The following is a 57,671-nucleotide window of genomic DNA, read 5'->3' as shown; positions in this document are numbered from 1 at the left end:
TCTTACGTTATATCAGGCTTTTCGACTTCTTATCTATATTGACCAGAACGAGGCGTTTTCTAACATTTCTGTAACAGCATTAAAGAAAATAAAGTATTGTGCACTTGTGATTAGTGGCTTGTATGTGATAATGATGCCATTTGTTTTTTTGGCAGCAGACAAAGACGATGCTCCAGGCCTTATAATAGTGGGAATGGTACCTATCTTTGCTTCATTAGTCATTGCAGTATTCGCTGCGGTTCTTAAAAGACTTTTACAACAAGCAATTGATATAAAATCAGAGAACGATTACACAGTTTGAGGTGGATAAAGTGGCAATTATAATTAATATTGATGTCATGTTGGCTAAAAGAAAAATGAGTGTAACGGAACTATCGGAGAAGGTAGGAATAACGATGGCCAATCTTTCTATCTTAAAAAATGGCAAGGCGAAAGCCGTTAGGTTTTCAACTTTAGAAGCTATTTGCAAAGCCTTAGAGTGTCAACCTGGTGATATTTTAGAGTACAAAGATGAAGAAGATGCTTAAAACAGTCACAAATGAAGTAAGGGAAAGAACTTTAACGAGATTGGTTAAGGAGATTAGTTAGTTAAAGAGAAATACACGTTAAACTGAGGAGAAATTTAATGAGTTTTACTGGTCTAATTATGCTCTTTGTTTTATTTCTTATATTAGTTTTTATAGTAGTTGGAGTACTTTCTCGTCGTAGAAATACTCAAAACAAACCATCATTATGGGGAATTGGAGTACTTTTACTACAATTACTACTCATCGTATTATTTTTCACTGAAATTACAGCAAAATTTAATGAACTATTTTTTGATATCCTTTGGTGGACTATAGTTACATCCGGCCTCATCATTGGAATACGTAAATTTAAAAATAATGTAATCCTTTCTATATTAAATATTTTCATCAGTCTTATATTAACAATTTTTATGCTTCTATTATTGTTTATAACATCTATGTAATCATTAAAAATAAATATTTTATCGACCTTAAATAAAAATTCAAAGTAAAAGAGTAGCATTCCACGATAAAAAGACATGGAATGCTGCTCAGATATTAATTATTTTTCATCTTATAGCCTTTGAATTTATAACCGTATACGCTTGTAAGATCAACGAAGCTTTTATAAGAATATGTAATGGCAACCGGTGTGCCTACTTGGACTTTAGCATAAAGCTTTTCGATGTCTGCATTATGCATTCTCACGCAACCTTGACTCACATATTTTCCAATGCTACTTTCATTGTTGTTACCGTGAATGCCGTATGTATCACCATACGTACCGTTTGCATTTAACCCTAACCAACGTTTTCCTAACGGATTGCGAGGATCGCCCCCAGGAATATGTCCTGTATAGTAAGGACGGTTTTTAATTTTGTTCACGACTTTAAAAAAGCCAACCGGTGTTTTATCCCACGTTTTACCCAGTTGCTACTGGATCAACGATTTTAATATAGCCATTGTGAAAATAGGCAAGCTTGTTGTAGTACTTATTAATAATAATCAAATTTTGATTACCTGGTTTTCCTGCTGCTTCTTTCCTCCTTCTATCTTCCGAGTATGAAGAAAGAAAATTTTTCTGCCTTCAAACTTTTGCTTTTTTTTACGTTCCATTTCTTGTGCTGCATTCCTTTTTCCGTAGAATGTGCTCCAATATTCCGTGCAAAAAATTTCGTGAATTCATTTTATAATTTCTCTTTTCTCCCTTTGTCATAATCCTTTATCTCTCTTAGTACATCCCTCCTTTTTAAGCTTACTTTTACAAATCCTCAAGAAGAAATGTTCTTTTCTTTCGCAATTTCATCTATTTTTTTAACGGCAATCAGATTGATATTTTGTAAAAACATATCCATGACATTCGTTCCTCCCCTGTAAATTGTGGTTCCCAACTACAAAAGAGAGAAGAGCATAAGGGGTTTTTGCTATCACAGGGTGTGATAGGCTAGGCAGAGCCTAGCAAAACCGTGATATCAAAGAAAGTCGCTTAATGTCCCCTTTGCGTCCCCTTTTTTTGGTGTACGTCCCTTTCACGTCCCCCTATAAAACCTCAGTGTCCCCTTTATGTCCCCCTGTTTTGGAGCTATGTCCCCTTTGCGTCTCCCTATGTTTTTTCATTTCATGGCTAAATGTTGTTGCTTTTCATTCATTTTTTCATCTTTTCACGTAAAATTTTCTGCTTATATTCATGAAGCAGGATGCTTTTAGCATCAAAGTAAATCTTTGTTTCTGTTTCTCTATTCTTTTGATAAAAACTAAAGACATGTACTTTTCAAATTGAAAACTTTTCATTAATTCACTAAATAACTTTTTAAGATTTTATTATCACCCTACTATATAACTAAACAATTAGATTTTCTTTTTTCTTCTGCAAGAATCTAACTCTAATTTTTTAAAAAAACGAGTTAATTATCACTAATTTAGAATCAATTGAATTAAAATCAACTCAACAAAAAAGAAGTTTAATTTAATTAAAATAGAGCATATCAACTTTTCTAATTAAAAGCTGTCGAATCTATACTTTTTTTATACTCAATTAGTAATTAATTGATTTAAATTAATTTCAATTATGTATACACATACTAAATGCACCAATAAAAGATGATTCTATCAAATTAATGTTCATTCAAATAAGATAACTAATCCAGACTCAATTGAGTCTGGATTAGTTATGACTACTGGATAAAATCAGGAAATGATCATAAGTGGGAGAAAATAAAATGATAACTTAAAAAATTGGTTATGTATTTATACCACGCTAAAAACTTGGTTAAATAATTAAGCCGCGAATATAGTAATTAGAAGTAACAATTTATAACTGCGTGGATGTATTAACATCTTTTAATACATAGGAAAGCTCTCTAATGCCTAGAAAATCAGCTAAGATTCTTCAAAAAAACTCTGGCTAAAATAAGAGATAGATATTCAAAAAAGAGGCTATGGTCATATTGACGAAAAAGCAAAACACATTCTAGCGTTTCAAAAATTTATCAAATCTCTCTAGACAATGGGTGCCTGAAATTAAGTATGTCTCTATGATACGAAGTGGTTCGTTCTGTTTAGCATCTTCATTAAATTCAAATTAAAGAAATTGTGTGCTATTTTTGCTCGTTTAATCACATCAGAATTAATCATTGAAGTGCTTCAAAAAGCTTACACTGTCCAAAAACCTTAAAAGGGTTTACCTATTCGTAACGATTTCTATTCACAATAAATAAACAATCAGTTTACTCAGCATGTCCACAAATAAGCTATAAGGCATCTTTTCAGCCAAAAAGACTGCTTTTATGATAATGCCTCCATAGATATGTTTCACATCATATTACAGAAGAAGTATATTATCTAAACAGAATCCACAGTAGCCTTAGCTATTAAACTCCTCAATAGATTGAGGATAAAATGAGAAAAACAACTTTTTTGTTCTAAATTATTAATTCAAACTTGATAGTTCAACTTAAGATTGACTTAAAATCACCTCATTGCACACAACTCTAGTTTAGTTGAACTTAAAATAAAATAAGTTGCACTAAATTAAATAGAAATGAATAAAAGTTTAATTAAAATGCATTTAGTTGAACTTAATTGTATTTTAATTAAACTTACTATAATATTTCAAAAAACTATAATGGATTTGTAGTTTTTTGAAGGACTCAGTTCAAATTTAATTGAACTACATAACGTAAAATATAATAAATTTAATTCAGTTAAGTGTAAAATCTGCTAGAATAATAAAGACAAGCTTTAAATTAAGTCTAATTTAATTAGTCAGGACCAATTAAGTTAGACTTAATTGAGTTATTAAAAATATTTCATATAATAAGATACTAACTAAGTTAGATTAATTCGTTTATGAGGGAGGTACAATTATGAGCGAAGAAACAATGGTTATTTCAGAAGTTGCTAGAAAATTTAATATAGAAAATCATCAGTTGCGAGACTGGTGCGAAGTCGGGTTAGTACGACATAAAAGAATTGGAAGAATAAGATACATATTTACTGATGAAGATAAAAAAATTGAGAAGATTATTGAACTAAAAGAAAAGTTCGGAAAACATGCACCAAATGAAATGATTCGTGAAGAATTAATTAAAGCAAATTTAATGAGCGAAGAACAAACAAAAATTATTAACAAAGATTCAGAGGAAGAAGATATAAACGAAAACTCCTTTAAAGAAGCATTTTTATTGCTTGCTAAAAAAATAGAAGAAATGGATAAAAAAATGGAAAAGAAAGAACAACTAACGCTTCCATCTGAAAATTTGGCAGAAAAAAAAGATGTTATAGAAATAAAAGAACAGATGAATAAACTTGAACAAGACAATCAGCGTTTAAAAGAAGTGAATGATCAATTACTTAAAAAACTAGATTCTATCCATTCAGCTATGACCGAAATTCAAAAAGAACAAGGAAAAAGCATATGGAAAAGAATGTTCACAAAATAATAAAACAGCTTCTAATTACTGAGCAGTAATTAGAAGCTGTTTTATTATTTTTGTAGCAGTTGTCAGAGAAAGTTCTCTTAATACCTTCAACAATAAATTCATTTGAATACAGATAGGGTTTTCACTTCATAAAAGGTGCAAATCTAAATCTTTTGAGATATATTACTAATTCTTATTGAATTATGAGATTAATTAACGCTATAATAAAACTAACAAAAATGACCGGAATAGAAAAAAGACTTCAACTGTTTAAGACGTGTTGGTAGCACTCTTAAACCGTTCCCCCTAGATACAGTAGGGAAAACACTTGTCGAAGTCTCTTGTTAATAGAGTTAGTTTTTCTATAAAATAAAACTTATGGTTTTATTTTATATGAAATAGCTATCTATTTCAAGGGCTTAGTTCATCAAAATCACGACATTGTTTTCCTTTTTTCAGGGAAACAGTGTCTTTTTTTGTTCCTTAAAGGAGATAATGAACAAATGACAAAAATATTGACCTGCTATTTAAGAGATGTAGACACCTTCAACGGACGGTTTAAGTGGTTATGGAAGAACAAATCCATACTTCGGAAAAAGAAAGAAGAGTTCTTAGAAATTATTCGTACCCATTACAAACAGAACCAATCAGCCATACATAAAGAATTTCCTAAAAAAAGAATGGAAATGCTCGATCATGTCATCTATAACCTAGTGGCTACAGGCATCCAAGCCATTCGTTCTGAAACGCTCATGAAGAAATTTGAAGTTTCTAAAAGTACGGTTTCTCGTTTTGTACGTTCGTTAAAAGCGACACCGTTTGTGCTTGTAGCACGATACATTAAAGAGGATGCAACAGGTACTCACCCTGATAGCTATGTATTTATTCTTAAAAGCCATAAGAACTTTAATCAGATTTGCGACGAAATCTTTTTTGCCCATGATACAACAGGTATACAAACGGTCCAACAAGAGGAAATGACAACTCCTGTGACGCTTCCTGTGATGTATCCAGGAAGTGTGGAAAACGTTGATACACCAAGCTTAAAGACTGATAAATCACCTGGTGCCTTTATTAACCTTGATTTACCTGTAAATCATATAAATAATCATTTAATGTCTGCTTCACAGTCATTTACTTATATCAAAGGTGTTCCTAAGAAAGTCAATCAAGTCTACGCAGGTAAGTATGGTCATCAATTAAAAGATTTTTATGCTCGCATTCAAAATGCTGCAAAAACGGTCAAACGAGATACAGAGATTGATATTACCAAAGGGCAAATGCATGAAATTGCGTATACATCTATTATTGGATTAGACAAATATGTACATGAAGCTAATCATAAAGGCAAATCTTTGTCCTTAGATAATATGTGCCAATTACTCTATAAAATTGCGAAAAACCAATTCTATCAGTTGGTGGATCCTAAAAACCAGGATTATTCATCAGTATATCCAACTCATGAGAAAGTTATACATAAAGAAGCGTCATCAACAAAATTGTTTATACCAAAACATATTATCCGTAAAGAAATCGTTCCTGATTGGTTACAGGCTGAGCAGGATCAAGGGAAGGGTACAAAGAAAGTAGAAATAGTTTTAGAACAACAGCTTGAAATGATTCAATTAAAGCAAGACCTAGGGCAAGAGCTTACACCAGAAGAAGAATGCTTGCTGCAAGAACACTGCTCTACGTACAGTTCATTAGAAATGGCGGAACTGAAACAAGATTTAGGACAAGCATTAACACCTAAGGAGCAGGAATTATTAGAGCAACATGCTAAATTAAAAGAACCAGCTTCTTAATGTTTAAAAATAGTTAAAGCATAGCAAGGACTTTTACCATTTTTAACGTATTCAGTGTTTTAAGGGAGGACTTGGCAGGATTTGAACCCGCAAGACGCCAAAGTTGTATAGTGTAATACGACTGGCTGCTCTGCTATTGAGCTACAAGTCCATACTCAAAGTATGCGCATCGGCTCTGTTTATATGTACGATAGGAGAAAATGTAAAAAGTAAAGAAATCCCTTATAAGCTGAATTATTATTAGGATATGTTTATTTAGAACACTGTTCTAAATATTAAATAAATCTATATCTACGCAGGAGGAGAACATTATGCCACATAAAATTACCTTAACTGGATCAGCCACAGGACCACTACGAGAATACGATCGCTATGTTGCCTTTGATATGCGTGAAAAAGGGTCACCATCTGCGCCTAAAGGCTTGAAGAAGAGTACGTTTATTACGTACACGGTATTTGTTGCAAAGAAAGCTTTTAACAAAACAGGGCTCACGAAAAAAAGCATTATGCAAGAAAAAATCTTAATTCAAGGAGAACCCACATTAGATATTCCGATTGATGAATGCCCTGGTGAAGTAGGCGTAATCTGCTTCCAGATTACTGTTATCCCGAATAAGAAAGACAAAGAAGGTAATGATTCAAACGATAAAAAAGAGGCCAAACAAGAGGCTTCTGCAGCGCAACAAGAAGTTGCTGCTACCAAACAGGAAGAAAAACCAGTAACTACTTCTCAACCTGCAGCAAAAGAAGAAAAGAAAGAAACAAAAGCTGTTCAGCCAGAAGCAAAGCAAGAGCCTACAGAAGAGAAAAAGGCTGAACCTAAAAAGAATACACTACCGAACCAACCTAAAGGGACACAGGATTTGTTGAACTTTGATGATATTATCGTACCTGAAGAATTCTTAAAGACACGTCCAAATCCTGAAAAAACCCAAAAGGTCATTGATTTTGTGAAACGTACAGGACGCTTAGATGAGCCATTGACGATTGAAAAAGGATCAAATATCTTAAAAGACGGTTACCGTCGTTATGTTGTAGCCAAAACCGTTAAAATGGATAAAGTTCCGGTTATGTATGAATACCAAAAGTCATAATGTATTTCCTTGAAGATGGCCTATTGCAAGGGGACTGATAAAAATGAGATTGGTGAAGGAAAGCGTCATTTATCCATTACCAGAGGAGCAAGATATTGCAAAAATAGAAGTTTCTTTTCGCATCCAATTGCCCAAAGCGTATAAAGAATTCTTGAAACAATATAACGGATGTACAGTAATAGATTCTACACCACTAACAATCATCAATAAGAGATGTCAAATTGAACGTTTTTTAGGCATTATTAAAAACTTTAGTGAGCATCCTTATGGTGTGTATGATATTGGTTGCTGCGAAACTTGCTTAGGAGAACAAGGACGGAATTTTTATGATGAAGATCTCATTGGATCTGAATTAATTCCAATTGCGAAGCTAGCATGGGGAGATTATTTGTGTTTAAATTTTCACTATGATAAGAACAATCCGTCTGTTGATTTCCTAGATTATGAAGAATCATATGAATGTGATCCAGCTACATCAAAAGTGGCTGAGAACTTTCAAGAGTTTTTGAGTATGTTATTATCTAAGGATACGAAATAGCAGAAAATGCTATTTCGCAATGAGATTATCTACTCATTTTGATTTTCAATCATAAAAGAGGAAGTGTCGACATGAAAAAGTGGCTTTGGATCATGTTATCCTTTGGAGTAATTTTTCTCGTATTTATGATGAACTACTTCTTGGATAAATACGAGCAACAGCCAAACATGATACGTAACGTCTCACTTACGACCAGCACATCTCCTAATAAACAAAACATTGTTGAAGTAAAAAAGATATATAAACAAACCACTGATTACTTTGATTATGAGCAAAAACAAAAGGCTGATTCTCTTAGAATGTACTACGGACAACCCGGAAGCACTCTTAACCAATATAAAGAGCTTCAAGGAATTCAACCTTCTATGATTCATGATGTGAATGTGCATTGGAGAAGTGAGCAACATGTCATAATCAACATTATGAAAACGAATCACCAACACAAAAACAAGGTATACAAACGATTTAACTATAACCTTAGCGAAATGTAGGCTGCGGATCTACGGTTTTACGTGTCTTCATCGTGAGTCTTATGTGTGGTCTTACAATAGGAATAATTTCTATTTATTAGTGGATAAATTTAAATCATTTTATATTTTTTACCTTTCTCTTTAATCATATTATCATCGTCTAGGGAGCTATATAGATAGATAAAATGTTAATTTATAAGAAGGGGAGAAATATAAAGTGAATCAAGTCATCAAACCAGCAGGATTTTGGATACGCCTATTAGGAAATCTATTAGATGGTATTATTGTAAGTATTCCTTTGGGGCTTATCGGTTTTCTTATTACAGGAGACTTTGATGGTGACGATCCCATTACATCAATCATAGGTTTCATCTATGCGGTTGCTGTACCTATATTATGGTATGGATATACTATAGGTAAACGAATTGTTGGAGTTAGAATTGTCAAAGTCAATGGAAAGAAACTTGGAGTCGGAGCAATGCTATTAAGAGTTCTTGTAGCCGGCATTGTTTATGGTCTTACATTAGGTATTGCGTTAATTGTAAGTGTGTTCATGGTGGTTTTCCGTAAGGATAAAAGAAGTCTTCATGATATGATGGCAGGCACGTATGTTACATATTCAAAACCAGGTGAAATAGACGATAAACAAGCATTGGTAGATTAATCAACAATGCCGAATACCTTCTATTTCTAATCTACTATTTGGGACTATTCAAACCTCCTACACATTAAGGTGTAGGAGGTTTTTCTGTGTAGCAACTACCGGTTATGGGTAGGATAGCTACACATCAGAGAGTTTTTTGAAATATGAAGAGGTTAACTGTAAATTATTGAACAGACTTATTACTTTCTTTTTTCACTATCCATGCAAGTAATTCTTTTTCTTTGTAATTTAAATGTCGATTTAAACATTTCTCAAAATCAGAAACTAATTCTTCAAAACAAGGGCTATGTTCCATCTACATTCCTCCTATGTCACAAGTCTAAAAAGATACATTTAATATATCTCTATTTCTTTATTTTTCATTTCCCAAACGTTTTTAATCATATTTAGAACAAAGACCGCCCATTATGTATCAGTTTATAAGGCGGTCTTAACTGTATTCATGCTATATGTTTATGACCAAAATATCGACACTATTCTAAAAAGACGTCAGGTGAAAAAGGCAATGGCTAAAATTGCTGCAACACAAGTTAAGTAGATATTTCCACTCCAGTCCCTCTTTTCTTTTTCGTTCACCGCATAGCTATTATAAGAACCTTCAATCGGATCTATTTTTAGTTTTCGTTGTATCTCGAATTCTTCATCTAAAATCAAGTCTAATTCCTCCATTGTTTGATAATTGTAAGGTAGGAATCTCCCTTGTTCGTCTCTTAATCGGTTGCTGACGTCTTGTAACCCGTGCTGTCTTTTCATTGGTGGAAGACTGTCGGTCGGATTGAGCAGTAGTTCCCGACACTGATTGGCCATCTGTTGATGCTCCAAGTAACGTAAAAGCGTTTGTAGACGTTCCTTTTCGCTCAAGGTTATCATGGTTGCCTCCTCCTTTCTCTTCGGTGTTTGGTTCTTGTTCCATCCATAACTGGTAGGAAGAAGGTTGCCATGGAGAGGAAGGAAGAGGGACGTCACTCATTTTATACTGATTCATCAATGCTAAGAAGACAGGGTTGTGCGCTGCTGTAAAGAGCGCACACCTTATAATTTGATTTCGGTCTAACTCGGTAGCCTGAAAAAGGCTATCTACATATGTACGATAAATAGAGTGATACCGTACAGTTGGTCGATAGGTGTCTACTTGATGTTTAGTCTTCTTATTTTTCTTCATACGCGTTTTTTTCTTTCAAAATGACCTCTAATATCTGTTTACCCTCTACCGTTAAATAGACGTCTTTTCGACTTAATAATGAGATTGCTAATTCTTTTGTCACTTGATTCGCTCCATTCCTGCTAGTTTAAGTTGACGTCTCTTTCTGACGTCTTAATTTATGATATGAACTACTGCTTGTCCTATATGTAACTTTTTTTCTAATGATTAAAAAAGTTACATAATGTCCATACTTCTTCTTAAAGGAGATGGCTGTATGATTCTAGGCTTAGGAAAGAAGCGAACAAAGTTTGGAAAATGGTTAGATAAACAAGACGACATTAATCAATTAGAACTCGAAAAGGCAACAAAATTAAGTCGTCCAACTATATCTAGACTTTGCAATGACGAAAACTACATACCCAAATACTCCACAATTTACAGAATAAATAAAGGACTGCAAAAGTTAAAGAAGGATGTAAAAGTAGAAGATTTTCTACAAATATAAATAAAGAATGCTGCTAAGTATTAGGAGAAGAAGCTTAAAGACAGAAAAAAGAAGAATGGATATCCATTCTTCCTTAAGCCATCATTATAAAGTTTTGTTAGAAACGTTCTCCGCCAAGTTGTTGCTCAGCCATTTGTACAAGACGCTTTGTGATTTCGCCACCTACTGATCCGTTTGCACGTGCAGTTGTATCAGCACCAAGGTTTACACCAAATTCGCTAGCGATTTCATATTTCATTTGATCGATTGCTTGTTCAGCACCGTATACTAATAATTCATTGTTGTTGCTGCTTTTGTTGTTTGCCATGTTGTGTCACCTCCTTGTTTCTCTTAAGTTTCCTATTGTCAGAGATGTATATACATAGAAAATAATGGACGTATAATTTAGCATTCATTCCACATACTAAATGGTAGAAATCAATGACACTGTAAAAAGTGAAAAAAGGACATTGCTTGTACAAGCAATGTCCTTTTATATGGATATAGTCTTATAGGGTAAGATGAATCATGTAGTTTGAAATCCTAGTAAGTAACTTAAATTATTCTTTAACCAATTTAACAAGCATACGGGCAAGGTGATGTTGTTCTTCCTCACTTCCAACTTTCCATAGCTCATGTAATAAATATTGCTCTTCATTTTGTGGTTCCTCATGTTTTGCCAAATAATCAGCTATTTTTTTAGCTGCCAAAGTTAATTGGTCATCATTCAACCCCAATTTCTCACCTTTTGTGACTTTATCACCTAAGTATGTTTTGAATTCGTTAAAACTAGAAAGAATGCTGTCTTTCTTCTCTTGACTCATCTCGTTTAGCTTATTCTCTACTTTATTTTCTACAGTCCCAGTATTATTGTTCATTTTCTATTCTCCTCTCAATTAAATAGTGATGTTCTTATAAGATAAGTCCCCCAATTATAGGTGTATAAACATTTAATTCCATTTTAATGTGCTGTAGAATTTTTCTTCATGACAATTTCCTTTTACTATTTCACCTGAACTATCTTCACACTATCTTGACTAATTGATGATGAATTGAATAACGGTCTATATAAGCAGATATTAAAAAAAGAGTGGATAGAAAATATTTCTTCTAATGAACCTGTGGAAAAAGTATCTCCTTAATTTATCTAGATAGACAGAATCAGTGTTAAATCCATTGATATTGAAAAAAATTACAATATGACTTATTGTGAAACAAATTTCATATTAAGTTTCCTTTATAAGCTAGCTCACATGACGACCTAAGTTAGCTTTTTTATTTAACAATAAATAGATTGGCATTATATAACAAAATTTTCCCCTGTAAAACCCAATTGGAATCTTAGAATACCTTTTTTAGGGTCTGAATAGCTTATTTTTCATACCTAATACATGTTACAATACGTTTTGTAGATGCGAATGAAAATTCCATTTCTTATTTCATAGGTAAGAGAAGTCCTCATAATTTGAGGGCTTTTCTTGTTTTTAATCTGATGATAGTCAATTTCCAAAGAAGACTGTTAGATCACAACCTGATTTTTTAAGATCATTTATAAAAAATGACCTCTTAACTATTATTTAAGGAGCATAGTTTTTTGTATCAAGGCTACCATTTTTACCTAAGGCAATTTTTATAGCATAAAGAAACATTTGTTGGGTAAACTGATAACAAATATGATTATGATGAGAGTGTATACGGATGAGTTATTTTTATGGTGCTACCTTTTTATTTTTTGGTTTATTTCTAATAAACCTATTATTTTCGTATCAAAGTAAGCATATTGATCCAGCCTTTTGGACGACTTTAAAGTATCAACTTTTTGCCTTTCCACTATTTTTAATAGCCAATATGCTCATCGGATACGGCATCAAATTTGGACTTAAAGCGATTCAGAATTTAACATTTGTTTTAGTTACATCTAAAGGAATAGAGATAGTAATTTCAATATTAATGGGTTATCTATTTTTCAAAGAGGTTCCTACTTGGAAAACAGCATTGGGTTTTTTCATTATGATTGCAGGGATTATTATTTCGAAAATAAAGTAGAACCTTTAACGGTTTCAAAAATTCTGTTGGTAAACTTAAAATAATAAAAAAGCTTATGTTTGGAGAATGTTGTAGTAAAGCTTTAGTTAACCTAATTACTCTTTTGGACCATAGAAAAAACCCCTCTTTTTCAGCAGCTCACGCGCAAGGGGGGAAAGAGAGAGTGCTCTCATGAGGTAGGCAGGTTTTTTATAAATGACGAACATACTAATGATTATTTGTTAAAGAACTGCTTAACAACCAAGCTTTATATACTTATGCTCCGACAGTAACACCTACTGTTTATAGCGAGAATATGTTACGCTTTATTTTCAGTTATAGATTTTTTTAAGGGTACCTCCTTCTCCAATGCCATTAGAACGAGGTACCCTTTTCTCATTTAACTACTAAAGAAACTTCCACTCTTTCTTTTCCTCTTATAATGATGATGTCCATAACTTCCGTGATGACCATCTCTTTTCCTATAATCATCACTGCTGCTATAACTTTTAAAAGGTTTTGATCTTCCTCTCCTGTAATCACTGCTACTGTAACGCTTGTGCTTATTATTCATTAGTGAATCAAACAGTTTCTTGAACATGATTTAATCACTCCTCATAGTCATTTTAAATCTATAAAAAACAAAAAGCGCTTTTATCCTTTTAGTAGATAAAAGCGCTTGATGTACAAACACAGACTTCACCTAACTAAAAAAGTAGGCAAAGGTCTTGCTAACAATTAAGATTGCCAACAAAGCCGGAAACATTTTGTTTCGTAGTGACGACTTTTGTTGTACAGCTACTCCCCTTTTGAGTATTAAGTTTGTTCAATGTTAACTTAAACCAATTCTATAAGTCAATTAATAACTAATGAGATATGACTTTTCTAAACATTATTCGTATCGTTTATCTTCATCGTACCAGATGACTGACTATTGAACGTTTTTCAAGGTTAGTTTAGATGTAAAAACAATATATGGTCACTTTTAATCTAGCACATAACTCTTATAGTAGTTCTATATTCTTTGTAGAAAAACATTCTATTTGTCTACAAGATGTGTAACTAGTAAAACCTTAATAATAAATTAAATAATTTATTATTTACTTAACGAACAATAAAACGGAGACAAAGTTATTTTTTATATATCGTGAATGACAACATTTGTTTTTAAAGATATATGTATATGAATCTACAAAACTGGCCAGACTAATAACGTATTCCCCCCAATTCCAATAAATTTGAAAATCCTTTGCCTACATGGGCAAAGGATTCTTTTTGTCTTCTATATCTTAAAAATAGACACTTCCTCAAAGTTTAAAGTTGACAACATCCGTGATTCATTTTTAAGATGTATATAATATATATCTTAAAAATGAAATTATTAATTTAAAGGAGATAGAACATGGATACTAGTAAAACTAAATGGATTCCTGTTCCTTATTTTCAAATCAATCAAGAAGGTAAAATTTTAAATTCTTCAAACATAACCCATACCTATTTTCCTTCTACGTCTAATATATGGACCATTATTCATGAAGAAGATCGAGGTAAAGCGATATCAATGCTCTCGCAGGGTGCTAATTCTGATTCTATAACGAAACATTTGGTTTTACAGACAAGTAACAAGTTATTTGGGAATTTTAAATGTACGATCCAATGGAAAGATGGTATAGGTCACCTGGTGTGTACAGAAACCAAGAGTATTGAAGTTCTAGCTGTTACACCTTCATCTGTTCAAAAATCTTTAGTAAACACCCAAAAACGGTTGGAGGAATCAGAAAAACATTTAGACCATGCTGCTGAAATGTTAATTATAAGAAAACACTAATTCTTTGCTTTTCATTACATGAATTTTTTCTATACAGAGCAAACTACTCAAGACGCCGTAAGGCATCATCTCTAAAATGCCAATTAGAGAAAAAAACTACCTTATGCGTGAACTGCACCCCAATTGTTAGACAAAAACTAATAATTGGAGGTGCAGTTTTTTATGTCAAAACACACACTTGAAACAAAGTTAAAAGCTGTAGATTTCTACATCAATAAGCAATATTCATATAAAGAAACAGCTGAGTTATATGGTGCGAATACATCAGATGTTATTCAATGGGTGGCATTATTTAAAAAACATGGGAAAGAAGGTTTAGAATCAACGTATACAAAGTACTCTGCCGAGTTTAAAATGGACGTATTAACGTATATTGAAAAAACGGGAGCGTCTATTCTTGAAGCATCTTCTGTATTTAATATCCCTTCATATTCAACGGTTATAAAATGGAGAAGAATCTTTGAAGAACAGGGCATGGACGGCCTGTATGCCAAGACCAGGAGGCCGCCAAAAGTGAAGAAGAATTCGATTAAAAATAATGATTCACAGAAAACAAATGAAGAGCTAGTAAAGGAACTTGAATATTTACGAATGGAAAATGCGTACTTAAAAAAGTTGAACGCCTTAGTACAAACATCAAGGGAATTAAAGAGCGAGAAAAAGCCCAAGTAGTGTTTGAATTAAGGCATGAGTATAAGGTCGTCGACCTTATCAAAGTAGCTAGAATCGCTCGTAGTACGTATTATTATTGGATAAAAGCCTTTAAGCGCCCTGACAAGTATAAAGAAATTAAAGAAACCATTCATCATATCTTTCATAAACACAAAGGGAGGTATGGTTATCGTCGTATTACGCTAGAATTACACCGTCTAGGCTATCTTATTAATCATAAGACGGTCTGTCGATTGATGAAAGAGCTAGGCTTAAAGTGCCTCGTTCGGCTCAAAAAGTATCGTTCTTATCGTGGGAGAACAGGAAGAATCGCTCCAAATATCCTTAAACGTGATTTTAAAGCATCTAAACCAAATGAAAAATGGGTAACCGATATCACAGAGTTTCACCTATTCGGAGAGAAGCTTTACTTATCACCTATTTTGGACCTTTTTAATGGGGAAATTATCTCCTACCATATCGACAAGAGACCTGTATTTTCACTGGTCACTACGATGTTACATAAAGCATTTGACTGTTTAAATGAGGGAGACTGCCCTATTCTTCATTCTGATCAAGGATGGCACTACCAAATGACCAAATATCAGCATTTATTGAAGGGAAATAACATTACTCAAAGCATGTCCCGTAAGGGTAACTGTTTAGATAATGCGGTTATTGAAAACTTCTTTGGTCTATTAAAATCAGAGTTACTCTATCTACAAGAATTTGAAAGTATAGAACAGTTCAAACAGGAATTAGAGGCCTATATCCTCTATTACAACCATCTACGAATAAAAAAAATTAAAAGGATTGACCCCTGTAGAATACAGAATTCAATCCTCATTAGCTGCCTAAATAACGTGTCTAACTTTTTGGGTTCAGTTCAAATGAGCCAATAGGTTTTTTCTATATTACTCTTAGTTACCATAAAACGTATTATAAGAATCCATAAAAAAGAGAAGATTCTATTCTTAATCTTCTCTTTTTCTATATTTCAATTGTTCCTCTTTATAAATAAAATTCATTATTAAACAAAATACTGCTACAAGCCAACCAATAATAGGAGAATAAATAAAAACATTTGTTAATAACAATCCTGCACAAATAGAGATTACCGACAACATTAATAAAAAAACGTTAGTACCTTCATTTTTATTCATATAAAACACCTCTCTAATTAATCAACTAAGTGAAAAAATAAAAACTTTGAAAGAATTCCATAATATTTCCTAAGCAAATAAGGACATTTCTTTTATGCCCTGTTTCCTCGTATCAGCCCCACCTACGCTAAATACTATGACAGCCACTCATGCCATCCAACCTACACTCAGTATAAATGAAAGCGTTTACAAAGTAAAGTAATTAATAAAATATTCTGTCTACTTTTTATTATATTAAACTTGCCTATTTCGAATAATATTAAATACAGTGAGCAAACTATACAAGACGCCGTGAGGCATCTACGGACTTTCTTATTCGAATTTTACACAGAAAACTTCCTTAACGCATTGGGGGAGTTTTTCTGTTTTTAAGCTGTATATCATATACAAAGTTAGTTAAGTCGGGTAGGCAGGCACTCTCACGAGCGCCCGCCCCCCTAAGAACCGTACGTGACAGATTTCCCGTCATACGGCTCAAGCCTTCTTTTTATCCAAACAACTTATTCAAGACATGGTACATGTACTAATTTAGCCAATTTACCTGTAGAAACCTCTAGGTTTCGCACTGTAACTTTCTCTCCATTTTGTAGAGTCTGCTTACACAATGCACAACGATATCCTTGTTTCCTTGCGAGTTTCATCCTATCTAAAGTATTTTCGCTATTAAAGACCTTTCGGTCTCGCTTTTCCCAATACTCTTTTAGATTCGGATCATCTGGGCTGTTCTTGTAGGCTACCATGACATGTCGTTCTATTTTAATCCAAGACATCTTCAACAATTGAATATTAGTAAGTGGACATGTGAGAATCCATTTATTATTTCCACCATGGTGGGGTTTCTTAAAATAGCGCTTATTAATCCACTTCCAAGACTTCCTTGGATGCAATTGTCTAAGATGTTTCCTTATTTTCAAGAAGACGTAGTTGTCTATATAACCAAACGTCTTTTTAGAAACGACATGTTTCCAATACTGTCCGTAACCACGAATAATTGGGTTTAAAACACGTATTAGTTCTTTTACGGGTCGTCCTCGCATCACTGCGAACGTATCTTTTATCTTGCTTTTTGCTTTTCTGATACTGTCTTTACTGGGTTTGATTAATAACTTATTGCCTTGTTCCGTTTTGTATTGTCGGAGTGAAAAACCAAGGAAATCAAACCCACTCTCGATATGTGTAATTCTGGTTTTATCCTCACTCAATTTAATTCCTCGCTTTTGTAAGTAAAGATTGAGTTTCTGATACATACTTTCAGCTTGTTCCTTCGTTTCCGTTACGATGACGAAGTCATCTGCGTAAAGAATACGTCCTATTTTACATTTGGGATCGATTTTATATCTTCCATTTGATTTGTGTGTTTTTCTATAGAAGATACCAATCTCTTTTTCCATCCCACATAACGCAATATTGGCCAGAAGAGGGGACACAATACTTCCCTGAGGAGTTCCCTCTGTTGTTTTATGGAGCATATCCTGCTCTATGCATCCCATTTTGAGCCATCTTTTAATAAGAGTACTTCCTGAGAATGAAGATGTTTGTTCTACTATCCAATTATGGTTAAGATGGTTGAAACATCCTAGGAAATCTTCTTCAAATACCCACTTTTTCTTACTATTTGTGTTCAGCTTGTTAAAGAGGTTACTTATAGCATCGTGTGTACTTCGTTTAGGACGAAAACCGTAGGAAGTGGCTTCGAATCTAACTTCCCATTGAGGTTCCAGTGCGTTCTTTACTACGTTTTGATACACTCGATCTCGTATCGTCGGAATACCGAGAGGTCTTAGCTTCCCATTTTTCTTAGCGATAAACGTTCGTTTCGCTGGCTTTGGGCGATGTTGAAAGACATTATATCCTAACAGTTGTTGATATAGTGTGATACGTTCATTTGGTTTGAAGACCGTATAGCCGTCTACACCAGGTGTTCGCTTTCCGGTATTTTGTTGTGTTACTCTGCGAATAGAAAGCAGTAGATTTGCTTTACTCCGAAGGAGTAAACGTTGAAGTTTCCTTACTTTTCTTTGTTGATTTTGTTGTTCGGCACGATAAATTCTTTGTCGTAACTTCGCTACATATTTTTGTATAATACTCCAATCAATAGAGTACCAATCTTTATGCGAGACGTGCGCCGACGCTCGTAGAGAGGTATTCATAACAGCACGCTCCTTTTCGTTAGAAGATAGCCACAACTTTATTTTCGTGTTGAAGACCCATGAGAAGTGGGCGCTCTTTCGAGCCTGTCATTGTCCATAAAGACGACAATATCCGTCCAGTTATACAGTGTTCCTGCTTTCCTGTTCCCTTTCAAGTTAACGGCTTTAGCTTTTTCTCATATCCCATACCCTCTGTCACATCGTTTGACTTTGCAGTCATTCTACTGCTGATGCAGATGACATAGGGCTTACCAAGTTCCACATTCTACAGATACGATAGGGGTAGGTAGGTTCTTTACTCCGGGTAAGATGCGGGACGCATCAGAGTAGCATTATGATTCTACTGTTCCTCTTACCAAGACCCAAGCCAATCTATGCATTATCTTGAGCTAAGAGTAACGAAGCTTACAAACCTTCACTTTCGTTTACCATGCCTATCTTCTCCTAGCAGTATTCTGGACCATGCATTTGTCCTCTGTTTCCGCATTTCCTCATGCAACCGACAAACTCGTTACCAAGAATGCCGTTTTGGATGGAGATCATCTTCGCGTCTAGATAAGTAGCGTTAGCTACACTGTAAGAAAGCGACTTCTTGTCGCACCATAATACCTCTTTCCGGAATACACACAAAAAAAAGAACCCTTGGTAGGCAAGGATTCCGATGAGGTTACGATTTCTGCTTTATGCAGCTTTTTATACATCTTTGACACACTAACGTTTAGGAGCACAACCAAAGAGATGTTGATGTATAAAAAGACCACCTTTTATACATATGTAGAGCACATCGGAAATAGTATGAATATTAAAAATATGTTATAGTCGGGTTGTTCATTCTCGGATACGTTTGAACGACCCCTTATGTGAAAGCAACCTCGCTTGCCAATGCCGAGGTTGCTCTTTTATTTTGTTAACGATAATAATTACTTTAACATCTTGTAATAGATTTAAATATCTTATCCGTAAAAGTATATCTTTTTAGAAAAATTCGCGTCGAAATAAAAGAAATAACTGTTAAATAATCATTGATATTCTGTGATTTAGAAGCGTAATACTTTGTAGAAAAAAGTTTCATTTGTCGACACGGAGTAAAATCAATAACACTACTTTTAATAAAATACGTTTAGTTTCACTTAATGATATGACGAAAAGTAAACTACACATAATCAGCTTTTTTAAAGGGGGGGAAGAAAGACCGATATTAAAAATCAACAATTCCTAGAGACTATTGATTATTTGCTTTCCTCAATTTTAAGTATGTATATGTACTTAACGTGATGGCTACCATTACTATACAAGTAAGAGGAAATAGAATTGTATTAACAAAATGATCATAAAACCAGGTATACATGAAAACCACCTCAAATAGTGTAAATTCACCCTGATAAGCCTTGTCTTATAGGGGTTTAACAGATTGTAAGAACCACCTCATCTTCGAAGGAAATAATGCAAATAAACCTTTTATGACCTCTGTTTCTTTCTATTTTTCAAGAAAGCAACAAGAAGAAGCAGAGAAGGAATAATCCCGAGGATAGGCATATGCAGAATAAACATTTCTACCTTTAGTCCTTCATGTAGATGTTCTTGAACATTGCTGGCAATCGTGCTAGCCATAAATAGAATAACGAAGCCCAAAGGGTATGAAAGGCGTGAAGGTGATTTAATCTTAAATAAGTTAGCCGTACCTATGACAGCTGCATATAACAACACACTAATCTTAATGAAACCACCGATAACTAAAGCAAGCATAAAAAATACATCAAGACGTTCCAAAAAGTCAGCTACCTGGATGCTTTGTACGGTACTAAGAAGAGGAAATTGTGAACGTGCAGTCAAATCAACCCCAAGTACACTAATGTTAATAAGCATGGTAATAGTTAAGTTGATTCCACTTAGTCCTGTTGCACATAACATCGTCATTTTTGCCTTTTTTTGGTTTTTTAAATAGGGTAAAATCATTGTAAATACCATCGCTTCTGCAAACGGGAAATAGATAGCTTGAGTAAATGCAACTTTCAGGACGGGGAATACACCCTCCTCAAGTACTGGCTGTAAGTTTGTAAACTTGATTAAACCTGAACATACGATGAGAATAAATCCCATGATGGCAAAAATATATATAAATATAAAAAGGATCTCTCCTGAGCGAGCTACAACCTCGATTCCTTTTCGAATCGTATAAATAACGACAAGCATTAATAAAGTATGTGCAATGAATAAAGGAGTCTCAGGGTAGGCGGAGGTTAACAACATCGCGCCAAAATCACGGAGAACCCTTGCTGCATCATACATAAAATAAAGGATGTAGACAAAGGCAAGTACCGTTCCAATCCCTTTACCCATGATTTTTTGCATGTACTCGGTAGGCAGGAGATCCGGGTAATAAGAATGCAGCTTATTATAGACTAGAAATAGAACAAAACTTCCTACCATCCCAAGCAGAATCGCAAGCCAGGCATCTTGTTTTACATCCATTGCAATAGGTACCAATAAAGAACTACCTAGTTCAAACAAAACCATTAGAATAAATAATTGACTGGCACTAATTTTTGCCTTCTCCATTCCACTGGAACCTCCTTTCTAATTTTATTTAAATTAATCTTTTGCTTTCTCGACCTTTCATAACGTACAATCTTTTAAACGTTATGTAATAGATAGCAGATTTACTTTAAGGTTAATTCTAGGCTAAAAGTATTCTTTCTACGGGTAAGAACTTTACTGGAGAGCTTAACAAGAATGACAATATTACATATGAAAATTAGCTAGTTAAATGTGTTTTCCTCATGCTTCTTCCTGTTTTTAAAGAAAGCTACAAGAAGAAGCAAAGGAGGAATAATCCCAAGAAGAGGAATGTGTATAGTGAACATTGCCACCTTCAGCCCTTCATAGTTATGTTCTTGAAGGTTACTCGCAATGGTAATAGATAAAAAGAGAATGATTAGCCCTAAAGGATACGATAACCTTGAAGGTGATTTAACCTTGAATAAATTTGCTGTACCTATGACAGCTGCATAAAATAACAAGCAGATTTTAAAGAAGATAGTGATAATTGAAGCAAGCATAAAAAATACATCAAGCCTTTCTAAAAAATTAGCTACTTGGATGCTCTGAATTGTGCTAAGAAGTGGGTATTGTGAACGTGCAGTTAAATCAACACCAAGTACACAGACATTAATAAGCATGGTAATAATTAAATTGATTCCACTTAACCCTGTTGCACATAGCATGGTCACCTTTGCCTTCTTAGGATTATTTAAATACGGCAAAATCATGGTAAATACAATGACTTCTGTAAATGGAAAATACAAGGTTTGAGTAAATACCACTTTTAGGACAGGGAATAAACCTTCTTCTAAAATGGGTTGTAAATTTTTAATCTCAATTAAGCCAGAAGATATAATTAAGATAAAGCCACCAACGGCAAGGACATACATGAAAATAAAAAGCAGTTCTCCTGATCGAGCGATGACCTCAATCCCTTTTCTAATGGTATAAATAATGACAAGCATTAATAATGCATTGGCAATGAATAAAGGTGTGTCAGGATAGGCAAAAGTTAACAGCATTTCACCAAAATCACGTAGAACCCTTGAGGCATCGTACATAAAATAAAGAATGTAAACAAAAGCCAGTACGGTACCTAATACTTTCCCTAAGATCTTTTGGATATATTCTGTAGGCAAAAGGTCAGGATAATAGGTATAAAGCTTGTGGTAGATTAACAATAGAACGAAACTGAATACCATTCCAAGGAGAATTGCAAGCCAAGCGTCTTGTTTTGCATCTATCGCAAGAGGTACCAGTAAAGCACTACCCAGCTCGAACAGAACCATTAAGATAAAGAGCTGACTAGAACTAATCTTAGCTTTTTCCATTCAATTGCGACCTCCTTTTTGGTTTTATTAAAGCGTCCTTCTGCTTTTTTGAATGGTTATTTAACTTTCTATCACTTTCGAACGTTATGTAATAAAGATGAGATTTGTTCTAAAGGTAACTCTAGTGTAGAGAGAATCTTTCTACGGGTAATTACCTTATTAGGAAATGAGGCTATAAAGACAATATTCTATATGAAAACTAGCTAGTCAAACATGGTTTCCCCCATGCTTCTTCCTTTTTTGTAAGAAAGCTATAAAAAGAAGGATAGGGGGAATTATTGTGAATAGAGGAATATGCAGAATAAACTTGGCTATATATAATCCTTCATGGAGATGTTCTTGGAAATTACTCGCAATCGTGATAGATAAAAATAGAATAACAATACCTAAAGGATACGCTAACATTGAAGGTGACTTAACTTTGAATAAGTTAGCTGTTCCTATGGTGGCTGCATAAAATAATATGGTAACCTTAAAAAAAATCCCAATCACCATAGCAAGCATAAAAAATACATCAAGTCGTTCTAAAAAATCAGCTACTTGGATGCTCGCGACTGTACTAAGAAGTGGAAATTCGGAACGCGCAGTTAGATTAACTCCAAGCACGCTAATATTAATGAGCATGATAATAACCAAATTGATTCCACTTAATCCAGTTGCACATAGCATGGTCACCTTTGCTTTCTTAGAATCATTTAAATACGGCAAAATCATGGTAAACACAATCGCTTCAGTGAACGGAAAATATAACGTTTCAGCCAATGCAACCTTTACCGATGATAGTAACCCTTCTTCCAAAACAGGTTGTAAATTTTTAAAATCAATTAACCCAGAAGATATAATTAAGATAAAGCCACCAACGGCAAGGACATACATAAAAATAAAAAGCAGTTCTCCTGATCGAGCGATGACCTCAATTCCTTTTCTAATGGTGTAAATAATGACAAGCATTAATAATGCATTGGCAATGAATAAAGGCGTGTCAGGATAGGAAAAAGTTAACAACATTTCACCAAAATCACGTAGAACTCTTGAGGCATCGTACATAAAGTAAAGAATGTAAACAAAGGCAAGTACAGTACCCATCACTTTACCTAAAATTTTTTGCATATATTCTGTAGGCAAAAGGTCAGGATAATAGGTATAAAGTTTATGATAAACTAAAAATAAAACAAAACTTCCTAACATGCCGAGCAGAATCGCAAGCCAGGCATCCTGTTTAGCTCTGATGGCGAGAGGTACCAGTAAAGCACTCCCAAGCTCAAACAGGACCATTAAAATAAAGAGCTGACTGGCACTGATTTTTGCTTTCTCCATTTAACTGGCACCTCCTTCTCCTTACTTTTGATTCTCTTTTACTCCTGAAAGAAACGATTTATTTCGTAAGCCAGCTCGACGTACATAGGCTTCCACTGTGATATCTACATCTAACTTTGGAAAGTAGACATCATTCCATTCTGTTTTTAATTTTTTAAATTGATTTGGTCTAGTACGGTGAACTACTTCGCCAAATCCTAAAATATCCGTTTTGTTTTTTTGGGCACGTTCAATAGCTGTCTTTAGCTCTTTTTTAATTTCTTTCCTCACGGATTGTTCGATTTTTGTAATGACCTTTGGATTGGTGATATCAACAGGTACCTCCATGTCACCGATATCTCCTTCAACACGTGTATGAACAGAAATATGAGGTTTGCCATTCTTCACTTGAGCAGACACACTTGTTTTTTGTCGTACGGTTTGATAAGCAATAGCTTCTTTCTTTCCTGCCCAATCAATATTAATATTCGTTCCTTGGATTTTATTGAGAATCCATACCGTTCCTCTTGCTGGTTTTCCATACAGCCAATCCACTAGCTTTCCTTGTTTTAAGACAGCAATTCCGGAAGCTCGAAGCGTTGCCTCGGGTTCACTTTCCTGAAGGTTATCTAGCTTTTGTGCTTGCTGGGGATTACCAACTAGACGAAATCCTGATACGACAGTTCCTCTTCCAGGGGACTCAATGCTCTTCATCACTTCTTGGAGTGATGTTTTTACATTCTCTCCCCATTTTCTTTCCGTAAATTCTAAGGTTTTTAGCACTTTATTCGCTGGAATTTTATCAACTGGCGTTAATGTTTTGACAAGGTCAGCTGCGGTCGAGTTTTTCGCAATCACAAGAGTGGAAGTATTTCGAAATTCCGGATCCCGATCTAAACCATCGATTAACGTATTAAGTCCTTCTTTTCTGGCCAGTCTTTCTCCAACTACGACTAAGTTTGTATGAGCATAATACAATCGTCGAGAGATTCTGCCTGAAGCCCGTCTACTTGCTTCTACTATATTATCCCCTGAAGCCGAATAGATGGTAATAGGAGGGCTTTGACTGCCTCCTCCTCCTTGCATACCTCCTGCCACGTTTCCTGGATTAATAATTTGAAGTGTTAAGTGAAATCTTCCATCTTTCGTTTCGTCGATACCCATGGCTGATACAATAGCAAGATCCGTTAATTCTTTTTTACTCCAGCAACTTGTGAGCAAGAGCGTCATTGCCATCATTAATAAAAGAAAAAAACCTTTACGCTTCATTGTTGTTACCTTCTTCAAAATCTCGATTCACCATACCTCGAGATGCAGGAGGGTGTGGGTGTTGATTTGTCCCTTCTCGAACCGTATTAGCAGTAATTAATCGTGGTCTTTGTCTCAGTGTCCACCATGGTAATCTCACAACCGTATCAGCATTGTTTACAGGGATGAAGGGAGCAAATGGAGCCATGTAGGGTACTCCAAATGATCGTAAGCCGCATAGATGGACAACCATCAATAAAAGGCACAAAATGATGCCATAGAAACCAAATGTTGCTGCACCAATCATAAACAAAAAACGGATTAAACGAGCTGAAATCGCCATATCAAAAGAAGGTGTGGCAAAACTAGCAATGGCTGTGATTGATACAATGATAACCATTGCTGGTGACACAATACTTGCTTGAACGGCTGCTTGACCAATTACAAGGGCGCCGACAATGGATACTGCTGAACCAATAGCTTTAGGTAAGCGTATCCCTGCTTCGCGTAAGATTTCAAAGGTTATTTCCATAAGCACAGCTTCCACAAATGCCGGAAAAGGGACGGACTCCCTCTGTGCCGCAATCGCTACAATGAGCGTGGTTGGCACCATTTCCTGATGGAAGGTTGTCACCGCGACATAGGTAGCAGGCGCGATTAGCGAAATCATAAACATAAAAATACGTAAAAGACGAATTGAGGTTGCAATGTCAAAACGAGCATAATAATCTTCAGCCGATTGGAAGAATTGCATGAACACAGCTGGCGCAATCAGCACAAATGGGGTTCCATCCACAAATATAGCAATTCGCCCTTCTAACAGGTTCCCTGCTACCACGTCAGGTCTTTCCGTGTTGTATATAGTTGGAAAAGGAGTCAATGTTTGATCCTCTATTAGTTGTTCAATATATCCTGATTCCAAAATACTGTCGATATCAATTCGATTTAATCGCTGACGAATTTCTTTGACGACTTTATCATTGGCAATGCCATGTACGTACATAAGCGTCACATCTGTCTTTGTTACACGCCCAACTTTTAAAGACTCCATCCATAAATCTGGGGTCTTAATGATGCGGCGTACCATAGCTGTGTTGGTCCCAAGAGACTCTGTAAATGCTCCTTTTGGTCCTCGCACTACCATTTGGGTAGTAGATTCCGCAATGGAACGCTTCTCTCCACCTTTGGTACTAGCACTCAGTGCCTGATCTACTCCATCCACTAAAATAAGAGTATCTCCTGCCATTAAAGATGCAAATAAATCATCCAAGTTAGTGATTGAAGATATGTTTCCAATTGTCATTATATCTTTAGAAAGCAGGTCTATCGCATTTTGCTGATTTATTACTTCTTTATGATCATCCTTCATCATAGATTGCAGTAGATACTCTTGAATCGACTGATTGTCTACAATTCCTTCTACATAGACAATCGCTGTTTTAATGTCAGAATCCCCCCCCATTTTTATCTCACGAATAACGACATCTGAACTATTTCCGGTTTTCTGCTTAATCATGTTAAGGTTACCTGATAATGAAACCTGTATCCGTTCTATTTGATGATCAGTAGTTTGATTCTCGTTACCCTGTGGCCGTTTCTTTTTTGGTTTGCGATCTTTAAAAAACGAAGGCATAGATTTAAGCACCCTTCTTTCAGTTTTTATTACTTTAACCATATAAGAGTTTTTTATGTAAAAATTAACAATAAATATTTATGTATCATCATAGAAGAAAGGGAAGAACCTATTATATGGAGCGTGATAGATATGAAAATCATAGGTATTAGCCTTTTAATGATGGGATGTTTAATGGGCTTTTCTTTAGGTATTGATATTGTTCAAGGATTTGATGTTTCTCAGGCGTTGTACAACGCCGTGAGTCCATTTAGGGTAATGGAAGTCGCTGAATTATTTGTACTCTTTTTTCTTCTTTTTCTTTTTTTTGCTGAATCTTTATATCTTTTTATGAAGAAGAAAAATCAAAGCAAGTAACAATATACTCATCAATTATCATTTTTAAAAATAGGAAATGGACATAATGGTAATTTAGTTCAGGCTACCCGTTTCAATCAGTTCTTTCATTAATTAAGATTCATATAAAATAATTCATCGTCTGTGTTATTTAGTTGTTCATTTATCCATTTCCTTACATTATTCATTCTGGAATCAAAAGCCATTTGAAAGAGACCAGTTAACTGAAAATCGGTAAAATGACTTCTCTTTAATTGGAGAAAAGCCTCCTGATAGGAAGAGAAATGAAGCTGTTTGAATAAGAAATCATCCATTGCCTCTCGAATATATTCTTCATTTTTCCAACAATTCATGGGAACATGAGCAAATTGCCAAGGCCTAAAGACACTAGGATAAATCGCTTCAACTATTTGAAAAGGGGAATAGCCTAAAAGCGTAAAGGCGCCACCTAAACCATGTTGTCTAAAAAAATTAAAATTAACTCGAAAGGGTATTTCTTCCATAGGAATCTTCATTTTTTCCTCTATTACATATCTTACTGCCTCAATAGCTCTTCTCTTTCCTTCTTCTCCCTCCCAATATTTATCAGGAGTTTGTTGGAATTGCCAAGGTTTAAATTTTCCTGGATAGGCATTATCAATGACTTCATAATAATTCCATCCATATAGCATAGCAGGGGGTCTGAGACGATGAGACCATAATGTATTGGCACCTACTTGAAAAGGGATTTTATCGATGGGGATTGATAAGTGTTGCTCAAGTAAATAGCATGTCATATAGCGCATATATTTTTTTCCTTCCTTACCTACAAAGAAATAATTAGGAAATCTTTTTCTTCTCTTTTCTAGAACATCTTGATAAACTTCAATGACTTGTTCTCTATTCACTATCGAAAGCCCCTTTTGAGAAAGTATATTTTTATTATTATGTATAATAATGGGATTTATATACGAATGGAGCTGAATCTGATAAGATACATAATAAAAAGAAAAGCTACTTATCCTTTATCAGTAGCTTTTCTTTTTATTATGTAAATAGGGATAAGGTAATTGATAAAGGAAAATATATACTCGTGCATATTGGTTCTTGAAACCCAACTCCAACGAGTCCACCACTCTTTCTAAGCTGCGAATTTTTTGTGTTTAAAACAAAAAATGTAATCGTTTTCTAATTTGATTTGTTGTAAAATAAAAAAGGCATGTTAATTGGAGATTTTTCGAAATGTCATCTTAACTCATTGAGCCTATTCCCACATCAAAGCACCAGGGAATAGGTTTTTTTATGCAATTATGGATATAGTATTTAAACCTATATTTAAAGTGGAATTATTTGTATAAATTTAACAATAACACAAAATATATAGTTCATAAAAGTATATCTTTACGAACAAAAATGAAATTCAATTAGCGAACGCTTTTCAGTGTTCGAAAAAGTATAAAAACACTGTACGAACGACTTTATATTGACACACCACTTTTACGAACGTTTTTAAATAATATCATCTCATATATAGGTGGTTTTAAGTTTGAAATGGAAGGTTCAATCAGTTAATAATCTGAGTAAAACCCTCTTCGTATCATTCGAAGAGGGTTTTTTGTTTCTTCTATTTAGTTCTCATTGCTTTCTTTCAATGCTTTTTCTCTCGCTTTCACAGAAAAATAGGTATTGATCCAAGCTGTAACCGGAATAATGAGAGCTACTCCAATCCCCGCAAAGAAAATGGTCATCATTTCCGCACCAAAGATTTTGGAGTTCACGATCGCACCGATGGAATAATGTAAATCCTTAAACCAGATGAGAAGTGCGAGATAGCCTCCAAAAAAGGCAAAGAACAGCGTGTTCGTATCAGTGCCAAGAATATCCTTTCCTATTCTCATTCCGGACAAGAATAAGTCTTTTCTGCTGATTGAAGGGTGATGCTTCATTGTTTCGCCCATTGATGAAGTGATTGATATGGCAACCTCTGTAATCGCACCGATTGTACTGATGATCATGACAGAAGCTCCTATTTTAACAAAATCAATGCCTACAAAAAGGGAGAAGACAGCAAGCTCTTCAGTCTCTTCTTCACCATACCCTTGAATCATAGATACGTTCACGATCACCTCAATTAATACAATCAAAAGAACAATCGTGACAATTGTAGAAAGAAAAGCAGTTCCTGTTTTTCGATCTACGTTATTAATGAAAAAGAGATTAATACAACTAATGATTGCACACGAAATTAAAGTGATGATGACTGGATTCATTTGCGGGCCGAGCATAAGAAAAATGGTAAACATAAGCACACCAAAGTTCAAAAACAAGGATATAAAAGAGCGCATTCCTCTATATCCGCCAATTACAATCATTAAAACAAGTAGGATCAGTGACAGGATGACTAATGCATTCATATTCTTTTCCTCTTTTGGTTAATAAAATAGATAGATGTGTACACGGCGATTGGGATGGTTAGCATAATGCCAATTCCTCCTGCCAGTGCACGTGCAATCTCTAAGGAAAGGTTCATGGAAAGGGTAAACCCTAATGGTGAAGCATTCTTTAAATACAAAATCATGGACGGAATGGATCCCGCCGCATAAACAAAAAACAAGATGTTGGTTAATGCGCCCATGACGTCTCTCCCAATGTCCATTCCTGATTTTCGAAGTACCGTTAAGCTTATCTTTTCATTCTTTTCATAAAGCCCAAAGAGGGAAGAGGAAATGGTGATTGAAACATCCATGACCGCCCCTAATGATCCAATCAACAAGCCAGCCATAAAGACAATTTCATACGGTCGAGTCAAAAATTGCATTCCTTCATATCTTAATCCGTTTCCATTTGTAAAATGGACCACGGCATACATAACTCCTAACGTTAGGAAGATGCCCAGCAGTGTGGATGTGATCGAAGCGTACGTCATTTCATTTACACCATTGAGGAGCAGCAACGAAATGACTGTAAACAAGATGACCAATATACTGCAGATGAAAACTAAGCTTTTGTATGAACTGTTCACGTAAATATCCAATGCGAAGGACATCAGAGCAGCATTAACCAACAAGCTGATCAAGGCAAGGAATCCCCGTTCCTTACCGACAAAAAGGAGCGTGAAGATGAAAAGCCATCCGACAAGCAGAACGTACTTGTCTCGCTTGGCATTCTTAATGGATCCGGTTAAGTGCTTTTCTTTTGAATGCTTATCAATTATAACGAAGATTTGATTACCGGGTTTATACTTTTGATCATAAGCGCCAGATGAGGAGTATTCATTTTCTAAATGAATAACTTTCCCTTTGTCTTTGCCGTTTTTTATTTCGGCTTTGATACTTTGTTTATAGGTTTGGTCCTTATTGTTATGCTGATCGGTCACTTTCTCTTTACTTTGCAAATGGGTGCTCAACACTTCAGCTATCGGCTGCTTGTAGAATGAGCTATTATGATTCACAAAAATGATGGAGAGGACAAAACAAAACACGATAAGGGAATAAACCACCCATTGTTTTATAGACATCTTTTTCAATTTATTAATGATCATTTTAATCTCGAATTCCTCCGTTCGGAAGGGGTCTGTTCTATATTCATCAGAATTGTTATAGCTTATATTTACTTAGTGAAAAAAGAGAGAACAATGCATTGTATCATGGATAAAGGATTGAAACAAAATTTCCTAAGGTTGATAGCTTAAAAAAGGAGAAAATACATATGAAAAAAGGTAAGGCACTTGCCCTAGTATCTGCTTTTGGATTATTAATTACGGGAGGAGTAGCTGAAGCATCTACTACATATGAATCATATTCTAAAAAGATTCCTGCATTTAATGGTAGTGCGTATACAGGGTACCAAGGGATGACTGGTTACGACACCACATCGGAAACTATTGATAAAACACAATTAAACTAAAAAAGAGAAGGTTTTTAACCTTCTCTTTTTCTATATCATCTATATTTAAATACTCTTTTTCATCCCGCACTCTCGACATTCACGTAGAAAAATGGCACCTTTTATAGAACTTTTGAAGTAAGATGAATTGCAGTTATCGCATTGGACACTAACTTTATTCGGAAATTCAGCATAGTCATAAACTTTATCAAGGATAATTTTTTGCTAATCTTTCTCTTCTATATAGTCAGAAAGCAGTCTTTGAATAGTTAAAGTACTGCTTTTTTACTTCATTCTATAATGAAGCTAACTCTTTCTTCTTCGTTCACATGTGAAAAATAATTTCAGATCTGTATAGCAGAAAGGAATTCGTAGAAAAGCTGTTAGGATTTATTTCCTTTAAATATGATCTTTCTTTTCTCCTGTTTAATCCGTTTTAACCGTAGTTCTATCTTTTTATCTAACGCTCTATACAGTATTTCGCTAATTGCACATATCAAAAATAAGATTAGAGTAATAATTGCAGCCTTTGGTACATGAAAATAGAAACAAAGTACGACTACAAGTAGGGACATAGCGTAAATAGAGTTGGTTACCCATCTTCTACTTCTATGAGCTTCTAGGTTTCTCTCAAGTAATTCTTTTTGTCCTTCTTCTTTTTTTGTATCTTTTAAATGATGGTATGTAGAATTCATTGCTTTTCTCCCACATGAAAACTAATTGTAAATTATCTCTGCATTAAATATCCTATATGTTTCAATTAAGGAAAAATATGAAGTTTTTCCTTTTTCATATTATATACGAACAAATGTTCTTTTTCAATAAAAACTCTAAAGTTTTCCCGAATATGGATATTGCCTCTACTTCATCTTTCTACATTTTATAATTTAGGGGTCATTTACATAGTCATCCGTATCAAGTTTTAAATAGAAACCCACTGGGTACATGATATACACAATAAGGATGGAATTAAATGTGAAAAGAAGTTTTCGTTTAATTAAAATTTAAGGGGAAGGGAAAATGGGAACGAGAAAACGAGTTGCAGGGGCTTTTCATTCGGAGCAAGAAGTGATACATGAAATTAAGGGGTTAAAACATCAGGGGTATCGTGAAACAGACATATTAGTAATAGCAAAGGATAGCAATAATACTTTACAGTTAGGGACTGAAACGAATGTAATGATAGAAGCTGGAACACCAGCTGTAAGTTCGTTGGCAGGTGTGATGATGGACAGCTTTCTTACCATGATGACAGGTGGAATGATTTCTACTATCCAAGCTGGTGGCCTAACTTCAAAACTTGTCGGAATGGGGATTCAAAGCTTTACTGCAAAACAGTGTGAAATGGGTGTAAAGGAAGGGAAAATCCTTGTCCTAATTGATGTGGATGAAACTCAAACAATTCCTTCACATACTACGGTTAGGGAGTCGCCATACGAGACAGAGGGGCATAGGTCAGTGCAACTTCGTGAAGAGCAGCTTAATGTAAGGAAAGAGCGAGGTCAGACTGGGGAAATAAACCTTCGTAAGGAAATTGTAGAAGAACTACGAACTATCCAGGTTCCAGTTATGCGTGAGGAAGTCTACGTAGAACGTCGCCCGGTCATAGACGGTCAGTATGATGGTAGCCCATTGACAGAGAACGAGATCATTCGTATTCCTATTATGGAGGAGCGAGTTGAAGTAACCAAGAGGCCTGTAGTTGTGGAAGAAGTCATCATTGGTAAGCGTAAAATTCAAGAGATTAAAGAGATGAAGGATACTGTTCTAAAGGAAGAAGCAAAAATTGAACAGTCAGAACTTCCCGTGATTCCTGAACTTGCTGACTCTGAAATCTATCAAAACATGGATAATCACGTAGATCAAAGTTACCAAGAAGTTGCTGCCGCAATTGCCTCTGATGCTCCAAAAGAGGAAAAAGTTAAACTTTCACCCAACAAGAAACAAGAAGCTCAACTTAAAGTGACAACTTCTCCTGTTATTAAAGAAATTGAAGAGGTTGCAACCCCAGTAAACAACCAGAAACCAGAAAGTCAAACTAAAGATACAGATATTACGACTTCTGAAAAAAGAAAAAACAATGAGAAATTAACAAACGAGCAAAAGAAATAAGTATATCTCCTCTATGGTTTATAGCAGAGAGAATAATTAGGGATATTTAAGGAAGGGCTGCCTAGCTGTATTGGCAGCTTTTTTTATTTCTCTTTAAATTAACATAAGTAATGTTTCTAAAATCAAAAAAGCATTAAAATAACTTATTAAAATGAGCATAAACAGGCAATAAAATAAAAGAAATGACTTTCATTACTGGGGGTCATTTCTTTTATTCCTAAAAGTCCTGGAGATTGTATCAAATTCCAACAGGTATTCTCACTAAACTCTAGAAATATTACTTATCAAAATAATTTATAAATATTTCCAATTCCAATAGAAGCAGGTGATTAAATGGAACGAAAGAAGTTTATTGAATACATTGATAAGTTACTAGAACAATCTGATGCGTGGAGAAAGGATGCGGAGAAAAGGGAAGACTGGAACAGTGCATGTTTTTACCAAGGTGAGGTCAAAGCCTATGAGAGAGTAAAGAGATTGGTTAATCAGCAGTTACATGTATAAATAAAAATTACAACCCTAACTCAGAAATGAGAAGGGTTTGCTTTACTTCCTTTTCTAGTTTACATAAGACATATTCTAGGAACCAATTTATTTCAGGAGAAAGGGGGCCTTTTATGGTCCAATATAATAGTAAGTGCATAGAGTTAGTTTATAGATAGAGTAAAATCGTTTGAGTGTCTTAGACTGCGCTTTTTTATATCTCAATTTGTTAAGAATACTTTTGAAATTGAGATATAAACAATTTAAATTTGTATTAAAACCCACAATTTTGCCTGTCTACTCATAGAAATAAAAAGAAACTATACAGCAGCAGGTGATCATTAGATGTTTATAAAATATATGCTCTTCTTTATATGTTGGAACGTGGCTTAGTCGCGTATATTTTTCATCAACTGAATGGGAGATCTAAAGTTGTATCAAAAATTGAAGTAGAACGTAATGAGAATCACTGGCAGCATAACGAATTGTATCTTCTAGGTCCTAAAAAGAAGTAAACAAAGGTAAATAAAAAAGAGAAGATTTTAACCTTCTCTTTTTACCACATATATTCTACAGTTTTAAAGTTAATTATTTAATTAACAACAGCTGTTATCCATTCCTACCAAAACAAATCCTGCACCTTGAGGACCTTCTTGAACATCAAGTGTAAGCCCTTGAGTTGTAGATAGTACTGTATTTTCAATAGCTACTTGAATACCGTTAATTTCTTGGACTGTATCATCCTCAGTAGGTTCGTCTAATGATAAACCGACTTGAGGTCCACAGCATCCAGCACCTTCAGAGTAAAAACGAATGCCTTTAGCTCCTTGTTCAGCGAATACATCTTCTAACATCTTTTTAGCTCCATCTGTGATATTCATCTAATCTCTCCCTATCTTCAATTATATTTATTGGTTAAGCTTCTGGAAATAAACGTTGAAGTGAAGCTTTCATTTCAGGTTTTACATTAATTTTAGCACGAGCTGCTTTTGCTTTTTCTTCGGCTTCTGCAATGGAATCAGCTTCTCCAAGTGCTAACAGAGTTCCAATTGCAATCGTACCAGTACGATTACTTCCTCCTGCACAATGGAAGTAAATCTTCTTCTCTTCCTTGTACGATTTTATTACTTCATTAATTGCATTTTCAATAGATTCATCTTGGTTTTCTGCATCATCTACAATTGGCGTATGAACACGTACTTCTGGAGCATCATGTTCTAATGATTCTGCACGTAAGTCATAAATCACATCTACTTTATCATTTTTCATTATTTCTTTTACATCAGCTGCACCACCAATAAAAATACGATTGTCAATTAATGATTGATAATTTTTGTTATTCATGTTGTCCACCTCTATAATTTTAATGTCTGAATCATTATTAAAACAGGTTACTTCCCACTTTGAATTATTGAATATACTCTTTGACTTTTTCGTAACCGATTTTCTCTTCTGGTTGCCAGGGAATAATAGCACAATTAGATGTTAATTCGTTCTTTATTTTCTTAATCCATGCTTTTTCAGCTTGTGATCTTCCCTTTAAAATAGCATCCTTTGTATCTGTTGCGTACAAACTTTGGTTGATAACCCACCATTTTGGCGTAATTTCAGCACGTTTCAAGTCTTCCTGAAGACGATTCGCTTCTAATACTGGCGTTGCTTCTGCAAGAGTTACAATAACTACACTCGTTTCTTTTGGATTACGTAAACGTGGCAGTAACGTTTTAACGCTTTCTGGAACCTCTCCTGTAGCTTTTTCCAATTCTTTATGATAAGACTCGCTAGCATCAAGTAAAAGCAACGTATGACCAGTTGGTGCTGTATCAATGACTACAATTTCATCATTTGACTTAGCTACCACATCCGCAAAAGCTCGAAACACAGCAATTTCTTCTGTACATGGTGAATTTAAGTCTTCTTGAATATAAGCAATGCCATCTTCATCAAGTTCCTCACTAGCTTTTGTAAGTACTTCTTTTTTATAAGCATCTACTTCAGCTTTAGGGTCAATTCGACTGATGCTTAGTAATTCCTTTGCTCCACTATTACTAAAAATAAAATCTAAATGGGCTGCAGGATCTGTGGTAGTTAAATGAACACGATGGCCTTTTTCAACTAGTCCTACTGCAATGGCAGATGCTACTGTTGTTTTACCAACACCGCCTTTACCCATTGTGAAAATAACTTTTGTTCCATTTTTAGAGAAGTCTTCTACAACATCTTTAAACTCGGATAACTTTTCTGGAGAAAGCTCTACATTTTTAATTTCGGTTTCTGGTAATGTCTCTGATTTAAACAAACGACGTAAATGATTAATACCCGTTAAAGGGTAAGATACGTAAGGCACTGAATACATAACCATTTGTTGAAGTTCTTCTGGCACTTTCTTTAATGATTCTTGTTGTCGAGTATAAAAAGCAGTAGATATTTCATCGCCTTGTACATATTGACTCATTAACCCATTCACAATTAAGTTTTGATTTAAAATGCCAATATCTTTTAATTCTTTTGAAGCTCTATTTGCCTCTTCTAGAGAAGAAACATCGGGCCGAGCCACTAACATTAAAGTCGTCTGATCCGGATTTGATAAAGCTTCTACCGTTTTTGCGTATAAACCTCTCTTTTCATCTAGACCTGATAAAGGCCCTAAACAAGAAGCTCCATGTGTACTTTCATCTAAGAAACCAGTCCATGCACTAGGCAATTGTAACAAGCGAAGTGTATGCCCTGTTGGCGCTGTATCAAAAAGAATATAATCAAACTGGTTGACCATTTCTTCATTAGCAAGTAAATTTGTAAACTCATCAAATGCAGCAATCTCTACCGTACAAGCTCCAGATAATTGTTCTTCCATAGTAGAAACAACAGCATCAGGGAGTTTTCCACGATAAGGTCCTACGACTTTCTCACGGTATGTTTTTGCTGCTTCTTCAGGGTCCAGGTTACAAGCATATAAATTTTTCACCATCGGTATCTCAATTGGCTCGTTTCTCAAGTCAATTTCAAATACATCTTGTAAATTTGAAGCAGGATCTGTACTAACAATCAGTACTTTATGACCGTTATCTGCTAACGAAACAGCTACAGCACATGCTATGGATGTTTTGCCAACACCGCCTTTACCTGTAAAAAATAAAAAGGGTGTTTGAACCATTTTTTCGGGTTGAAAAGATTTGAACATTTCTTTTACCTCCCTATTTTGGATTATTAATATTTAATTTGATCGACATGCGTGGTTTTTCGCTCTTTAATTCTTCAGTTTTAACACCAAACCATTCAGCAAATTCTTCATTGGTTGGGTAGCTTCCAGTTTTCTCTACTTCACCATCCACTAATACCACTGGTAAAGCATCTGGACCTTTACTCATAAGAATCTTATTAACTGCTACTTGATCAACGAACTTATTTGGTTCGCTTGTTAAGTTATAACGTGTAATATCGAACCCTTTTTTCTCCAAGGAGAATACAGCTGAAGCCACCCTTGTTAATTCAGGATCAACACTAGGACCACAAACACCTGTTGAACAACACATAGCTGGATCAAAAATCTCTACTTTCTTCATAATTTCATCTCCCTTTATGTAGACTATACCTTTTTAAAAGTAGTTTATAATAATATACTTATATAAAAGATAAAGGATATGCCGAGAGAAACTCTCCCGGCTATTTAATTTTAATGATTATTTACCTGTTTCAGCAAAACGGTGAATACGCTCTCCGATTTCATCACGTACACGTTGGAAGAATGCCCATTTCTCTTCATCTGTTCCTTCTGCTTTTGCTGGATCATCAAATCCCCAGTGTTCACGTTTTACATGAGGAGGCGTTACTGGGCAGTGATCTGCTGCGTGACCACATAACGTGACGACTAAATCCGCATTATTTAAAATTTCAGGATCAATAACATCAGATGTTTGATTCGAAATATCAATGCCTGCTTCTTTCATCGCTTTGACAGCATTGGGGTTTAGCCCATGTGCTTCCAGACCTGCACTGCGTACATCCCATTCTTCATTATTTAGATGTTTTTTTGCCCAACCTTCTGCCATTTGGCTACGGCAAGAGTTACCTGTACATAAGAAATAAAGTGTTTTTTTAGACATGTGTCAAATCTCCTTTAGAAATGTTATGAAATAATAAGTAACCAAATATATAAACCAACAAGTGTAATAAACAGTGTTGGAATGGTTAAAATGATACCTGTTTTGAAATAGGTTCCCCATGAGATTTTCACGCCTTTTGTAGAAAGAACATGAAGCCATAAGAGTGTGGCAAGAGAACCGATTGGCGTGATTTTCGGACCTAAATCTGATCCAATAACATTGGCGTAAATAAGTGCTTCTTTAATCGTTCCTGTTGTATGTGTTGCGTCTATCGCAAGGGCATCAATCATAACGGTTGGCATATTGTTCATGATGGATGAAAGAATGGCTGCAATAAATCCCATGCCAATGGTTGCTGCAAACAGGCCTTGATCGGCTGTTGCTTGAATCACATCGGCTAGCACTTCTGTTAGACCAACATTACGTAAACCGTATACCACGACATACATACCGATGGAGAAAAAGACAATGGCCCACGGTGCTCCTTTTAATACTGTTTTTGTTTCCACTGCTGGACTTGTTCTTGCTATTCCTAAGAAGAAAACAGCAATAATTCCTGCAATGAGAGATACCGGAATATCGAAAAATTCACCAACAAAGTAACCAAGGACTAGAATAACGAGTACTATCCCAGATAATCGGAACATCTTTTCATCTTTAATCGCATCGACTGGTTTCTGTAAATCCGCAACATTGTACTTCTTAGGAATACTTTTGCGGAAGTATAGATATAAAACAATAATGCTTGAGAAGAGTGCGAACAAATCTGGCACAATCATACGTGATGCAAACTCAGAAAATCGAATACCAAAAAAATCAGCTGATACGATATTAACTAAGTTACTAACCACAAGTGGTAATGACGTTGTATCTGCAATAAATCCACTTGCAATTATAAATGGAAAGACCATTTTATCTTCAAACTTTAATGCGCGAACCATTGCCAGTACAATCGGCGTTAAAATTAAGGCTGCTCCATCATTCGCAAATAAGGCTGCAACAACGGCTCCAAGTAGCGAAACATATACAAACATACGAACACCATTGCCACCTGCAGCTCTTGCCATATGCAATGCTGCCCATTCAAAGAAACCAATTTCATCTAAAATTAAGGAAATAATAATAACTGCGATAAATGTGAGGGTCGCATTCCATACGATGCTTGTTACATCCAGAACATCTTGAAAATCAACGACTCCTGCCAGCAAAGCCAGGACGGCTCCCCCACAGGCTGACCAACCTATAGATAGGTTTTTAGGTTGCCAAATAACAAAAACTAATGTCACTAAAAAGATCAGTGACGCCAGGACAACTGATGTCAATTTTTAAACCTCCAATTACTCACAACAACTAATACGTAAGCCTTGTTTTTCTAATTCAGTTAAACGTTCATCTTGACTTGGTAATGAAGCAAGCAAACTGATTATAAAATCGTGATTTTCATGTGCTTCGTTAAGAGAATAAAAAACCCATTGTCCTTTTCGTTTTTCCTTCACTAAACCAATATCTTTTAACTTGCGTAAATGCTGACTAATGGATGGCTGACTAGCCTTGTAGATTTCTACTAATTCGCAAACACAGCATTCATTTGTTTGTAAAAGCTTCATCATTGATAGGCGCGTTTTATCACCCAACAATTTTAGAATTTGAGCTGCTTTTTCAATTTCAACTACTGTTTTCACACCCACGTACATACACCTCCTAGTTAACTAGAATTAATATATAATAATTTGCTTATATGTTTATGTGTATTAATATACTTGCTTTTTAAAACATTTACAACCCTTTTGATTAAATAAGTTAGATCAGTCCCATCTTGTTATCATGCACCCATCTAACTGTTCACTTATATATAAAGAAATTTATGTAATAATTAACCTTCACATCAACTTCTACTTATATGTGAAAAATCCCCCAAGATTATTCCTTAGAGGATTTTACGAATTATTTAAGGATTTTCTCCATTGCCATCACATCTACATGCTGATCGTCTAATATTCCTTGTTCATAAAAAACGCCAACTTCTCGAAACCCCAAACTACGGTATAGTTTCTGACCTGCTTCATTAAAAGGAAAAGTCGAGAGAACTAGCTTATGAAAATTATTTTTCTTTGCGATAATTTCTAAGGTGTGCAATAAAGCTTTTCCAATCCCCTTTCCTCGACTCTCACGTTGAATATAGACGGATACATCAGCTACGCCATTATATGCACAACGATGAGAATAGGGATTTAAAGAAGCCCATCCGACTATTTCTCCTTCTCTTTCGGCCACAATAACCTCATACCGATCATTGCGATGATACAACCATTCTTTTATGTAAGGTAAATCCTTTACATCTTCCTCTAAAGTAGCAATTCTGTCTTCAATTCCTTCGTTATAAATACTTAAAACTTGTGGTAAATCCTCTTCTTTCATGATTCGAACATTCATAAAACTCCCCCTATCTTAAGTCTTTAATTATTATATCGATTTTTTTTGATGTATTAATTGATTTCTGTAATTTTTTTGATATGATTAATACATCAAGAAATTTTGATTCATTCAATGTGAGGTTAAAATATGAGAATTAACAATTCAGGAAACCTATCTGTAGAGTATTTTCATGCTTATTTCCGATTAGTCGTCAATACACAAAATATAGACAAAAACGAAGCTAAAACCCTTATATTCAAACGTTTTTTTCATGATGATCCAATGTTACGCGGAAAAACTACGTATACAAATTTTGAAAAAGCATACAATACATTTACCTATTAAATCAAAAAAAGTTGATTAAGGAGAAGAGTAATGGATACAGTAAAAGATATGAAGCAAACATTTGAACAATACGAACAAAAGTTTAAAGCTCTTGCGGATCAAAAAAGACTAGAAATTATGCATGAGCTTTGTCAACGAGGTCAAACATGTGTGTGTGATTTAACTGAATTCTTTGGTATATCCCAGTCAAAACTATCCTATCACTTGAAGATTTTATTGGATGCTAACTTGATTACAAAAGAAAAAAAGGGAACTTGGAATTACTATGATCTAAACAACGAAGAGCTAAATCATTTATTATCTGAGGAGCTACGTTGTTTATTTAAAAATGAAAAAGGATAATTTTATCCTTATTTTTTACCGAATATATCAATTTTTTTTGATTTAACGTAGTGCTTATATTACTAAGGAGGAATTTTAAGTGAAATATGTTCATGTAGGAATTAACGTAACGAATTTAGACCAATCGATTAAGTTCTATCAAAAGGTATTTGGCATAAAACCTGAGAAGATAAAAGAAGACTATGCGAAATTTCTATTAGATGAACCAGGACTTAACTTTACTCTAAACGTACGTGATGAGGTAAACGGGAACCAAGTCAACCACTTTGGATTCCAAGTTAATGATGCAGAAGAAGTAATTGCTCATAAAGAACGATTAGCGAAAGAAGGATTCTTTGCTCGTGAGGAGATGGATACAACTTGTTGTTATGCTGTTCAAGATAAATTTTGGGTAACAGATCCGGACGGAAATGAATGGGAATTCTTTTACACTAAAGCAAATAGTGATGTTCATAAAATTAGCTCCAATGTAGGGCCAAATGAAAAAGCCCCTAAAACTTGTTGTTAAATGAAAAGCCTGCCTCTTCAAGGAGACAGGCTTTTTTTGAATCTCTAACATGTTCTTCTACTTCGGAAATCGTATAAAGATATAATAGCTGTTAAAGGAGTAACTTTAGAATATAGTAGAAGACCATTGCAATAATCCCGGCTCCTGGTAAAGTAACTACCCATGATAGAATAATTTCTTTAATAACTCCGAAATTCATTGCTTTTCGTCCATTCTTTAATCCAGCTCCAATAATAGAAGAAGTACTTACGTGGGTTGTAGAAGCTGGTAATCCAAATTGACTCGATGCCATAACTAATGAGGTGGTAGTGAACACTGCTGATAAGGAGCTATTTTCATCTAATTTGGTCACTTTTTTTGCTAACAACTCTGTGACTGGCAGCCCTTTAATTAAGCTCCCTAGGCTCATTGCTACCGTGACTAAAATGAAGAATGAAAATGGTAAGGTATTGCTTTGTTCTGAGGAACCATTTAACACTGAGACTAGTAAAGCAATTGCTACAATTTTTGGCGTATCATTGACTGATCGAACAAAACAAATTAAGCCACTAGATATCCACGCAATACCTTTTCCTACTTGTGGATTAATTTTAATTTTGTCTATAAATAAATTAAGTAACCAAGCTATACATAAACCTAATACAGGACTAAGAAGTAATGGTAAAACAAATTTACTTCCAAGATTGCCCCATAAAACACTAGATACCCCCTGTGAAATACATGCAACTAGAATGACTGCTCCGATAATGGCATGAGTTGTAGAAACAGGTAACGAGAATTTAGTGGCAAGTGCTACCCAAAGAGTTGCTCCTAAAGCCATAGCTAAAGCCATAATGCCTGTAAGTTGATAGTCTGGATTCATTAAACCTGCAGTAAATAAACCAACTAATTTAGAAGCAAGAAAAAAGGAACATACTCCTCCAATTGCTGTCATGATAACACCATATATAATAGCTGTTAACGCACTCGCATAGCCAGAAGCTACTAACGAGGACACACCTTTAGAGACATCGTTTCCTCCATTTTCTGCAGCTAACCATGCGACAACACATAACCCTATAAACGTTAAAAAGGAACTTGTAGGAACAATATTCATTAGTGCAAAGAAGCTTGTCGTTACAATTGAGATGATTAAGCCTGTTAGAGGGCTCGTTCCAAAATTTAATTTCTTTCTTATCCTTGGTTGAATTACTATATCTTCACTTATCTTTTGATTTTGCATCTCTTTCTTCAATCCCCTTCATTATGATATAGTCTGTTACCTTTGAAGAATTTTATCTCTCTATTTAGAAGCCAATGTTTTATTTATATATAGGTCTTATTATGAATAAGGAGCCAGCAAGCTGGCTCCTTATCGCTTAGTTAATTTCTTTTATTACTAATTCTAGATGAGGTTTAGTTGCAAAGCTTATTAAGTTCCCGTTTACAACTACAGCTGGTGTTACATATTTAAGGATTGTATCCTCGCTTATATGCTGAAATCCTCTTTGTTTAATTAATTCGCTGAGTTTTTTCTGAGCCATTACGCGATCCATTGAAATATCATAATTATAAAGATGCACATTTACCGATTTATCAAAGTGCTCTTTTAATTGATCTTTTAATTCAAGGCTTTCTTCATAAAAGCTTTGACTATCTTCACAGCAATCAGTTTCTACTTCCAAGTTAGAATCTGTATCACAACAATCTCCTTGAACATTTGGTACACTTGGGAAAATTTCGATTAAATCGCTTGATTTCATTTATATCTCCTCCTTACATTACTTCGTATAAACGATGAACTGGTTTTGGTGGTAATGGACTAAAGCACTCATTGTATGTTTCAGTCCAATTCGTTCTAAATTCTTGATTTAAAGCTCCAATGGCATCTGCTACAACTAGATTTAAGATGGCTGGAGATGCTTCAATACGGATATTTAAAACAACTCTTAGTTGTTTTGCATTTTTGACATTTTCCTCCGTAAACGTTGGTTCATCGCCTGTATGAACCATACTCGCCTTTACATATCCATTTTCAAGTCCTACATGTACTTTTAAATGTGCAATGGCCATTTTTTCTCTTATAAAGTGGGCATTTAATTTATCTAGGAAGCTTTTAGCCCACTGACGTGGATCTACGTCTTGATCAGAGTTTAAATCACCCAAAATATTCATCCAAGCTAATTGAGCTTCTCCCTCTGCATAGCGTTCGTAATCGATATCAAGTACTTTATCTCCACCTAAATCTGTTGTTAACCAAGTTTCTGTCAGAACATCAAGGTTATCTCCTCTTTCTGCGGAAATTGTTTGAATGACCGTTTGTGGATAACGTTGTTGTAAATAGTTATATAATTTTTCAACTTCCTCAGAAGAATAGCGATCTAATTTGTTTAACGTAATGATATCTGCTTCAGCCAACTGTTTTTCAAAGATATAGCTGACTGATTGTGAAAAAGAAGGTCTTGTTTCATCTGTGGCATTTAACTCATGCATTAATCTAGCTGGATCTACAACAATTGTTAAAGGCGCAGTCTTAAACTGCTCTGAATAATACTGTTTTAAAGGCTGGATTACAGTAGCAGCTAAATCTGTACAACTTCCTACAGCTTCTGCAATGATGACATCTGGTTGTTTTTCCTCTAATAAACCAGTTAAATTCTCATATAAGTCTTCAAATTGACAGCAGAAACAACCGCCTGTTACTTCTTTTGTATCTAAACCATTTTTGCGAGCTAGCTCAGTATCAATTAACTCTTTCCCTTGGTCATTTGTTACAATGGCTACACGATAACCTTGCTCCTCAAGTTTTAAAGCAGAATTAATCATTGTAGTTGTCTTACCAGCTCCTAAAAATCCTCCAAGTAACACTAATTTTGCAGTTTTCATTTTCATTCCCCCTGATTATTTACTCTTCTTCATGAAGTATTTTATAAATGAAGGCAGCGCTAATGGCACCTAATACAGTGGCTATTAGGTAGATCCATAGCGTACTAACTGTACCTGATACGATTGCAGGTCCAAATGATCGAGCAGGATTCATTGAGGCCCCACTAATTGGACCACCAAACATGGCTTCTAAAGCTACAGTTGCTCCTATTGCCATGCCAGCAAATGCTTTGACGGCTTTACCATGTACAGCTGATGTTAAAATCACCATCATGAGTACAAATGTCATAACGAATTCTAAAATAAAGCTTTGGGTCCAAGAACCACTAGGCAGAGTAGCTCCCAAGTTCGCTACGTCCCCAAACATAAGTAATAACGTGAGGCTTGAGGCGGAAGCTGCGATTAATTGAGTGAAAAGGTATAGTGTAGCTTCTCTTTTGTTGATTTCACCAAGAAATAGAAAAGCGAGTGTGACTGCTGGATTGAAGTGAGCTCCTGAGATATGTCCAAATGAATAAATTAAAGCCAATACAACCAAACCAAATGTGAAGGCTACTCCAACATGAGTTAGACTCTTTGTAAGGGAGTCGACGACAATTGCTCCTGTCCCTGCAAAAACAAGAAAATAGGTTCCAATAAACTCTGCTATCAGTTTCTTCTTTGTTTCTGCGTAAGGGTCTATCTTTGGCAAGACATGCGTTTGGCCAACAGGAGCTGTTACCATAGATTTCTCAGCCACTAGTTATTCCTCCTTAACATTTCAAGCAGCATCGCTTAAAGATGCCCTCTTCAGCTGGTGTTAACATTTCAAAATAAAGCTCGTCCAATTGAGGATCTGGATGTTTCCAATCGTAGTGAAATTCATGTTCTTCTAAATCTAAGGCTTTAATAGAGTCTTTATTTAATAATGGGGAACCTTTATACAAATATAGTCTTGTTTCATATTGAATTGGATCTACTATATTTCCTAGTTGATTATCCTCTACAAAAGTTCTGAATGTCGTAAGGTCTTCAAATTTCGTCCACGGATTAAACATGATAAACGTTGGATTCAACTTGATATCAATCTCTCTTAAGTAGGCAATTGCTTCCTCAATATCTGAAACAGTAGTATCCTTAGCAACCGCATCAAGTACTTCTTCAGATGGGAATTCTAATGCTGAGGTAATAAATTTGACTCCTAGGTTCTTCATTTCTAAAAGAGTTTCTTTATTTTCTAAGATGTGATCTACGCGAGTGGTAAAATCATATGTTAAGTCAGGAAATTCTTCGTGAAGTTTACGTAAAATTTTGATTCCATGATATTTTGCATTAAAGAAATCTGCATCAATGAATGTAAGGTGAGTCATTCCCCCTGCAACTAAATTTCGAATATCTGTTAACACTATATCCTCTGGAACTAAAATGACTTTGCCATCGTATGCTGCAAATACTGAACAGTATAAGCATTTGTGGTGACAGCCTCTTGCAATTTCAGTAGAGCCTACAACTTCTTCCGATCCTAAAATATGATTAATTTGCTTTTGAGGGTATTTATACAATGGTGGTAATAAATCTCGTGAAGGTATGTCTAGGTGATTACGTGCCATGTAAGGATGTATGGATTCTCCTTTTATCGCTTGCTCTGCACTTAATAAGCCTGGGATATTTTCTTGTACATCGCCAGAAAGATGTTTAGCTAATAGGGTTAATGGGTGCTCCCACTCCCCACAAATACAGGAGTTACTATACTTTCCAGCTAAACGATTAGCGTTAATCGTGGCATGTTGTCCAAAAAAGGTTATGTGGGCTTCTGGGTTAAGATCTGCGGCCCGTTTTGCGATCTCGATTCCAGCATGCACTGCATCAAATAACGGAACGGAAATTGCGATTAAATCTTTATCAGAAAACTTTTCTTCCACTATGCCTTCAACGTAAGTATCTAAAACTGAAACGTTAAAACCTGCTTTAATTAAAGGAGTGGCTGCTGTAGCAATAGTATTTGGTTGAAAGCCACCTTCAAAATTTGAAACTAGTAAAATATTCATTAATTAATCCCCCTAATTTCTTCTTATGGCCAAGCTGGATCTGTCATCATGATAATAGTAGCTGTTGCCATCGTAGCTTTCATAAACCACATCTTACATTTCAATTTTATTTTAATTTTAATTTCCTATTATTAGAGTATTTTTGATTGTTCCTTAATAAGTTATTTCATTTATTTAAACTCGTGGCCAAACTGGGTCTGCCATCATGATAATAACGGCTGCTGCTATCGTAGCTTTCATAAACCAAGTCTTATACTTCAATTTCATTTCAATTCCTCCATTATTAGAGTATTTTTGAGTTCCTCTTAACAATTTATTTTACTTATTTAAACTCGTGGCCAAACTGGATCTGCCATAGAGATAATAACGGCTGCTGCCATCGTAGCGTACATAAGCCATATCTTATATTTCAATTTCATCGCTCCCTTTCATTTTTGAATATTCAAATTATTTTAATTAAGTTTCCCTAACTGTCATCATAAATATGGAAGTGTTAACCTTACTAACTAGTAATCTTCAAACTTTATCTTTATCTTCCTCCTTTTTCACACCATTTAACATCAGTTAACATTTTTAATCATTTATAAGTTTTGTTATAAATGTTAATTCATAAGTAAATAGTAATAGATGTGGAATTACTTGTCAACATATTTTGAACATTTAACAAACTATTTACATTTTGTTCAAAAATGTTAATAATAGAGATAGGTAAATAAAGAAAAGATTGGGGTAGTTTTTATGTTAGGACAGCGCATAAAAGAATTAAGAAAAGAATCAAAGTTAACGCAGCAAGATTTATCAGAGGGCATCATTACTAGAAGCTATCTAAGCCAGATCGAAAAAGGCCTTGTTCAGCCTTCATTTGATGTATTAGAAAAGTTAAGCGAGAAACTAGATTGTACAGTCGATGATTTCTTTAAAACTATAGAAAATAAAGATTTACTTTTATCCCAAGTAAAAAAAGAAATAAAAACTGCAGAAAACCAAGTAAATGCGAATTCATTTGATAAAGTTGAAGCATTTATTCAAAATAAAGAATATTTGTCCCGGAACGATTTAAATGAATATGACAAAGGTATTTTAATGTGGATACATGGAAAGTATTACGAGCATAAAAAAGACTATAACCACGCCATTACTTTCTTTGAAAAGAGTTTTTCAAAGCTTGAAAAAGGTAAACATACGAATGAAATGCTTCGTTCTTTAGACTCTCTTGGCTCTAGCCATAGCCAGGTTAATAATAATGAAAAAGCACTTCATATTCTAAATAAGGCTTATCGTATTATGATTTATGATCAAATTAGTGGAATGATAAGAATATCCATCTTGGTTAATTTAGGGGTTGTTCACGGTAAATTAAAGGAATTTTATTCTGCCATTAATTTTTTAGAAGAAGCAAGGGACTTAAATGATAGTCTAGGCACCTTTTATAAATCAGGAGAAATTTTTATGGCTCTGGGAATTTGTAATATGGAGTTAAAACGTTATAAAGATGCCAAAGGTTCTTATGAACGGGCTCTTAAATACTTTAAACTTAGTGAAAATAGATACCATGAGGCCGGTACCTATACCAACCTAGGAATTTTATTTTCTTACCAAGAAGACTATTATCAAGCTGAACTTGATTTGAGAACAGCTATAAACATTTATAAGAATTTGAATGCAGAAGAAGCGAGAATTATGAACGCGCAGGTAGAACTTGCAAGAGTGTACTATTTACAAGAAGAATATGTAAAGGCTTCTTCTATATGTGAAGACATTATAGGTATAAATGATGTTAATAAACATAAGGCACAAGCATTTGAACTTTTAGGAGATATTAATTGTAAATTATCTAATACAGAAGAAACATTAAGAAATTATAGTGAAGCAAAAAGAATTTTGGTAGAACAATCTATGCCATGTGATTATGTCTGTAAAAAGGTGGCTGATGTTTACTTCCAGTTAGGAGATTTCCAAAAAGCTGCAGATTCCTATAAAGAATGCTTTTAATACAAAAAACAGTGAGTTACTCTGACTCACTGTTTTTTATGATTTCTTGGTAGATAGTTGGCGATAAGATACGTTTAACTTCTTTCTCATCTACCTTATAGTAACACCAGGTTCCTCTTTCACAACGTATAAGTATTCCTGCTTCAACTAATAATTTCAAATGATAGGATAACTTAGATTGAGAAATTTGAAATTTATCCTGCAAATCGGATACACATAACTCCTTACAACAGGAAATTTCCTGTAAAAGTGCAAGTCTAGTCTTATCACTAAGCGCTTTAAATTTATTTTCAACACCTGTAATCATAATTAAATCTCCAATGGGTTCTTAATTGTTATAGATAATTCTTTTTCTACAGAATCGGCTTTACTACATGAAGGACTCTGCTCATCTCCATAGACAATAAAATAACCCAAACGATTAAAATTACTCTCGGTTCGTTGGACTGATTCACCATCGTTAACATACCACTTCTGTTCTTTTATAGAAGCAGATTGGAACTGTTCATCGAAGTACACTTTCCCTTCCTTATTTGCTAACAAGAATCGAATGGAGGCAGAAGGAACAGTAGATGAAGACAAATCTATGGAAGCAATTCCTTTGCCTAAGGTAACAAGGAAAGCTAAAGCTTTAAGATCTACTCCAGTGACTGCTTTCACCAGGTGTGGAATCTCATCGCCTCCAGGTCTAGCGTTTACTTCCACTATTCTTGGACCCTTCTCTGTTAATTTGACCTCAGTATGAGTAACGGCAAAATCCACATCTAAAGCAGCTAAGCTTTGTTCTACTAGCCTTTTAATTTCATTCTCTTCATTAGTATTTAAGTTTGCAGGGAAATCATGTCCTACTTCAATAGAAAGAGGATATGGAGTTACAAGTTTCTTTGTAATTCCAATAATAGTAGTTTGGCCATTAACCGTTACAGACTCAATACTAAACTCCGGTCCATCTAAAAACTCTTCAATAAGTATGTCTGAATCAATGGTTTGGCCCACAATGTTTTTCTTACTTTTCACAATATGTTTAATAGCTGTTGTTATTTCTGATTCGTTCTTACATAAGTAAACATTTTTACTTCCTGAATCATTAGAAGGTTTAACAATAAGGGGAAAATCCATGCCTTGAAGTTGGGATTCCAAGTTACTGTCTGAAGTAACAAGACGATATTGGACCTCTCCTACACCAGCTTCATTTAGTTTTTGCCTAGCCATTTTTTTATTTCTACATCTTAAACTAGCTTCGTAAGGTAGTTGATACTTTAATTGCAGCATTTCACTTATCTTAGATGCCAAGGGAATTCTATACTCATTCATGGTAAAAACTGAAATGACCTCTAGCTGATTAGTTAGTTGGAGACACTTTTCTAACACAGCTTCTTCGTCATTTAAATCAATTTCAACAGGTATATCCACATCAAAAATTTCATCATATGAAATCTCTTTTCTTAATAAAATGATTTTATAGCCCTTCTCCTTTACTAATTGAACTTCATTATCCCTAGGACTCACTAAAATAACATATTGATTCTCCATAGATTGGCTCCTTATTGGCAGCATGTAGAAGATGGTTTACTTTCTACCCTTACCTCGACTTGATCCCTTAACTTTTGAGCATTAACAGCAATCGCGATACCCGTTATTTGACCGATTTCTTCCTTGGTAAAACCTAATTGTTTAGCTGTTAGAACTGCGTTCTTCAACGTATCCTGATCGTTTAATAAAGTAGCTGAAGTTAAAATAGCTACAACTTTCTCTCTTTCTGGAAGTGTGCCCCCTTCGACTGCTTCCGTAAAGAAAGTATCAAAACAAGAATTTAATTTTTGATTTAAAGCTAACATGTATTTAACACTCCTTTTTAACTTTATTAACATTTTTATTATTTTTATTAAAATGTTTTATTTTGTTAATTAAATAATATAATCTATTTCAATACCCGTCAACAAAAAAATCTGAAAAAAATGGCAATTTAATCATTGACAATTGAAATAGTTGTATTTTACAATTGTTTCAACAAGCAAATAAGGTGTGGTGAAAAGAATATGAACAACGTAGAAGTGGGAAAAGAATCTCATCAATTTCGTCAAATGCTTCAAATCCTAATTAGACGCTTTGGTTTACTCGAAAAAGAAGGTGCACAATGTTGTGGGGTTTCTTTAGTACAGAGTCATATATTATTTGAAGTGGAGCGCACAAAAACCCCATCTTTAAATGAACTATCTTCTTCTTTAGGGTTGGATAACAGTACATTAAGTCGTCACATTCAAGGATTGGTAGAACGTAACTTAGTAAGTCGTATACAATCCCCTACTGATCGTAGATATGTAACCATTACGCTTACTCCTGAAGGTGAGCAATATGAAGATGAGATTGCTAAACAGATGAATATATATATTCAAGAAATCCTTTCTAACGTACCAGAAAATAAACGGGGTCAAGTTTTAGAAAGTATTGATTTAATTTTAGGGGCTATGAAAAACAGCAGTTGCTGTTAATGCCTCTTTTTCTAAAAGTAATAGTTGTATTTTGCAACTATTGTAAATATACATAGTTTCGAAGTTTAAATGAATTAGGAGGAATGCTTTATGCCAGATTTAGTAACCAAAGTATTATTGGAGTTTCTATCTTTAAGTAAGAACTTATTAGTTTTATTCCTTGGTATTTCTTTTTTCATTAGTTTTATTCAAGCCTATGTTCCTTTTGAAAAAGTAGAGAAATGGATGGGGAGTAAAAACCCTTTCCTAGGTAACTTAGCAGGTGCACTACTTGGTTTTATAACACCGTTCTGTTCATGTTCCACTATTCCCTTACTAGTAACTATGCTCAATCGTAATGTTCCTTTCCAAACAGTAATGACATATTTATTTACTTCACCGTTATTGGATCCTTGGATTTTAGGGTTAATGGCTTATATCTATGGAGTAAAGGTAACAGCTATTTATACCGTTACAACTTTTGTATTCTCTATGATTATTGGATGGTATTTAAATAAGAAAAACTATAAAGAGCAAGTTAAAAAAGTCATGATTAAAGGAAATCTCCCAGAGCAAGATGAACGTCGCAGAAAAGATCTTGTTTTAAACATTAAGGAATCCATTAAGGAAACTATAGATTTAATTCGTTCAGTTCTCGTATATATATTAATTGGTGCATTCGTAGGAGCAATTATTAAGGAGGCAGTGCCAACCAATTTCTTGACATTTATTTCTGATCAAAACCAATGGTGGGTTATCCCATTAGCAGCTATTATTGGTGTTCCATTATACATTCGTCTATCAACGATGTTACCAATTGCTCAAGCTTTACTTGTTAATGGATTCCCTATTGCTCCGACTATGGCATTGCTAATAGGAGGTGCTGGTGCAAGTTTACCTGAAATCATTATGTTGAAGAGTATTTTCCATAAGAAATTAGTAAGTGCATTTGTTGTATCAGTGTTTTTGATGGCAACTGTTTCAGGCTATTTATTCTTAGTATTAGAACTTTAATGGAGGCGAAGAAAAATGGGATTAATGTCAATTTTTAAAGGAAATAAGAAAGAAAAAGATTGCTGCAATATCGAGATTGTAGAGATAAAAGAAGAAAAGAGCACTTGTTGCTCAAGTGAAGCTAATAAGGAGCAAAAGAAAGAAGCTTAAAAAGGAGTGAGTAATTATGATGTATGAACTAGAATTTATACTCATGCAAGAACAACGTGCGATGAATTATGCATCTCGTCAACAGACACATGATACTAATTTATTAGCTAAAGAGAATTACCTTTCAAAAATAAAAGGTATTATATCCAGAAATTCCAATGTCACAAAGTCTAATTCTCAATGTTGTGTACCATGTTGCTAACACTATAAATAACAGACAATTTAAAATATTAAGTACAATAAAGGTGAAACAATGGTATATCGGGAGATAAAACTACCTAATGAGTTATAAGTGGGGAGGTTTTATCTTCCTTTTTTATTTCTTTGTTTCTTAAAAATAAGACGAGGAGGATTTGTATGAATAATGTTTTTAATTTTTATGAGTTCAGAAGACATAGAAAAATCAAGAAGTTTTTTCGTTTCATTTTAGTAATAGGGATAATTCTTCTATTCTTTGTATTTACTTATCTTTTAATGGTAACAGGGACAAACCAACCGAAGGAGCTTCCTTCTTATATTGAGCCTAAACCATAATTGTTGAATGTCTAGCTTCCTCATTTAAACTCAAGCATCTTTAGTTAATCTTATTAAATACAAACAACAAGGCCCCTTCAAACTCTCAAGGGACCAGATGTTATATATTGAAACCACGTATTTTTTAGATACTCTTCTTCATTCCACATTCTCGACATTCACGTAAGAAAATGCCACCTTTTACAGAACTTTTGAAGTAAGCTGAGTTGCAATTATCGCATCTGCCACTAATTTTGTCCGGGAATTCAGCATAGTCATACACCTTATCAAAATCAATTTCTTGCTCTTTTATTTCTTCCAGGTTAATCACTCTTTTCTGTTTGGCTTTCCTTAGACTAACACATCTATATCCCTAGAAAAGAGTTATGATAAAATTATTTTATATAATACGTGACTTTTTATATTTGAATTAAAAATCTTGTTCCTTCCACAACAATCCAATTTCTTGTTCACGTTGCAAAACCTTCTCCAGATAACGTTCGGTGGTCTTACGGTCACTGTGACCTAGTTCTTTTTGAATTAAAAAGATGTCTGCTCCCTGCTGCCGACTATAAATCGCATAAAAATGACGAAAGTAATGAGGCGTAATCCTGTTATTACGTTCTTTTATAAAAGGTAATTCCGTTCGTTCAATGATACGCACAATATAATTACTTAAGTTTTTATATTGATAAAACTCTCCTTCTTTAGTTGGTAATAATGGACCTTGATCACTTGAATTTAATACTGTACTGACATGACGTCGTTCTCGAAAAGTAAGAATGCGTTCATATAGCGATGGATGAAGTAACTTATCAAATTTCTTTCCACCCTTCCCTACCCCTCTTAGTCGATAATGGCCACTTAAACTGTCTAGATATACATCTCCCCATGAAGCTTTAGCTATTTCCTGTACACGCAATCCTGTCATGGCCAACATCGTTAACAATCCATAATTAATAGGATGGTCTTTATAGTAATCTAGAAGCTGTTTGACTTCATGATAATACAAATCTCGATTTGGAATTTCTTGTTCAGATAATGATGTACTCAAGATTTCTTTATACAATGGTTGCTGTATGTAATTCGTTTCATGTAGCCATTTCATAAAACTTTTTAAAATCGTCATTTTCGCGTCTAAAGTTGCAGGTGAATAAGGTTTCCCGCCCTTCCCTAACAATGCAGTGCTTAAATAGTCCTGGTAGTTCCGTATATGCCAAGGACGTAGGTTTTTAAAAATAGTTTCTTCTATATAATAGTCAACATCTTGGCGCAAGAACGACTCACTTTTTACCGCATACTGATAAAACTGCAATAAAGTCCGTAAGTATTCGGTTTTTGTATTTTCTTTTCGTTCTCGATCCTTTCGAATATGCTTTCGCTGATGGACATAGTAGTACATCATTTCTTCATCCGTAAAATCACTGAACATATCTTCACTTTTTCTCTGGTGATTCTCATTTCTTTCTTCTAATGCATCATAATATTTATTATCTAGCATCAATGAAAAGATTTTATTGAAATCCCCTTTTCTTTCTCTTACTTCCGTTCCGATATGTACTAATGAGACATCTCGCATAAAACTTCTCCTTTCATCAAGCATGTCTTGTTATTTATAGGTTTTTCCTGTGTTGGAATAGTTTCTTATCTATGTGAAGGTAAAGTATATATTTATATGTATATAGATGATAAAGAACCTTTAAATTGTGATAATATTTCTGCTAGCAATAGCCAAACTATAAATTATTTTAATTAAATACCTAATGCTTTTGTAATTAAATATATATTAAAAGTTACTTATTATATTTATTACTCATTAATTGTAACTTATTTAAAAGTAAAAGTGTAAATTTACTTTTTATATAAATAGTTTAATATTTATATTGTTTGTAGAAAAATCTCCTATTTGTCATCAGTTAGAGTAAATAGTAAAACATAATATTATATAAGTTGGTTTTACTATTTACATATCAGTTAAAAAAACTTTATCCTTATAACTATACATAAATATGATATAATTAATTATCAAATATAAGAAAAAGAATAGGAGTGTATGTCATGATTGATAATCTGACTAAAATTATTACCATTGAAGATATAATGAGAATGTTAGGTATTTCATCAAAGAAAACTATTTATACATATATTCAACAAGAAAAATTAAATCCTATTAATAAAGATGACTGGCATATCGAAGGACGTTATGAATTTGATATCGAGGATGTTGTTCGTTTACAAGAAGAGTTAAAAAAGCCAGGACTTACGACAAAAGAAGTTGCGAAGCAACTCGATATCTCTGTCACGACGGTGAATAAGTATATTAAACAAGAACTGTTACCGGCGTTCCAAGAAGAATACAGGGGCATTAATTGTTATTTTGTCAATGAAGAAGATTTAGAAGAGTTTAAGCGTACACATGAAGTGGGGCGCAAACCGAGTAAGCGTCATTTCTATCATGCTGAACAAAATGTGGCTTTATTTCAGCTTTTTGTGAAAAAAGGTGAAGAAAAAGAGCAGTTTGCACGTATCATCTCGGTAGAAGATCCAATTATGGCCGTTACAGAGCAACATGAAGAGATAACAGTAGAAGAATTACTTGATCGAGGCTATGAAGCAGCCTATAAAATTGAATCGAAAAAAACGATTACGAAAGAAGGCTATGCAACGTTTGCCTTTAAGCAAACAGCCTATGCGAAATCACAGCTTTATAAGCTCCTGGATTTATTCTATCAATATCTAAGCCCGACCAATATGAGGATTACACCACAAGAAGAGAAAGAGCAATTTTTGATTGAAATTAAACCAGTATTACTGACGGAATCAGCACAAGAAATCGTCGAGTTATTAGAGTCGGTTCTTGTCTCAGGGAAAATTAACAAGCGTAGCCGTGGCATTTATATTGATAGCGATTTGGAAGTGGTACGCGTGAAAGTAACAAGTGATTTGAAAGAAGAGTTGCAACAAAAAGCGAAAGAACTAGGTAAAAGAAACATTGAGGAATTGTTACTATACGCTGTACAAAAATTATAAAATGGAATAGAAAAGACACCTAATAAAAGGGTCTTTTCTTGTTTAGATACTACTTTGAATTATCAAGTTTCTAGTGCATATCTCCAAAAAGGTCTAGCTTACTTTTCATATAAAGATAGTAACTATTTAATTCTTTTTTATCACTAATCTTAAATAAAACATCATCGTTATTGTAGAATTAGGAACAATCTCCTTAAAAGCTTCCTAATCTGAAGACATTGCCACTCCTGATTCTCTTGCTGCTTAACAATTTTTTACAACCTTTTTATGATTTAGTCACATAATGTTCATTTCCACTTAGAGATGTACTTAAAGTAGAACATCAGGCTTCACAAGCATTTGCAAATAAAAATTTCTCCAATATCAAGTATATGTATTTGGTAGGTGACTACAATTCTCTACTTTTTAAAAATTTATAAGGTGTTATTCCCACCAATTCTTTAAATACCTTTGTAAAATGGCTCTGGTTAGCAAAATGTAACAAGCTACAAATTTCAGAAATAGAATATGATGAAGAAGTAATTAACGCTTTCGATTCCTCTATTTTTACTTTTTGAATATATGTATTTAGTAATATTCCTGTTTCTTTTTTAAATAATCTTGATAAATAACTAGGATGTAAATTTACTAACTCAGATAATTTGGATACTTTTATGATGTCATAAATGTGATCATTTATAAAATTCATGCAGATAGTAATTTCTTTAGAATATATATTATTTTTACTTGTACGTACGCGTTGTCCAAGATCAATAAATGCTTCTTTTGTTAAAGTTTTTATGCACTCTAAATCTTCTGAGCTCTCTATACTTTTAACATAGATATTACTTAAGTCATAAGCAATTTCAGAGTACAGCCCACCTCTTATGGCAGAGGTTACTGCAAGAGTAATGTTTGAAAGGGCCAAGCTTTTTAAAATTTTCAAATCATATCTCTTAGAAGAATATGCATAGTGAAATTCTTGATCTAGAATATCAATAAAATTATCTATCTCTTCACTATTACCTTCTTTAATTAGTTCAAGTAATTTTTCATGCTTAGCATTGTGATCTTCAGAAGCAATTAAAGAAGTATCTTCATCTTCCATTACATTTTCCGTTTTCATCTTATTCAATTTAAACATGTGTTGTAAATCAAGCTCTTTTTGATAAATCATATAGTAAAGAATAATCCCATGGCGTATTAAATCTACTCTTTTGACTATAGGAATGGACTCATAGTATGAAAGAAGCGATTTCGTTTCTTCAAGTGTACCCAAACTATTAATGAATTCTTTTAATATTCCTAGAGGATACTTCTTATACATAAAAGGACCAACAACCATTGCTCCTTCAAAATTATCCTTATGTTTCAAATTAATTATTAAGAAATTTTCAAGAAATTTCGTTGGTTTAATTAGTGGATAATCATTACACACCTCCTCATTGATAAGTATCTTGATATGGTCTATTTTATGAGGAGAAAGAGAAGGCTGGGAAGAATGTGGAGAAATTTGAAAAATCAATTCTTTCTCTTTATTAAAAAGAAAGAATGAAAGTTTAAAAGTTTCTGTCATATTTTCACAAATGAATGTTAATTGCTCTTTATTGGGAATTTCCATAAAAAAAATCCTTTCGTAGACTATTTTTATTAATTTCATAGATATAATATCATACTTATTTGCAATAATTTTCATTGATAAACCAAAAGCCCTCTTGATATCAAAGAATCAAGGGGGTTTTTGGTTTAATACAAATATTTATGTTACTTAGTAAACTAACCTTTAAAGTCATAACTTCCTATTATAACAAGAAACGAATTAGCGATACCAGTCTATATATTTATGATTCATATACTTTATTACTTGCTCTAAAAGCTACAAAATACCATATAATATTTGATAAGAATGCAGCCACACCTAAACTTATCGCCCCTATAGAGATAATCATACTATTGTATGAAAAAATGTCCATGAATACCATTACTAAAAGTGCTGTAATAGCTATTAACATTCCTAAACCACAAAAAATAGCCATTACAATTCTCATTGAATCAACACCCAGTGCATAAATAATTAAAGGTATAAGATAAAAAATTAACACTGTTCCCACTGAAGACCACATTCCTACATCACCAAATTTGTTAACATTGGGTCCAGTATTAGAAAGCGAAGATAGGGAAGATACTATAAGCAATGAACAAAGTAGAACTGCTGATACTATAGTGGCTAGTATTACTGAATTTCTTTTGTTTTTAGTATTCATATTTTTTCCTTTCTTTTTCAGTATTAAAATGTAATCGAAAATTAGAATTAGTTATTAGCTTATTGACATATATGTCTTAATAATGAACTATCCTGATCCTCTCAATACTTTATGTAAATAAACTGAATTAGGGATCTACGAAAAATATTCATAGACCCCCGATAGAGAATATAAAATTAGCAAACTGCAAAACTAATTGTACTTACTACTTTGCAGTTAACACTTAAAGATGAACCTGCGCGTAGCTCTACATCCTTCTTTGAATCTAAAACTTGAAGAGATAATACTTTTTTCACAAAAATCACCTCCTTTTAGTTAGTGACCTTCCATTAAAGCTATTACGCCAATACATTTAACTTTTGGCTGC

At 34.2% G+C, this 57,671-nt stretch carries 62 protein-coding genes and 3 pseudogenes (1 of these 65 running past the window's edge); 24 read left to right on the top strand and 41 right to left on the bottom strand.

What is annotated here, in order from left to right; genetic code table 11:
* The 3 genes from LJC66_RS07805 to LJC66_RS07795 all read left to right on the top strand — a co-directional run.
* Positions 1–301: the 3' portion of a DUF2975 domain-containing protein gene (locus LJC66_RS07805; protein WP_230932219.1), read on the top strand. Its footprint begins 176 nt before the window's first position; the window shows 301 of its 477 coding nt (coding positions 177–477); its start codon lies beyond the left edge, outside the window; it ends in the stop codon at positions 299–301.
* Positions 302–311: 10 nt separating this feature from the next.
* A complete protein-coding gene (locus LJC66_RS07800; protein WP_098315267.1) occupies positions 312–527 on the top strand; it encodes a helix-turn-helix domain-containing protein in 216 nt (71 codons plus the stop codon).
* Positions 528–625: 98 nt separating this feature from the next.
* Positions 626–970 (top strand): hypothetical protein, encoded by a 345-nt coding sequence (locus LJC66_RS07795; protein ID WP_230932218.1) that lies wholly within the window; start codon positions 626–628, stop codon positions 968–970.
* A gap of 94 nt (positions 971–1,064) precedes the next feature.
* On the opposite strand, the pseudogene LJC66_RS07790 reads toward LJC66_RS07795, so the two are convergent.
* A pseudogene (locus LJC66_RS07790) lies at positions 1,065–1,542 on the bottom strand (L,D-transpeptidase); the annotation flags it as partial.
* Positions 1,543–3,871: 2,329 nt separating this feature from the next.
* On the opposite strand from LJC66_RS07790, the gene LJC66_RS07785 reads away from it, so the two are divergent.
* Positions 3,872–4,447 carry a MerR family transcriptional regulator gene (locus tag LJC66_RS07785; RefSeq protein ID WP_230932216.1) on the top strand — a complete coding sequence of 192 codons (576 nt, stop codon included), beginning with the start codon at positions 3,872–3,874 and terminating at the stop codon, positions 4,445–4,447.
* 482 nt (positions 4,448–4,929) lie between these two features.
* The gene (locus LJC66_RS07780) at positions 4,930–6,231 is read left to right on the top strand and encodes a replication protein (protein ID WP_230932215.1); all 1,302 of its coding nucleotides are present in this window, start codon (positions 4,930–4,932) and stop codon (positions 6,229–6,231) included.
* Between the two features lie 66 nt (positions 6,232–6,297).
* Here LJC66_RS07780 and LJC66_RS07775 read toward each other — a convergent pair.
* A pseudogene (locus LJC66_RS07775) lies at positions 6,298–6,382 on the bottom strand.
* 160 nt (positions 6,383–6,542) lie between these two features.
* On the opposite strand from LJC66_RS07775, the gene LJC66_RS07770 reads away from it, so the two are divergent.
* The 4 genes from LJC66_RS07770 (at position 6,543) to LJC66_RS07755 (ending at position 8,997) form a co-directional block, all read left to right on the top strand.
* Positions 6,543–7,325 carry a ParB N-terminal domain-containing protein gene (locus LJC66_RS07770; RefSeq protein ID WP_230932214.1) on the top strand — a complete coding sequence of 261 codons (783 nt, stop codon included), beginning with the start codon at positions 6,543–6,545 and terminating at the stop codon, positions 7,323–7,325.
* A 43-nt stretch (positions 7,326–7,368) separates the two neighbouring features.
* On the top strand, positions 7,369–7,863 hold the full coding sequence (locus LJC66_RS07765; protein ID WP_230932213.1) for an SMI1/KNR4 family protein: 495 nt from the start codon (positions 7,369–7,371) through the stop codon (positions 7,861–7,863).
* A 71-nt stretch (positions 7,864–7,934) separates the two neighbouring features.
* A complete protein-coding gene (locus LJC66_RS07760) occupies positions 7,935–8,354 on the top strand; it encodes a hypothetical protein (protein WP_230932212.1) in 420 nt (139 codons plus the stop codon).
* Positions 8,355–8,550: 196 nt separating this feature from the next.
* Positions 8,551–8,997 carry an RDD family protein gene (locus LJC66_RS07755; protein WP_230932211.1) on the top strand — a complete coding sequence of 149 codons (447 nt, stop codon included), beginning with the start codon at positions 8,551–8,553 and terminating at the stop codon, positions 8,995–8,997.
* A 163-nt stretch (positions 8,998–9,160) separates the two neighbouring features.
* Here LJC66_RS07755 and LJC66_RS27685 read toward each other — a convergent pair whose 3' ends face one another.
* The 3 genes from LJC66_RS27685 to LJC66_RS07745 all read right to left on the bottom strand — a co-directional run bounded on the left by LJC66_RS27685 (position 9,161) and on the right by LJC66_RS07745 (position 10,159).
* Positions 9,161–9,292 carry a hypothetical protein gene (locus tag LJC66_RS27685; RefSeq protein WP_269067565.1) on the bottom strand — a complete coding sequence of 44 codons (132 nt, stop codon included), beginning with the start codon at positions 9,290–9,292 and terminating at the stop codon, positions 9,161–9,163.
* Positions 9,293–9,486: 194 nt separating this feature from the next.
* Positions 9,487–9,651: a hypothetical protein gene (locus LJC66_RS07750; RefSeq protein WP_176526189.1), complete on the bottom strand. Its 165-nt coding sequence runs from the start codon at positions 9,649–9,651 to the stop codon at positions 9,487–9,489.
* Positions 9,638–10,159 (bottom strand): hypothetical protein, encoded by a 522-nt coding sequence (locus LJC66_RS07745; protein ID WP_230932210.1) that lies wholly within the window; start codon positions 10,157–10,159, stop codon positions 9,638–9,640. Before LJC66_RS07745 ends, LJC66_RS07750 begins: the two co-directional genes overlap by 14 nt.
* A 259-nt stretch (positions 10,160–10,418) precedes the next feature.
* Here LJC66_RS07745 and LJC66_RS07740 point away from each other — a divergent pair, with 259 nt between their 5' ends.
* Positions 10,419–10,646 (top strand): helix-turn-helix domain-containing protein, encoded by a 228-nt coding sequence (locus LJC66_RS07740; protein WP_230932240.1) that lies wholly within the window; start codon positions 10,419–10,421, stop codon positions 10,644–10,646.
* A 97-nt stretch (positions 10,647–10,743) separates the two neighbouring features.
* Here LJC66_RS07740 and LJC66_RS07735 read toward each other — a convergent pair whose 3' ends face one another.
* Positions 10,744–10,953, bottom strand: coding sequence for an alpha/beta-type small acid-soluble spore protein (locus LJC66_RS07735; protein WP_230932209.1), 210 nt, complete (start codon positions 10,951–10,953; stop codon positions 10,744–10,746).
* A 232-nt stretch (positions 10,954–11,185) separates the two neighbouring features.
* On the bottom strand, positions 11,186–11,503 hold the full coding sequence (locus LJC66_RS07730) for a DUF3243 domain-containing protein (protein ID WP_230932208.1): 318 nt from the start codon (positions 11,501–11,503) through the stop codon (positions 11,186–11,188).
* An 820-nt stretch (positions 11,504–12,323) separates the two neighbouring features.
* On the opposite strand from LJC66_RS07730, the gene LJC66_RS07725 reads away from it, so the two are divergent.
* Positions 12,324–12,671, top strand: coding sequence for a hypothetical protein (locus tag LJC66_RS07725; RefSeq protein ID WP_230932207.1), 348 nt, complete (start codon positions 12,324–12,326; stop codon positions 12,669–12,671).
* Positions 12,672–13,050: 379 nt separating this feature from the next.
* Here the strand turns inward: LJC66_RS07725 and LJC66_RS07720 are convergent, their stop codons facing one another.
* The gene (locus LJC66_RS07720; RefSeq protein ID WP_230932206.1) at positions 13,051–13,251 is read right to left on the bottom strand and encodes a hypothetical protein; all 201 of its coding nucleotides are present in this window, start codon (positions 13,249–13,251) and stop codon (positions 13,051–13,053) included.
* 801 nt (positions 13,252–14,052) lie between these two features.
* Here LJC66_RS07720 and LJC66_RS07715 point away from each other — a divergent pair.
* Positions 14,053–14,478 (top strand): hypothetical protein, encoded by a 426-nt coding sequence (locus LJC66_RS07715; RefSeq protein ID WP_230932205.1) that lies wholly within the window; start codon positions 14,053–14,055, stop codon positions 14,476–14,478.
* Positions 14,479–14,640: 162 nt separating this feature from the next.
* Positions 14,641–15,987, top strand: a pseudogene (locus LJC66_RS07710) (IS3 family transposase).
* A 116-nt stretch (positions 15,988–16,103) separates the two neighbouring features.
* On the opposite strand, the gene LJC66_RS07705 reads toward LJC66_RS07710, so the two are convergent.
* The 7 genes from LJC66_RS07705 to LJC66_RS07675 all read right to left on the bottom strand — a co-directional run bounded on the left by LJC66_RS07705 (position 16,104) and on the right by LJC66_RS07675 (position 26,491).
* Positions 16,104–16,292: a hypothetical protein gene (locus LJC66_RS07705; protein ID WP_230932204.1), complete on the bottom strand. Its 189-nt coding sequence runs from the start codon at positions 16,290–16,292 to the stop codon at positions 16,104–16,106.
* A gap of 500 nt (positions 16,293–16,792) precedes the next feature.
* Positions 16,793–18,442 carry a group II intron reverse transcriptase/maturase gene (gene ltrA, locus LJC66_RS07700; RefSeq protein WP_230932203.1) on the bottom strand — a complete coding sequence of 550 codons (1,650 nt, stop codon included), beginning with the start codon at positions 18,440–18,442 and terminating at the stop codon, positions 16,793–16,795.
* Between the two features lie 1,458 nt (positions 18,443–19,900).
* Positions 19,901–21,001 carry a GerAB/ArcD/ProY family transporter gene (locus LJC66_RS07695; protein WP_230932202.1) on the bottom strand — a complete coding sequence of 367 codons (1,101 nt, stop codon included), beginning with the start codon at positions 20,999–21,001 and terminating at the stop codon, positions 19,901–19,903.
* A 200-nt stretch (positions 21,002–21,201) separates the two neighbouring features.
* Entirely contained in the window at positions 21,202–22,314 is a 1,113-nt protein-coding gene (locus LJC66_RS07690; protein WP_230932201.1) for a GerAB/ArcD/ProY family transporter, read from the bottom strand.
* 207 nt (positions 22,315–22,521) lie between these two features.
* Positions 22,522–23,631 (bottom strand): GerAB/ArcD/ProY family transporter, encoded by a 1,110-nt coding sequence (locus LJC66_RS07685; RefSeq protein WP_230932200.1) that lies wholly within the window; start codon positions 23,629–23,631, stop codon positions 22,522–22,524.
* A gap of 21 nt (positions 23,632–23,652) precedes the next feature.
* Positions 23,653–24,879 carry a Ger(x)C family spore germination protein gene (locus LJC66_RS07680; protein ID WP_230932199.1) on the bottom strand — a complete coding sequence of 409 codons (1,227 nt, stop codon included), beginning with the start codon at positions 24,877–24,879 and terminating at the stop codon, positions 23,653–23,655.
* Positions 24,869–26,491, bottom strand: coding sequence for a spore germination protein (locus LJC66_RS07675; RefSeq protein WP_230932198.1), 1,623 nt, complete (start codon positions 26,489–26,491; stop codon positions 24,869–24,871). The genes LJC66_RS07680 and LJC66_RS07675 overlap by 11 nt, the downstream gene beginning before the upstream one ends.
* A gap of 132 nt (positions 26,492–26,623) precedes the next feature.
* On the opposite strand from LJC66_RS07675, the gene LJC66_RS07670 reads away from it, so the two are divergent.
* Complete coding sequence (locus LJC66_RS07670; protein WP_098334763.1) at positions 26,624–26,848, top strand: YczF family membrane protein; 225 nt, start codon at positions 26,624–26,626, stop codon at positions 26,846–26,848.
* 89 nt (positions 26,849–26,937) lie between these two features.
* Here the strand turns inward: LJC66_RS07670 and LJC66_RS07665 are convergent, their stop codons facing one another.
* From LJC66_RS07665 to LJC66_RS07655, 3 genes are all read right to left on the bottom strand, one after another.
* Entirely contained in the window at positions 26,938–27,714 is a 777-nt protein-coding gene (locus tag LJC66_RS07665) for a DUF4046 domain-containing protein (protein ID WP_144635477.1), read from the bottom strand.
* A gap of 720 nt (positions 27,715–28,434) precedes the next feature.
* Entirely contained in the window at positions 28,435–29,220 is a 786-nt protein-coding gene (locus tag LJC66_RS07660) for a YibE/F family protein (RefSeq protein WP_230932197.1), read from the bottom strand.
* A complete protein-coding gene (locus LJC66_RS07655; protein WP_372586396.1) occupies positions 29,217–30,353 on the bottom strand; it encodes a YibE/F family protein in 1,137 nt (378 codons plus the stop codon). The genes LJC66_RS07660 and LJC66_RS07655 overlap by 4 nt, the downstream gene beginning before the upstream one ends.
* Positions 30,354–30,514: 161 nt before the next feature.
* On the opposite strand from LJC66_RS07655, the gene LJC66_RS07650 reads away from it, so the two are divergent.
* Entirely contained in the window at positions 30,515–30,712 is a 198-nt protein-coding gene (locus tag LJC66_RS07650; protein ID WP_230932195.1) for a hypothetical protein, read from the top strand.
* A 45-nt stretch (positions 30,713–30,757) separates the two neighbouring features.
* Here the strand turns inward: LJC66_RS07650 and LJC66_RS28085 are convergent, their stop codons facing one another.
* Positions 30,758–30,910 carry a DUF8096 family protein gene (locus tag LJC66_RS28085; protein WP_483879672.1) on the bottom strand — a complete coding sequence of 51 codons (153 nt, stop codon included), beginning with the start codon at positions 30,908–30,910 and terminating at the stop codon, positions 30,758–30,760.
* A 164-nt stretch (positions 30,911–31,074) separates the two neighbouring features.
* Positions 31,075–31,386: a hypothetical protein gene (locus LJC66_RS07645; RefSeq protein ID WP_230932194.1), complete on the bottom strand. Its 312-nt coding sequence runs from the start codon at positions 31,384–31,386 to the stop codon at positions 31,075–31,077.
* A gap of 325 nt (positions 31,387–31,711) precedes the next feature.
* On the opposite strand from LJC66_RS07645, the gene LJC66_RS07640 reads away from it, so the two are divergent.
* Positions 31,712–32,803 (top strand): YsnF/AvaK domain-containing protein, encoded by a 1,092-nt coding sequence (locus LJC66_RS07640; RefSeq protein ID WP_230932193.1) that lies wholly within the window; start codon positions 31,712–31,714, stop codon positions 32,801–32,803.
* Between the two features lie 333 nt (positions 32,804–33,136).
* Complete coding sequence (locus LJC66_RS07635; protein WP_165574757.1) at positions 33,137–33,307, top strand: hypothetical protein; 171 nt, start codon at positions 33,137–33,139, stop codon at positions 33,305–33,307.
* Positions 33,308–33,882: 575 nt separating this feature from the next.
* Here LJC66_RS07635 and LJC66_RS07630 read toward each other — a convergent pair.
* The 8 genes from LJC66_RS07630 to LJC66_RS07595 form a co-directional block, all read right to left on the bottom strand.
* Positions 33,883–34,167 (bottom strand): HesB/IscA family protein, encoded by a 285-nt coding sequence (locus LJC66_RS07630; RefSeq protein ID WP_047751966.1) that lies wholly within the window; start codon positions 34,165–34,167, stop codon positions 33,883–33,885.
* A 34-nt stretch (positions 34,168–34,201) separates the two neighbouring features.
* A complete protein-coding gene (locus tag LJC66_RS07625; RefSeq protein ID WP_230932192.1) occupies positions 34,202–34,630 on the bottom strand; it encodes a protein-tyrosine phosphatase family protein in 429 nt (142 codons plus the stop codon).
* A gap of 64 nt (positions 34,631–34,694) precedes the next feature.
* Complete coding sequence (arsA, locus tag LJC66_RS07620) at positions 34,695–36,467, bottom strand: arsenical pump-driving ATPase (protein WP_230932191.1); 1,773 nt, start codon at positions 36,465–36,467, stop codon at positions 34,695–34,697.
* A gap of 13 nt (positions 36,468–36,480) precedes the next feature.
* Positions 36,481–36,849 (bottom strand): arsenite efflux transporter metallochaperone ArsD, encoded by a 369-nt coding sequence (gene arsD, locus LJC66_RS07615; protein WP_230932190.1) that lies wholly within the window; start codon positions 36,847–36,849, stop codon positions 36,481–36,483.
* Between the two features lie 117 nt (positions 36,850–36,966).
* Complete coding sequence (arsC, locus tag LJC66_RS07610; protein ID WP_047751970.1) at positions 36,967–37,389, bottom strand: arsenate reductase (thioredoxin); 423 nt, start codon at positions 37,387–37,389, stop codon at positions 36,967–36,969.
* A 23-nt stretch (positions 37,390–37,412) separates the two neighbouring features.
* The gene (locus tag LJC66_RS07605; RefSeq protein ID WP_047751971.1) at positions 37,413–38,711 is read right to left on the bottom strand and encodes an arsenical efflux pump membrane protein ArsB; all 1,299 of its coding nucleotides are present in this window, start codon (positions 38,709–38,711) and stop codon (positions 37,413–37,415) included.
* 15 nt (positions 38,712–38,726) lie between these two features.
* Complete coding sequence (locus LJC66_RS07600; protein WP_230932189.1) at positions 38,727–39,077, bottom strand: ArsR/SmtB family transcription factor; 351 nt, start codon at positions 39,075–39,077, stop codon at positions 38,727–38,729.
* 256 nt (positions 39,078–39,333) lie between these two features.
* Positions 39,334–39,822 (bottom strand): arsinothricin resistance N-acetyltransferase ArsN1 family A, encoded by a 489-nt coding sequence (locus LJC66_RS07595; protein WP_195694660.1) that lies wholly within the window; start codon positions 39,820–39,822, stop codon positions 39,334–39,336.
* A 375-nt stretch (positions 39,823–40,197) separates the two neighbouring features.
* Between LJC66_RS07595 and LJC66_RS07590 the strand changes: the two genes are divergently transcribed.
* Together LJC66_RS07590 and LJC66_RS07585 are read left to right on the top strand one after the other, a co-directional pair.
* The gene (locus tag LJC66_RS07590) at positions 40,198–40,491 is read left to right on the top strand and encodes an ArsR/SmtB family transcription factor (RefSeq protein WP_195697079.1); all 294 of its coding nucleotides are present in this window, start codon (positions 40,198–40,200) and stop codon (positions 40,489–40,491) included.
* Positions 40,492–40,570: 79 nt separating this feature from the next.
* Positions 40,571–40,999, top strand: a complete 429-nt coding sequence (locus tag LJC66_RS07585; RefSeq protein ID WP_230932188.1) for an ArsI/CadI family heavy metal resistance metalloenzyme — start codon at positions 40,571–40,573, stop codon at positions 40,997–40,999.
* Between the two features lie 91 nt (positions 41,000–41,090).
* Here LJC66_RS07585 and LJC66_RS07580 read toward each other — a convergent pair whose 3' ends face one another.
* From LJC66_RS07580 to arsL, 5 genes are all read right to left on the bottom strand, one after another.
* On the bottom strand, positions 41,091–42,095 hold the full coding sequence (locus LJC66_RS07580; RefSeq protein ID WP_230932187.1) for an inorganic phosphate transporter: 1,005 nt from the start codon (positions 42,093–42,095) through the stop codon (positions 41,091–41,093).
* 262 nt (positions 42,096–42,357) lie between these two features.
* Positions 42,358–42,741, bottom strand: a complete 384-nt coding sequence (gene vcpD, locus LJC66_RS07575; protein WP_230932186.1) for an ArsD-related vicinal cysteine protein VcpD — start codon at positions 42,739–42,741, stop codon at positions 42,358–42,360.
* Positions 42,742–42,754: 13 nt separating this feature from the next.
* Positions 42,755–43,864, bottom strand: a complete 1,110-nt coding sequence (locus tag LJC66_RS07570; RefSeq protein WP_116516813.1) for a GTP-binding protein — start codon at positions 43,862–43,864, stop codon at positions 42,755–42,757.
* Between the two features lie 19 nt (positions 43,865–43,883).
* Positions 43,884–44,603 carry an aquaporin gene (locus LJC66_RS07565; RefSeq protein WP_230932185.1) on the bottom strand — a complete coding sequence of 240 codons (720 nt, stop codon included), beginning with the start codon at positions 44,601–44,603 and terminating at the stop codon, positions 43,884–43,886.
* 13 nt (positions 44,604–44,616) lie between these two features.
* Positions 44,617–45,891 carry an arsinothricin biosynthesis radical SAM protein ArsL gene (gene arsL, locus LJC66_RS07560; RefSeq protein ID WP_221816176.1) on the bottom strand — a complete coding sequence of 425 codons (1,275 nt, stop codon included), beginning with the start codon at positions 45,889–45,891 and terminating at the stop codon, positions 44,617–44,619.
* A gap of 738 nt (positions 45,892–46,629) precedes the next feature.
* Here arsL and LJC66_RS07555 point away from each other — a divergent pair.
* Positions 46,630–47,883: a helix-turn-helix domain-containing protein gene (locus tag LJC66_RS07555; protein ID WP_195694654.1), complete on the top strand. Its 1,254-nt coding sequence runs from the start codon at positions 46,630–46,632 to the stop codon at positions 47,881–47,883.
* A 16-nt stretch (positions 47,884–47,899) separates the two neighbouring features.
* Here LJC66_RS07555 and LJC66_RS07550 read toward each other — a convergent pair whose 3' ends face one another.
* The 3 genes from LJC66_RS07550 to LJC66_RS07540 are packed head-to-tail and all read right to left on the bottom strand — an operon-like array spanning position 47,900 to position 49,721.
* Positions 47,900–48,190, bottom strand: coding sequence for an ArsR/SmtB family transcription factor (locus LJC66_RS07550; RefSeq protein ID WP_116516816.1), 291 nt, complete (start codon positions 48,188–48,190; stop codon positions 47,900–47,902).
* A 2-nt stretch (positions 48,191–48,192) separates the two neighbouring features.
* Complete coding sequence (locus LJC66_RS07545) at positions 48,193–49,416, bottom strand: ATP-grasp domain-containing protein (protein WP_230932184.1); 1,224 nt, start codon at positions 49,414–49,416, stop codon at positions 48,193–48,195.
* 11 nt (positions 49,417–49,427) lie between these two features.
* Positions 49,428–49,721, bottom strand: coding sequence for a carboxymuconolactone decarboxylase family protein (locus LJC66_RS07540; RefSeq protein ID WP_116516818.1), 294 nt, complete (start codon positions 49,719–49,721; stop codon positions 49,428–49,430).
* Between the two features lie 201 nt (positions 49,722–49,922).
* On the opposite strand from LJC66_RS07540, the gene LJC66_RS07535 reads away from it, so the two are divergent.
* From LJC66_RS07535 to LJC66_RS27675, 3 genes are all read left to right on the top strand, one after another.
* Positions 49,923–50,375, top strand: a complete 453-nt coding sequence (locus tag LJC66_RS07535; RefSeq protein ID WP_116516819.1) for a MarR family winged helix-turn-helix transcriptional regulator — start codon at positions 49,923–49,925, stop codon at positions 50,373–50,375.
* A 90-nt stretch (positions 50,376–50,465) separates the two neighbouring features.
* A complete protein-coding gene (locus tag LJC66_RS07530; RefSeq protein WP_230932183.1) occupies positions 50,466–51,368 on the top strand; it encodes a permease in 903 nt (300 codons plus the stop codon).
* Between the two features lie 15 nt (positions 51,369–51,383).
* A complete protein-coding gene (locus tag LJC66_RS27675; RefSeq protein ID WP_269067562.1) occupies positions 51,384–51,518 on the top strand; it encodes a hypothetical protein in 135 nt (44 codons plus the stop codon).
* Positions 51,519–52,176: 658 nt separating this feature from the next.
* Here the strand turns inward: LJC66_RS27675 and LJC66_RS27940 are convergent.
* Complete coding sequence (locus LJC66_RS27940; protein WP_483879671.1) at positions 52,177–52,353, bottom strand: DUF8096 family protein; 177 nt, start codon at positions 52,351–52,353, stop codon at positions 52,177–52,179.
* Positions 52,354–52,461: 108 nt separating this feature from the next.
* Entirely contained in the window at positions 52,462–53,610 is a 1,149-nt protein-coding gene (locus tag LJC66_RS07520; RefSeq protein WP_230932181.1) for a tyrosine-type recombinase/integrase, read from the bottom strand.
* 479 nt (positions 53,611–54,089) lie between these two features.
* Between LJC66_RS07520 and LJC66_RS07515 the strand changes: the two genes are divergently transcribed.
* A complete protein-coding gene (locus LJC66_RS07515) occupies positions 54,090–55,061 on the top strand; it encodes a helix-turn-helix domain-containing protein (protein WP_230932180.1) in 972 nt (323 codons plus the stop codon).
* Between the two features lie 388 nt (positions 55,062–55,449).
* On the opposite strand, the gene LJC66_RS07510 is transcribed toward LJC66_RS07515, so the two are convergent.
* The 3 genes from LJC66_RS07510 to LJC66_RS07500 all read right to left on the bottom strand — a co-directional run bounded on the left by LJC66_RS07510 (position 55,450) and on the right by LJC66_RS07500 (position 57,600).
* Positions 55,450–56,661: a helix-turn-helix domain-containing protein gene (locus LJC66_RS07510; RefSeq protein WP_230932179.1), complete on the bottom strand. Its 1,212-nt coding sequence runs from the start codon at positions 56,659–56,661 to the stop codon at positions 55,450–55,452.
* Positions 56,662–56,881: 220 nt separating this feature from the next.
* Entirely contained in the window at positions 56,882–57,304 is a 423-nt protein-coding gene (locus tag LJC66_RS07505; protein WP_142339099.1) for a DUF5391 family protein, read from the bottom strand.
* 176 nt (positions 57,305–57,480) lie between these two features.
* A complete protein-coding gene (locus tag LJC66_RS07500) occupies positions 57,481–57,600 on the bottom strand; it encodes a class III lanthipeptide (protein WP_205413786.1) in 120 nt (39 codons plus the stop codon).
* Positions 57,601–57,671 lie beyond the last annotated feature (71 nt).

It is taken from the genome of Priestia sp. TSO9, assembly GCF_021029645.1.
GTDB lineage: Bacteria > Bacillota > Bacilli > Bacillales > Bacillaceae_H > Priestia > Priestia megaterium_E.
This window is presented reverse-complemented; position numbering and strand designations above follow the sequence as displayed.

What these genes read in the sequence shown, in the direction of transcription:
- LJC66_RS07795 (WP_230932218.1), top strand. Translation starts at nt 626, where the DNA reads ATGAGTTTTACTGGTCTAATTATGCTCTTTGTTTTATTTCTTATATTA.
- LJC66_RS07785 (WP_230932216.1), top strand. Translation starts at nt 3,872, where the DNA reads ATGAGCGAAGAAACAATGGTTATTTCAGAAGTTGCTAGAAAATTTAAT.
- LJC66_RS07780 (WP_230932215.1), top strand. Translation starts at nt 4,930, where the DNA reads ATGACAAAAATATTGACCTGCTATTTAAGAGATGTAGACACCTTCAAC.
- LJC66_RS07770 (WP_230932214.1), top strand. Translation starts at nt 6,543, where the DNA reads ATGCCACATAAAATTACCTTAACTGGATCAGCCACAGGACCACTACGA.
- LJC66_RS07765 (WP_230932213.1), top strand. Translation starts at nt 7,369, where the DNA reads ATGAGATTGGTGAAGGAAAGCGTCATTTATCCATTACCAGAGGAGCAA.
- LJC66_RS07760 (WP_230932212.1), top strand. Translation starts at nt 7,935, where the DNA reads ATGAAAAAGTGGCTTTGGATCATGTTATCCTTTGGAGTAATTTTTCTC.
- LJC66_RS27685 (WP_269067565.1), bottom strand. Translation starts at nt 9,292, where the DNA reads ATGGAACATAGCCCTTGTTTTGAAGAATTAGTTTCTGATTTTGAGAAA.
- LJC66_RS07745 (WP_230932210.1), bottom strand. Translation starts at nt 10,159, where the DNA reads ATGAAGAAAAATAAGAAGACTAAACATCAAGTAGACACCTATCGACCA.
- LJC66_RS07735 (WP_230932209.1), bottom strand. Translation starts at nt 10,953, where the DNA reads ATGGCAAACAACAAAAGCAGCAACAACAATGAATTATTAGTATACGGT.
- LJC66_RS07730 (WP_230932208.1), bottom strand. Translation starts at nt 11,503, where the DNA reads ATGAACAATAATACTGGGACTGTAGAAAATAAAGTAGAGAATAAGCTA.
- LJC66_RS07725 (WP_230932207.1), top strand. Translation starts at nt 12,324, where the DNA reads ATGAGTTATTTTTATGGTGCTACCTTTTTATTTTTTGGTTTATTTCTA.
- LJC66_RS07720 (WP_230932206.1), bottom strand. Translation starts at nt 13,251, where the DNA reads ATGTTCAAGAAACTGTTTGATTCACTAATGAATAATAAGCACAAGCGT.
- LJC66_RS07715 (WP_230932205.1), top strand. Translation starts at nt 14,053, where the DNA reads ATGGATACTAGTAAAACTAAATGGATTCCTGTTCCTTATTTTCAAATC.
- LJC66_RS07705 (WP_230932204.1), bottom strand. Translation starts at nt 16,292, where the DNA reads ATGAATAAAAATGAAGGTACTAACGTTTTTTTATTAATGTTGTCGGTA.
- ltrA (WP_230932203.1), bottom strand. Translation starts at nt 18,442, where the DNA reads ATGAATACCTCTCTACGAGCGTCGGCGCACGTCTCGCATAAAGATTGG.
- LJC66_RS07695 (WP_230932202.1), bottom strand. Translation starts at nt 21,001, where the DNA reads ATGGAGAAGGCAAAAATTAGTGCCAGTCAATTATTTATTCTAATGGTT.
- LJC66_RS07690 (WP_230932201.1), bottom strand. Translation starts at nt 22,314, where the DNA reads ATGGAAAAAGCTAAGATTAGTTCTAGTCAGCTCTTTATCTTAATGGTT.
- LJC66_RS07685 (WP_230932200.1), bottom strand. Translation starts at nt 23,631, where the DNA reads ATGGAGAAAGCAAAAATCAGTGCCAGTCAGCTCTTTATTTTAATGGTC.
- LJC66_RS07680 (WP_230932199.1), bottom strand. Translation starts at nt 24,879, where the DNA reads ATGAAGCGTAAAGGTTTTTTTCTTTTATTAATGATGGCAATGACGCTC.
- LJC66_RS07675 (WP_230932198.1), bottom strand. Translation starts at nt 26,491, where the DNA reads ATGCCTTCGTTTTTTAAAGATCGCAAACCAAAAAAGAAACGGCCACAG.
- LJC66_RS07670 (WP_098334763.1), top strand. Translation starts at nt 26,624, where the DNA reads ATGAAAATCATAGGTATTAGCCTTTTAATGATGGGATGTTTAATGGGC.
- LJC66_RS07660 (WP_230932197.1), bottom strand. Translation starts at nt 29,220, where the DNA reads ATGAATGCATTAGTCATCCTGTCACTGATCCTACTTGTTTTAATGATT.
- LJC66_RS07650 (WP_230932195.1), top strand. Translation starts at nt 30,515, where the DNA reads ATGAAAAAAGGTAAGGCACTTGCCCTAGTATCTGCTTTTGGATTATTA.
- LJC66_RS07645 (WP_230932194.1), bottom strand. Translation starts at nt 31,386, where the DNA reads ATGAATTCTACATACCATCATTTAAAAGATACAAAAAAAGAAGAAGGA.
- LJC66_RS07640 (WP_230932193.1), top strand. Translation starts at nt 31,712, where the DNA reads ATGGGAACGAGAAAACGAGTTGCAGGGGCTTTTCATTCGGAGCAAGAA.
- LJC66_RS07635 (WP_165574757.1), top strand. Translation starts at nt 33,137, where the DNA reads ATGGAACGAAAGAAGTTTATTGAATACATTGATAAGTTACTAGAACAA.
- LJC66_RS07630 (WP_047751966.1), bottom strand. Translation starts at nt 34,167, where the DNA reads ATGAATATCACAGATGGAGCTAAAAAGATGTTAGAAGATGTATTCGCT.
- LJC66_RS07625 (WP_230932192.1), bottom strand. Translation starts at nt 34,630, where the DNA reads ATGAATAACAAAAATTATCAATCATTAATTGACAATCGTATTTTTATT.
- arsA (WP_230932191.1), bottom strand. Translation starts at nt 36,467, where the DNA reads ATGTTCAAATCTTTTCAACCCGAAAAAATGGTTCAAACACCCTTTTTA.
- arsD (WP_230932190.1), bottom strand. Translation starts at nt 36,849, where the DNA reads ATGAAGAAAGTAGAGATTTTTGATCCAGCTATGTGTTGTTCAACAGGT.
- arsC (WP_047751970.1), bottom strand. Translation starts at nt 37,389, where the DNA reads ATGTCTAAAAAAACACTTTATTTCTTATGTACAGGTAACTCTTGCCGT.
- LJC66_RS07595 (WP_195694660.1), bottom strand. Translation starts at nt 39,822, where the DNA reads ATGAATGTTCGAATCATGAAAGAAGAGGATTTACCACAAGTTTTAAGT.
- LJC66_RS07590 (WP_195697079.1), top strand. Translation starts at nt 40,198, where the DNA reads ATGAAGCAAACATTTGAACAATACGAACAAAAGTTTAAAGCTCTTGCG.
- LJC66_RS07580 (WP_230932187.1), bottom strand. Translation starts at nt 42,095, where the DNA reads ATGAATATTGTTCCTACAAGTTCCTTTTTAACGTTTATAGGGTTATGT.
- vcpD (WP_230932186.1), bottom strand. Translation starts at nt 42,741, where the DNA reads ATGAAATCAAGCGATTTAATCGAAATTTTCCCAAGTGTACCAAATGTT.
- LJC66_RS07570 (WP_116516813.1), bottom strand. Translation starts at nt 43,864, where the DNA reads ATGAAAACTGCAAAATTAGTGTTACTTGGAGGATTTTTAGGAGCTGGT.
- arsL (WP_221816176.1), bottom strand. Translation starts at nt 45,891, where the DNA reads ATGAATATTTTACTAGTTTCAAATTTTGAAGGTGGCTTTCAACCAAAT.
- LJC66_RS07555 (WP_195694654.1), top strand. Translation starts at nt 46,630, where the DNA reads ATGTTAGGACAGCGCATAAAAGAATTAAGAAAAGAATCAAAGTTAACG.
- LJC66_RS07550 (WP_116516816.1), bottom strand. Translation starts at nt 48,190, where the DNA reads ATGATTACAGGTGTTGAAAATAAATTTAAAGCGCTTAGTGATAAGACT.
- LJC66_RS07545 (WP_230932184.1), bottom strand. Translation starts at nt 49,416, where the DNA reads ATGGAGAATCAATATGTTATTTTAGTGAGTCCTAGGGATAATGAAGTT.
- LJC66_RS07540 (WP_116516818.1), bottom strand. Translation starts at nt 49,721, where the DNA reads ATGTTAGCTTTAAATCAAAAATTAAATTCTTGTTTTGATACTTTCTTT.
- LJC66_RS07535 (WP_116516819.1), top strand. Translation starts at nt 49,923, where the DNA reads ATGAACAACGTAGAAGTGGGAAAAGAATCTCATCAATTTCGTCAAATG.
- LJC66_RS07530 (WP_230932183.1), top strand. Translation starts at nt 50,466, where the DNA reads ATGCCAGATTTAGTAACCAAAGTATTATTGGAGTTTCTATCTTTAAGT.
- LJC66_RS27675 (WP_269067562.1), top strand. Translation starts at nt 51,384, where the DNA reads ATGGGATTAATGTCAATTTTTAAAGGAAATAAGAAAGAAAAAGATTGC.
- LJC66_RS07520 (WP_230932181.1), bottom strand. Translation starts at nt 53,610, where the DNA reads ATGCGAGATGTCTCATTAGTACATATCGGAACGGAAGTAAGAGAAAGA.
- LJC66_RS07515 (WP_230932180.1), top strand. Translation starts at nt 54,090, where the DNA reads ATGATTGATAATCTGACTAAAATTATTACCATTGAAGATATAATGAGA.
- LJC66_RS07510 (WP_230932179.1), bottom strand. Translation starts at nt 56,661, where the DNA reads ATGGAAATTCCCAATAAAGAGCAATTAACATTCATTTGTGAAAATATG.
- LJC66_RS07505 (WP_142339099.1), bottom strand. Translation starts at nt 57,304, where the DNA reads ATGAATACTAAAAACAAAAGAAATTCAGTAATACTAGCCACTATAGTA.